A 57,671-nucleotide genomic window follows, 5' to 3' on the forward strand; every position below is an offset into this window, starting at 1 on the left:
GCTTCTTTCTTGAGTCGTTCCGCTTCGTAATACGTTGCCCACCACTGATGATACAGGTAGCGCGCTTCGTATATGACAGCCAGCGGCACAATGAACAGAAACGGAATCATCGTATTGACCCAATACGATCGCTCGGTCATCGGATATCCCCAGAACTGCGTTTTGTCGTAGATATAAACAAGGCCCACCCGTTGAATCACCATTGTAACGGTAAACCAGATGACCTGCACCAGCATACGTAACCGTGTCTGATCCAGACGAGGATAGCGCCGACGTGCCTGAATAATGCCAATCCGCGCCACCTCCCAAACCAGTACGCACTCGACCAGACTAACGCCCAGCGCCCAGCCTCGCCCAATATGCCGAGCGTCGTTATCGGGCTGGAAGAAAATAAAATTCGAGACAATTGAAATCAGCGGCACGCCCACCAGCCGCAACCACCGATCGTTCAGTTTTTCCATTCGTCGTAAATATGCCAAAACCGTTGCTGAAGCAAAAGCGAATGATGACCGAACTGTCGGAAAAGCCCGCTAAAACGGATAGATAGCGGCTCTCAACTCGCCTGGCTATCTTTGGCTGTCTTTTAAGCTTCTACTATGAAACTCTTCGCTGCTTTCTTCCTCACTATTGCCCTACTTGGACACACTAGTTTTTGCCTGGCCCAATCGGTCAACAAAGCCCGGCGCTACGTCATGATCGGCTACGTAAGCGGCAATGGATGGACAAAAAATCAGATTGAGGCTCAGAAACTTACGCACATTAACTACGCGTTTGCCATTCCAGCCAAAAACGGCGAACTGGCGCCCTTAACAACCAAAGATGCCGCGAATCTAGCCGCGCTGACGTCGTTGAGAGCAATCAACAAAGACCTGAAGATTTTGATTTCGGTGGGCGGCTGGGGCGGTTGCACGTATTTTTCGGATGCGGCCCTGACAGAGGCTTCCCGTCGGAAATTTGCCAATAGTGCTGTAGCGCTACTCAAAAAACACAAACTCGATGGCGTCGATATTGACTGGGAATACCCCGGTCAGATTGGAGCTGGCAACATCTTCCGGCCCGAAGACAAGCAGAATTTCACGTTATTTCTGAAAGCCATCCGGGATCGGCTGGACGAAGCAGGCAAGGTCGACAAACGCGCGGGCGCGAATCATTACCTACTGACGGCCGCCACCGGGGGCGACACCGCTTTTGTGAAGCACACGGAGCTTGGCAACGCGCAGAAATACCTCGACTACGTCAATATTATGACCTATGATCTTTATCACGGAAACGATAGGCAAACCGGCCATCACAGTCCTTTATATCAGTCGGATAAGGTGCCCCACGCCCGTAACGGCAGTGTAACCGCTGTTGAGGGACACATTCAGGCGGGTGTTCCCGCCAGCAAAATCGTGCTGGGTCTTCCCTTTTACGGGCGCGGCTGGGCCGATGCGAAGGCCCGGAACAACGGGCTTTATCAACCGGCCAGCGGCAAACACTCGTTTATCAGCTATGACGAGCTGGTTGCGGCATTCATCAATAAAAACGGGTTTACCCGCCACTGGGATGACGTAGCAAAATCCCCCTATCTGTGGAATCCAACCTCCCGTATTTTCATCTCCTACGCGGATCCCGAATCGCTCAAAAACCGGGTCGACTATGTCAAATCGAAGCATCTGGCGGGTGTTATGTTCTGGGAATACGTCTATGATCTGCAGCAGAAAAGTGCCCTGCTCAACGCGCTGGTTCAGGATTTGAGCAAGTGATTTACCTGATGTGTCGCCTATCTGGATGACTAGACTTGATTAAAACCCATTGTCGAAAATTCAGTGGGGGTTTTGTGGTAAAACTCTTTGAACACAATCGTAAAATACGAGGGGGTTTTAAAGCCCACTAGATAAGCTGTTTGGGAGGGCGTGTGGCCCGACCGAAGCAGGTCAGCGGCTTTGCGAAGACGGTACTGACGGATCAATTCGTTAGGAGCCAGTTGAACGAGACTGTGGATTTTTCGGTAGAGCGTTTTTCGGCTCATGGCTACCTGATCGGCTAACCAATCGACGTCGAGCGAGGAATCGCCAAGATTGTCTTCCAGGAGTTTATAGACCCGATGCAGAAAAACATCTTCCACTACGTTAATCGGGCTGGGCATATCGGGTTGGGCAAACTGCTGCCGATAATGATCGCGCAGTTTGTGCTGATGCGACAGTAGGTTACGTAGTCGCAGGTGCAGTTCGTCCAGGTGAAATGGCTTGGACAGGTAATCATCAGCGCCTTCCTGGAGCCCGTCAATACGGCTCTGATGGGCTGCTTTTGCCGTCAGCAATATCACCAGAATATGGTCCGTATCGGGATGGTTTTTGATAAGCCTCGTTAATTCATAGCCATCCATACGGGGCATCATAATATCCGAAATCACGATATCAGGCAGTTCGTCCTGGGCCAGTTGCCAGCCCGTTTCGCCATTCGTAGCCCGCAGTATCCGATAGGTTCCTGCCAGTTCACCAGCCAGAAATTCACGTAGCTCGTCGTTATCTTCGACCACCAGAATCGTTTGCCATTCATCACCCGATCGACTGTCAGCAGGAACGGGAGTTAAAGGCGTTCGATCATCCATGGCGGGGTGTAGGCTGCCGGGTAAAACAACCGCAGGAACATCCGTAGTAGCGGTTACCGCCTGCACTGGCAATGTTACCACGAACGTAGTGCCCATGTTCAGTTGGCTATCGACCCGGATTTCACCACCAATCAGCTCAATCAACTCGTTGACAAGCGCCAACCCAATGCCAGTGCCTTCATACGCACGAGTACGCGAATTGTCTACCTGATAGAAACGATCGAAAATGTGCGGCAGTTTCTCCGGGGAAATGCCAATACCTGTGTCGGCAATACGAATCTGCACGGCAGATACCTTACCCATAGCCGAAACGGGCGTTAGCGCAACCGTTACCTGCCCACCTTCTCCGGTAAATTTCAGCGCATTCGACAGCAGGTTGGTTAAAATCTTTTCCCATTTATCGGCATCGAAAAGCTGTTCCTGGAGTGACCCTTCCTGTGAATACAGGAGAGTTACCCCTTTCTGATCAGCCTTTTGCCAGAACGGCTCAACGACCTGACAGACAAATTCGGGTACGTCTCCCCGCATGAGTGATACTGTCATGTGATTGGCCTCCAGCTTAGACAGATCCAGTAGCTGGTTAATAAGCCGGAGCAGTTGGTTCGCGTTACGTTGCACCAGCGCCAGTGTCTGTCGGGTTGGCAGGTCGAACTGGCTACTCTGTAGCAGTTTCTCAACTGGCGATATAATCAACGATAAAGGGGTGCGAAATTCATGGGTGATGTTGGAGAAAAACCGAGTTTTCAACTCGTCGACCGTCTTGAGTTGCTCGGCCTGTCGGCGGTTGAGTTCTAACTCCTGCTGCTGCCGAATCCGGTTCGTATACACCCGGATATAGCCCCAGATGGCGCCACCCACCAGCAACGCATAAAGGCTATAGGCCCACCAGGTAGCCCACCACGGCGGCCGGATGACCAGTTGAAGAGACGCTGTCTTTGTCGTCCAGATGCCATCGCTGTTGGCAGCTTTTACCCGCAAGGTATAGGTCCCGGGCGATAGATTCGTGTAGTTCGCCAGATGGCGGTTGCCATTCTGCACCCAGTTTTTGTCGACGCCCACGAGTTGATAGGCATACTGGTTGCGCTCGGGTTGCGTGTAGGCTAGCGCAGCAAATCCGATCGACAGGAAGTTTTCATCGTGATTTAGTGTAATAACGCTGTCTGTGATGAGTCGAGGCTGGTCCATCACGTTTAATTCGGTGATGTAGACGGGAAATGGCCGGGTATCGTCGCGAATACTGTCGGGATTGAAATAGACAATGCCATTCAGGCTGCCGAAAAAGAGCCGGTTATCCTGTTTAAAAACCGCATTTCGCAGGAAATCGTTACTAGCCAAACCATTGGTTGTCTGATAATTGCGGACAACTTTGGTTTGCAGATTAACCCGGCAAAGTCCTTTATCGGTACTTAGCCACAGATGGCCGGCATTATCGCTCGTGATCCCTAAAATATTGTTACTGGGAAGACCATCCCGAGTGGTAATGGCGGTAAATTGTCCTGTTTTAGCCTCGAACCGATTCACGCCACCCTGCTGAGTGCCGACCCAGATTGTACCGGCTTTATCTTCATGGATCGTCATGATGTCGTCACAATTCAATCGACTTTTTGGCCCGGCGGTGTAGTGTGTGAATCGACCGCTACGTGGATTCAGACGGGCAATTCCTTTTTTTCGGAACGGGATCCACACGTCGCCGGTCCGGCTTACGAGCAAGCCCCAAACGTACTGGTCAGGCAATCCATTGGGGTTACTGGCGTCATATTTATAGTATTTGTAGGTATGCGTGCGGGGGTTAAACGACGCAATACCGGAGGCTGGCGAAATATATCCACCAATCCATAGTTCACCCGTTGGCGCACGACTCGCGTATTCGGCGGGTACGTCAGAAGGATAGCTGTCGTAACGTCCCGTTGCCCGATCAAAATGGTATAAACCAGACCAGGTTCCCAGCCAGACACCGTCTGCATCATCAGGCACTAATGCCTGCGTATAATTTTTAAAATGATCGCTGGAGCCCAGGGTTTCGACCGGTATTAATTGCGAACGGTGATTGAGCGGACGGTATACGTTATAGCCATTACTGATCCAGAAATGCCCTTTTGTATCAGGCAGAAAAGACACAACTTTATTTTCGGGCAGGTTGGACGTGCCTCGATTGGGTCGCACCTGAAAGGTCATAAATGGCTTGGTATTTACGGCCTGCCGATCAATACCGTTGTCGGTTCCTACCCACAGTGTACCCACCCGGTCATGATAAACGGTCTGGGCGGTATTGCTGCTGATTCCCTTTGGCGCATTCGGATCGGGATGATACGTAAAAACCTGATTTCGAATTGGGTTAACCCGCTGCAAACCAGTGGTTGTGGCCATCCAGATCATACCCTGTGCATCCATATGGATGGAGTTCAGAAACGTAAATGGATTGATTTGCCCATTCGGATTATAAGGCTCCAGTTGCCAGGGCCGACGACGCATATCCAGTCGAAATAAGCCATAACCGGCATTGGCCGTAGCCATCCAAAGGACTTGTTGCGCATCCAGGTAAAACGCTATAAACGTAGGCTGATTAGCCTTATTTACGCCTGGCACGGGAACTGGTGTATACCTGCCCGTTGACCGGTCTAATACGTATAAGCCCCGGTAGGTTCCCACCCATAAGCGGTGCTGAGGGTCTTCAAAGACCGTTTTAATCGACGCTTCGGGATCGGGTGCCGGAAAAAGTGTAAACCGGTGTACGGCGGGTTCATAGCGAGCCACACCGCCTAACGTACTGACCCACAGCACATGCCGGCTGTCTTCAAAAATAGAGTGCTGGTAATTCCATTTATCCGCATTGCTGGCCCGAATGGGGTGAGGGGTAACCCGTCTGGTCAGTTTATCAACCTCATGCAGGCCGCCCTGCGTGACTACCCAAAGTCGATTTTGATGGTCCTCACATAAACCCGAGATCTGGCTGTTCTGAAAACTGTGAACCGGGTCGTTCAGTGTGGGCTTTAACGTAGTGAATGTGTAGCCGTCATATTTGTTCAGGCCATCGTTGGTACCAAACCACATGAACCCTTCCCGGTCCTGAAGGATGCAGTTAACCGAATTATTGGAAAGGCCATCTTTAACGGACAGATGATCAAATTGATTGAGTGCAGGTTGCTCCTGCTCCGTATTGACTTTATCAAAACGATGGAGTTGGGCGAATCCCGGCACACCGGGAATCAGCAGGAGCAAAAACAGATAGGGTCGCACCGTAGAAGGTAGCTTAAGATTTTGCGAATCAGGAATTATGTAACGTATTACCGACCCATTTTCCCCTGCTTATCAATGCCCCATCCACCTTAAGCAGGCTGATTTAAATAGTCGAACAAATGTAGAGATTGTATTCGTTTTTACGTACGGTGAATATATCAGGTTTCTGGCTAGATGTCCGTTTTCTTTGAGCGAACGGCATAGGGCAAGGAGCAAGGAGCATGGGGCATTGGGCATAGGTAAACTTGCTGTCGGACTCCCCCTGCGCTCCTACCCTATGCCCCGAGCCCCATGCCCTATGCTATACGTGCCAAACACGCCTGTCCCAAACCGTACGCTGACTGTCCAGTTTCGGACAGTCAGCGTTTATCCATTTCTTCAAAAACGCCTGTTTCGATAAAAGAGCAAGCATTTTAAGTTCTGGCAAGGCATTTGATCAGCAAACATAGAACTAATACAACCCTATGAAACGGACCTACTTAGGCGAGTTTGAAGAGATTGTTCTCCTCACGGTTGCCGTGCTGGACGGGCAGGCGTATGGCGTAGCCCTCACGCACGAGATCATTGAGCAGACTGGCCGCTCGGTACGCCTGAATCAGATTCATGCGGCTTTGCAACGGCTGGAAGACAAAGGCATGGTGAAATCCGAAATGGGTGAACCTACGGCCGAACGCGGTGGTCGACGCAAACGACTGTTCACGGTTACAGCCTACGGTCGGCGGACGTTGCAGGAAATTCAGGAGGTACGGGTGAGTTTATGGCATCGGATGCCGGACCCGCTCAATCCGGCCATGAGTTTATGAAGACGAACCCACACCGAAATCAATCCGGCGGATCGCCACCCCGATGGGCGGACCGGCTGTTGGCCTGGTTTTGTACCCCCCAAAAACTGGAAGAAATTCTGGGGGATCTGCACGAGGAGTTTGCCTATCAGGCAGGCCGCGTTGGTGTGCAGCGTGCCCGACAACTTTATGTACAGGAGGTGATGGGCTTTATAACCGTTTTTCCGTCGAAGCAGACCCCCGATTCCGTTTTTTTCACCTTTTTACTCCATCCCGATATGCTGGCTAATTACCTAAAAATCGCTCTTCGCACCCTTTGGAAAAACAAAGTGTATTCGGGAATAAACGTAGCGGGACTAGCCATTGGACTGGCCGCCTGCCTGGCCATCGGCCTGTATATTCTTGACGAGTTTACCTATGATCGGTTCAATACTCATTATGACAATATTTACCGAATTGTTGAAAAGCAAAAACAAGCCAACGACCTCTACAACGTAGCGGTGACACCGGGCCCATTGGCCGCGACCCTGACAAAAGACTTTCCGGACGTTCTGCAAACTACCCGCGTTGGTCGCTGGAGTGGTGCACTGACCCACGGACGTAAGGCTGTCGAGGCCGATAATATGTTTTTTATTGACCCTTCCTTTTTTAGCCTGTTCACGTATCCGCTGGTGCTGGGGAATGTCAACAACGTCTTTCTGAGTCCCGATGAAGTCATTATCAGCGAGTCGATGGCTGAACGCTTTTTCGGCACAAACTGGGCCAGGACGTCAATACTTGGCAAACCGTTTAAACTCAACAGTGACCATACCCTAACGCTGGTGGGCGTGGCTAAAAATCCGCCCGAACATTCTCATTTACAGTTCGATGTATTGTTGCCATTCAAGTACCTGGAGCAGTATGATGCCTGGAGTATGAAATGGAATAGCAATAGTTACCATACCTATATCCGGTTACGTCCGGAAACAAATCTGGCTTCCTTTACCAACAAAATTCAGTTACAGCTAAAGCGATACACCAATGAAAGCGGAACGACGCTGGGCCTGCAACCGCTTCGCGACATTTATTTAAAATCAACCTTCGACTTTCAAACCGATTGGGGCAAACGTAGCAACATGCTGTATGTCCGGATTTTCCTGACCGTCGGGCTGATCGTTTTATTGATTGCCGTCGTCAACTTCATCAACCTGGCTACGGCGCGGGCCAGCCAACGTGCCCGTGAGGTAGGTGTCCGAAAAACAATCGGCGCACAGCGGTCAAGTCTGGTCGTGCAGTTTCTGGGCGAATCATTTTTATTGACTAGCCTGGCCGTTGTCGGGGCACTGCTGTTAATGCAAAGTCTGCTACCCCTGTTTAATAGCCTGTCCGATAAAAGCCTGAGCTTGCCCTATCAGGACGTACGTTTCTGGGGTACCCTCCTGGTCCTGACGGTATTCGTCAGCCTGCTGACCGGCTTGTATCCCGCGTTCTTCCTATCGTCGTTCCGACCTGCCCGCGTACTGAAAGGTGTCTTTACGATAAAAACTGGGCAAACCTTTCGGCAGTCGCTGGTTGTCGGACAATTTGCGCTATCTATCGTGCTGGCCATTGCCACAGTGGTCATTTACCAACAGCTAAATTTCATACAAACCAAGAAGTTGGGTTTCGACAAATCGCAATTACTTTATGTCCGGCTCAAAGGCGATTTACGGGCTAAAGCCTTGTCAATCAAACAGGATATTCAACGTCTGCCAGGTGTTGCGAACGTATCGACAACGACCAGCAATTTGGTAGATGTCATGAATTCGGGCACGATTGAGTGGCAGGGACAAACGCCTAAAGATGAGTTTTTGATCACGAACATGAATGTCGACGCCGATTTCATGAACACAACGGGCATGTCGCTGGCGGCTGGGCGCAATTTCTCGGCTCAAATTACGTCTGATACCGCTTCGAAATTAGGTAGTTACCTCATCAACGAATCGGCCGCCAAACGAATGGGCTGGACACCGGCGTCGGCGCTGGGCAAGACCATCAAATTCTGGGGTATGGACGGGAAAGTCGTTGGCGTACTCCGGGATTTTCATTTTCGACCGTTGCGCGTAGCCATCGAGCCCTTCATTTTCCGATTCCGCCCCAAAGACTTTTATTTCAACCTGCTGATCAAAACCCAGCCGAATGCGGTACCACGTACATTGGCTGACATTGGGAGGATATACAAAACGTATGACGCCACATTTCCAATTAGTTACGGGTTCGTGGATCAGGATCTGAACACACAATACCGGACCGAGCAGCGCACCGGCCAAATCGTTCTGTATTTCTCCATACTAGCCATTCTGGTTTCCTGCCTTGGCCTGTTCGGACTAACAACGTTTACGACGGAGCAACGTATCAAGGAAATTGGTGTGCGGAAGGTACTGGGCGCGTCGGTGAGCAGCATCGTTACGCTCCTCTCCAAAGACTTTGTTAAACTCGTCCTGATCGCGCTTTTGATAGCCTCTCCCGTTGCCTGGTGGGCCTCCAAAGTCTGGTTGCAGGATTTCGTCTATAAAATTGACGTCGAATGGTGGGTCTTTGCCCTTGTCGGCATCCTGTCTATCAGCATTGCGCTACTAACCGTCGGTTTTCAAAGTGTGAAAGCCGCCCTGATGAACCCAGTCCAATCACTACGTAGTGAATAGCAGGGGGCGCCGGGGTAAGGGACAAAGGCGGTCCGTCGTCACGCGGTCCGTCGTCACGGTAAAGGCAAAACCTACCCCACGCCCTCTGCCCATACCCCCATGCCCACGCCCTATGCCACACACCCCGCCCCGCTTCGCCGACTGGCTCCTCAAACGGTTCTGTGCCCCCCACCGATACGAGGAAATCCAGGGGGATCTGCACGAAGAGTTTGCGTATCAGGTCCGCCGGGTTGGGGAACGGCGGGCCCGCTGGCGCTACGTAATGGATGTACTCGGATTCTTCAAACCCTTTGCTCTTAAACGAAAACCTACTCTCCACTACAGCGGAGAATCATCATCAGCTTATTTTCTCACTCCTGCTATGTTACGCAACTACTTCAGAACCGCCTGGCGCAATTTGTTAAAAAATAGATTCTATTCGCTGATCAACCTGACGGGGCTGACGGCCGGGCTGACCATTGGTATTTTGATTCTCCTGTGGGTGCAGGATGAACTTAGTTTTGATCGTTTTCATCGGCAGGCATCGGTCATTTACCGGCTCGAAAACCGAGTCGGCACCGGAAGCAGTCAACAGATCTGGACGACCACCGTAGCCCCGATCGCCACTTTCGCCAAGCGAGAAGTTCCGGAGGTAAAAGATGCCGTTCGCATAGCCTACAATGGCGGGTACACGCTGTTTAAGTACAAGAATAAAGTTTTCAATGAAGAGCATTCGTACTACACGGACCCAACCTTGTTTTCAGTATTCGATTTTAACCTGATCCAGGGAAATCCAGCAAAGCCCTTTTCAGACAATAACTCCATTATTCTTACCGAAACGACTGCCAAACGCTATTTCGGGGATGAAAACCCGATTGGAAAAGTGCTGGCAGCGAATGACAAGGCCAGCTTTACGGTCAGTGGCGTTATCCGCGACTTCCCGAAAAACTCAAGCATTCAGGGCGACATGTTTCTGCCCATATCCCTCCTGTTCAAAAACATGTATGCAGGAAACCGTGAAGGGAAAAATATGGATAACGATTTTGCGCAATTCAGTTACGATACGTATCTATTACTGCAACCGGGCGCTTCCATAGGCAAACTAGCCACAAAACTGCGTACCATTCACCTCCGAAATAAACCGGATGATACCGACCTGACCTATCTGTTGCAGGCGCTACCCGACATGCACCTCTACAAAGCCGACGGCACCAATGGCGGCATCGAAACGGTCAGCATGTTTTCCATCATTGCCCTGCTGATTCTGGCCATTGCCTGCATCAATTACGTCAATCTTTCCACGGCCCGTTCGCTGCTACGATCAAAAGAGGTGAGTATGCGTAAAATCGTTGGGGCGGCACGGGCGCAATTGTTTCTGCAATTTCTGGTTGAAACCGCACTGCTCTTTTCACTGGCGGCAATCCTGGCGATTGGCCTGATGTATGTGCTCCTGCCGACCTACAATACGTTGTCGGGGAAGAAGCTCGCCCTCGACTTTTCCGACTACCACATCTGGCTGGTTATCGGGCTGACGATTACGGGCACTTTACTGCTGTCGAGCATTTACCCGGCTGTGCTGCTCTCCTCGTTTGAGCCACTTAAAGCGCTGAAAGGCAAAGTATCGGCCCGCCTTAGCGAGGCTTCGTTCCGTAAGGTTCTGGTGGTAACTCAGTTTGCTGTTTCGGTTATTCTGATGGCTGGTACGTTCATCATTAGCCACCAGCTCCAGTACATTCGCTCCAAGGAATTAGGCTACGATAAAACCCATGTGTTCGCTTTCTTCATGCGCGGCATGGGCAAACATTACGACGCCGTGAAGGCTGAATTGCTGGCCCAGCCGGGCGTAACGGGCGTTACCCGAGCGAATTCCAATATTGTCCAGATTGGCCAGCAAACCGGTGATAACGATTGGGACGGCAAGGAACAAGGCGAAACCATGATGATGCGCCCCCTTGCGATTGACAAGGACTTCATTCCGTTCTTTAAAATGAAGTTACAGCAGGGCGCCAATTTTACGGGATCAGTAGCTGATTCCCTGCATTTTATCCTGAACGAAACCGCCGTAAAGGCCGCCCGCCTTAAAAACCCGATCGGCAAACGGTTCCGGCTCTGGAAGCACAATGGAACCATTGTCGGCGTTGTCAAGGACTTTCATTTTGCGTCGATGCGTCAGAAAATAGAGCCCTCTGTCTTCTATTATGCGCCCAACGACATGAATGGAATTTACATCAAGACAACCGGCAAAGATGTCGACCGGGCCGTCGCGGTTGCGCAGCGTTCCTGGAAACAGTACAACACCGACTATCCGTTCGACTATTTCTTTTTGGACGATTTATTCAATAACCTCTACAAGTCGGAACAGCAGACGGGATTCCTGTTCACCCTTTTCGCGTCCATTGCCATCCTGATCTCCTGCCTGGGTTTATTCGGCCTGGCGTCATACACGGCACAGGTACGTACCCGCGAAATTGGTGTTCGTAAAGTACTGGGGGCCAGTGTATCGGGCATCATTCAGCTGTTAGCGAAGGATTTTGTCAAGTTGGTCATAATCGCGATTATCATTGCCGTTCCCGTTGCCTGGTATACCATGAGCCAATGGTTGCAGGGTTTTGCCTATCGAATCGAGGTTCAATGGTGGATGTTTGCCCTGGCGGGTTTGTTGTCGTTAGCCATCGCCCTCTTGACAGTCAGTTTTCAGAGCATTAAGGCGGCCCTGTTGAACCCAGTCCAATCACTACGTAGTGAATAGCAGGGGGCATGGGGGTACGGGCCAAGGGCGGTCCGTCGTCACGGTAAAGGCAAAACCTACCCCACGCCCTCTGCCCTACCCCACACACCCTATGCCACACACCCCACCCCGCTTCGCGGATCGACTGCTCAAATTTTTCTGCGCTCCTCACCGCTTGGAAGAAGTGCAGGGCGATTTGCACGAGGAGTTTGCGTATCAGGTTCGGCGGATTGGCGGGCGTCGGGCGCGGTGGCGCTACGTATGGGATGTGATCGGATTTATCAAGCCATTTACTATCAAGCGTGAACGAGCTGAGTACCTGAACCCAACAAATACGGATATGCTACGTAACTACCTGACAATCGCCTGGAGAAACACACTCCGATATCAACTAAACAGTACGCTTACAATCGTCGGTCTGGCGTTAGGACTGGCTTGCTGTTTACTCATTATTCTTCACGTAAAAGAAGAAATAAGTTACGATAAAGGCTTTTCCAAAGCAGATCGCATCTACCGGATAACGTCGGAGAATATTGGGGAGAAAAACCGCCAGTGGGCAGCTACCTCGCCTATTTTGGGGGTGGAGATGCAGCAACAAATTCCCGCGATTGAGCGTGTGGCCCGATTTCACCGCCCCTATCCCGACCGGGTGTTCAGCTACAGATCAGCCGGTGGGGAGTCAAGGCATTTTGAAGAGAAAAGCGGTTATTTCGCCGACTCAACGGTGGTGGATGTGTTCGACCTTGCCTTTGTGAAGGGAGATACCCGAAGGGCGCTCAACCAACCCGATGCGATTGTGCTGACGGAGGCCTTAGCGAAAAAATATTTTGGCGATGAAGAGCCGCTGGGAAAACACATACAGGATGACCTTGACAAGCGCCTGCTGACCGTAACGGGCGTGATTAAGCCGTATTCATTCCCAACGCATCTGCAGTTCGATTACCTCATTTCAATGGTTACATTCTACCAGAATACGGACAAAGAAACACTGGAAAACCGAGGATGGGCGGGCTTTTATAACTACATATTGTTGAACAGCAATACGTCGCGTTCGGCCGTGGAAGCGCGCATTCCCGAGTTTATGGTGAACTTCTACGCGGCAAAAGGAGAAACCAGAAAAGAAATCCTGGCTACCCGAAGAACGTCAATTCAGCCTATTACCGATATTCACCTTCGATCGAAACTGGAGAAGGAAATGAGCCCTAATAGCGACATTACCTGCGTATACGTTTTTTCGATTGCCGCCTTATTTATTCTGTTGGTTGCTGCGGTAAACTTCATCAACATGGCTACTGCCCAGGCCTTTAACCGAATGAAAGAAGTTGGTGTACGGAAAGTGCTTGGTGCTCGCCAAGTGCAGTTGATCCGGCAGTTTCTTGGCGAATCATTCATTCTGACACTGGCCGCTGCTTTATTGGCACTCCTATTATTCAGGCTGGCCATTCCGTTTTATAACGAACTGACAACCAAGAACCTCCGATTTGGCCTGTTGTTCACTCCCCAGAACGTAGCAATTATGGTCCTACTTGCTGGCCTGATCAGCTTAGTGGCTGGTTTTTACCCCGCCTGGTTCATTTCTAATTTTGAACCGGTTAATTCACTGAAAGGAAAGCGCAATTCGGCCTCGTCAGTTAACGTGGTGCGAAAAGGGCTAATTGTCTTTCAGTTTACAGTCTCTGTTTTCATGATTTTCGGAACCATTGTGGTGTACCGGCAAATGAAGTTTTTCCGGAGCAAAGACCTGGGTTTCGATCAGGAGCAAGTCGTAGCCGTAAAGCTCTACGGGAAAGCCATGTGGGACAAAGCCAATACGATTCAGGAGGAGTTTCAAAAGAATGCCGCCATTACCAGTGTGGCCCGAATTTCTACGCTGCCCGGCGACCGTTTCAGTACAGATATGCTTACCCCGCTGGGAAGGTCCGAGGATGCGAGTCAGATGCGATTTATGTGGGCCGACGAGAATACGCTTCCTGCGCTCCAGATCGGGATGAAAGCTGGTCGAAATTTTAGTAAGCGAGCCGACAACGCTCATTTTCCTCTTATTCTTAACGAAGCAGCGGCTAAAGCGCTAAAATTAGATTCGCCTGTTGGCCAGAAAGCTGTTGCCCTAGGGGATACAGGTGAGATTGTTGGTATTGCAAAAGACTTTAATTTTGCGTCTCTTCATACTACCGTAGAGCCCCTGGTTATCGTTCAGAAACCTGACCAGACAAACTACTTTTTGCTGAAAATCAAAGGTGATAAACTGGCAGAAACCTTACAATCGGCCCACGCTACGTTAGCCCGACTATCGCCCGAAAGCTTGTTCATTTATACGTTTCTGGATGAAAAAATGGCTCGCCTGTACGATTCGGAACAACGGGTCGGTCATGTGTTGAATGTGTTCGCCCTGTTTGCCATTTTCATTTCCTGCTTAGGGTTATTCGGTTTGTCTGCCTACGCGGCTCAATTGCGAACGAAGGAAGTGGGCATTCGAAAAGTACTTGGCTCGACCGTTTCGGGCATCATCGTGTTACTATCCAAAGACTTCCTTCAGTTGGTCGTAATCGCTACGTTGCTGGCCTTACCCATTGCCTGGTGGACCATGAATCGATGGCTGGAAGGATTCGCCTATCCAATTTCCATTGACTGGTGGATGTTTGCCCTGACCAGCGTAGTAACAATTTCAGTAGCTATATTAACGATCAGTTTTCAAAGCATTAAGGCGGCTCTGATGAATCCGGTGAAATCGCTACGTTCTGAATAGCAGCGGGTCAGGGGCACCAGGTAGACAAATTCGGTGAAACGTTTTAACAGGCGACTACAATCTGTAGGCATGAAGCAACGAAAAGAAAGTTTTGTCGTCTTTGCGGCATACCCTTCTTCAATCACCCAAGATCATGCTTCACAACTACATCAAAATCGCCTGGCGCAACATTGCCAAAAGCAAAATATTTTCGTTCATCAATGTGCTGGGTCTGGCGCTGGGTATGACGAGTAGTCTGCTGATTCTGCTCTGGGTGCAGGATGAACGTAGCATTGACCAGTTCCATGCCAATGGCTCCCGCCTTTATCAGGTCATGGAAAACCAGCAATGGACGGGGAATGAAACAAGCACCACAACCGCCACCCCTGGTCCATTGGCCACCGCCCTTAAAGCTGAAGTACCCGGCGTTGAACGTACGGTCAAGATTACCTGGACCGAGGAACATCTGCTGGCTGTAGGCGAAAAATCATATAAAGAAAAAGGCCGCTTTGCCACCACGGATTTATTCCAGATTTTCTCCTTCCCATTGGTGCAGGGCAACCCGAAAACTGCCCTCGTTGGTCCAACGTCAATCGTTATTTCGGAAAAAGTAGCCCTGAAGCTGTTCGGCCGGACAGATGTTGTTGGTCGCACGATTCGCATCGATAACAAAGACGACCGCCAGATATCAGGCGTTTTGCAGGACATTCCCGAAACCTCGTCGCTGAAGTTTGATTTCGTGATGCCCGAAGAGCCGTATGAAAAACAGAATGAATGGCTGACCAAGTGGGACAATAACGGCATCCGCACGTTTGCGCTCCTTCACCCCACGGCCGATGTGAATGCCGTGAATGCAAAGATTCTGAATATGGTTCGACAGCACGACAAAAAGGTGACAACCATCACTACGTTCCTGTATCCCTATCAGCATACGTATCTGTATTCGAAATTTACGAATGGCCAGCCCGATGGCGGACGTATCGAGTATGTTCGCCTGTTTACCATCGTCGCTATTTTTCTGCTGATCATTGCCTGCATCAATTTCATGAATCTGGCCACCGCCCGTTCGGCCAAACGGGCAAAGGAAGTGGGGATTCGGAAAGTGGTTGGAGCCGAACGATCGTACCTCGTCGGCCAATTCGTTGGTGAAGCGATCCTGATGGCCCTTATGTCCCTGCTGATTGCCGTGATCCTGGTTCAACTGCTGTTACCACTTTTCAATACGTTAACCGAGAAACACATGGCCATTCAGTACGCGAATCCGCTGTATTGGCTGACTGTGCTGGGGCTGGCCCTGGCTACGGGCATTATTTCGGGGAGTTATCCGGCGTTGTTCCTGTCGGCGCTTCAACCCGTGAAGGTCTTGAAAGGGACATTACGTTTCAAAGCCGGAGCCGTGTTGTTTCGACAGGGATTGGTCGTCTTTCAGTTTTCGCTGTCCTTACTGCTGATTATCGGTACGCTGATTGCAGGTCGACAGGTGGATTACATTCGCACAAAAAACCTTGGCCTCGACCGGGAGAACGTAGTGTATATGAATCTGGAAGGCGACTTGCCCAAGCATTTTGATACCTTCCGGGAGCAGCTGCTTCAATCGCCGGGTATTCAGGCCGTATCTTCATCCAGCAACAATCCGCTGGAGATCAGCAATTCAACAATTGGCGTCGAGTGGAAAGGAAAACCCGAGGGCGACAAGACGCTTTTCACGCAAATGGCGGTCAGCTATGATTTTTTAACGACGATGAGAATTAGGCTATTAAATGGCCGGGACTTTTCGAAGGATTTCGCCACGGACAGTACAAACTACGTCGTTAACGAAGAAGCAGCCCGGCGAATGGGCATGAAAAATCCCGTAGGTCAGGACCTGAAATTCTGGAATAAGCCCGGCAAAATCATTGGCCTGATCCGGAATTTCCACCTGAATTCATTACGGGTTGCCATTGAGCCACTTATCCTGCGGCTGGATTCCACCAACAACATGTTGCTGGTCCGCACGAAGCCCGGCCAGACCGAACAGGCGGTGGCCAGTATGGAGCGACTGGCGAAACAGTTTAATCCAGCCTATCCGTTTGCCTACCGATTTGCCGATGAAAGTTTTAAGGAGCAGTACAAGAGCGAAACCCTGGTCGGGAAGCTGGCCAACTACTTCGCCATCATCGCGATATTCATTGCCTGTCTGGGCTTGTTCGGCCTGGCTATGTTCACCGCTGAGCAACGTACTAAAGAAATTGGTGTTCGTAAAGTGCTGGGCGCATCCGTTGCCAGCATCGTTGGCCTGCTGTCAAAAGACTTTCTGAAGTTGGTCATGATAGCGATCCTTATTGCATCGCCTTTAGCGTGGTATACGATGCACCAATGGCTGGAGGATTTCGCCTATCGAATTGATATTGACTGGTGGATCTTCGCGGTGGCGGGGCTGCTGGCGGTTGGTATTGCCCAACTGACGGTGAGTTTCCAGAGCATCAAAGCCGCGCTGATGAATCCCGTCAAATCACTACGTTCCGAATAAGGTAGAGACCGCACTGGCAGACCGGCATAGTTGCGTCTTCCATGCGTCAGCCTCTCTTATAAAAACGCATCCTAATCCAGGTTCAGCACACTGGAGTAAGACGGCGTGTCCATAACCCAGCCAGATCCTTTACGATACTGGTGCCATTCCCGTGCTTTATAGTTGTACACGAACCCTTCCAGAATACCGTAATTTTCTTCATCAATCAGGGCGAGCTACTTTCTTCAAATCGAGCTTCAAGCCTTCCAGATGACAAACCTCTACAATGATCGGGCTTTCGCCGGTTTCGTTATCGTACAGCAATAAATCAGGGACGGGCGGTCCGTCGTTACGGCTGGCTCTGGTCTCGTCAATCATGGTTTCTGGAAAAGGCTCCAATTGAATTGTCCCCTCAACGTAGTAAAGCATGCCCAAGCGAGTGTTGAGCTTACTGATGATGCGCTGATGGTCTTTGGGACCATAAACGCTCATGTCATCTTCGTGGACAAATGAATAGTCGAACGTTGGTTTCGATGGGTACATCGCCTGTTGGTACGTGTGTAATATTCCAAAGATAGGGGAAGCGAAGGTATTAACCAGCGTACGGAATCGACTCATACTGCCATCCATACAATTCAGATAAGGAAAACCGCACTTCAAATAAGTAAGCATTTTCCCTGTCCCCTATAGCTCTCATCTTTGCCCACGTAAACGACAAACACAAACAGACAGCCTCTCTTTAAAAACCCCTCATTAACCAACAAACAAATGCTAGCCGAACAATCCACATTAACCCAGATTAATGGGCTACGCGCCTATCAGGGCGGCTTTTTTCGGGTACTTGTTTCACCCCAGCAAACCGATGGCAGTCTCGCCATCATTGATATTACCTTACCCAAAGGCAGTGAGCCACCCAGGCACCTTCACACCCGCGAAGATGAAACGTTTTACATCATTGACGGCCGCGTACAGTTCGAGATTGGCGATACTTTAATCGATGGTAAAGTTGGGCAGGCCGTATTCGCTCCGCGTAATATTGAGCACCAGTTTACTATCCAGACGGATAAAGCCCGGATGCTTAGTGTCATTACGCCCGGCGATTTCGTCAACTTCTTTTTGGAGTTCAGTCAGCCAATTGCCGACGAACCGATTAATTTACAAGCTCCGCAAGGCCCACCACCCGCCGACGTAGTAGCCCAATTGGTTTCACGCCTGACTAGCCGTTTCGGTGCGCAGTTTGTATAAATCAGCCTATGAAGCAACTGGTTAAACCCGTAGGTCACTGTGATCTACGGGTTTATTTTTTATCCAGTCCCGAATAAACTCTCCGGAAACCAATCGAGCCCTGTCAATTGTTGGCCTACTATTGGGTAATTTTACCGACACATTAAATCGGAGGGCTTTGAACCCTCGCAGATCGCAAAATGAGCAAGCACGGACGCATTCTGGTCGCTATGAGTGGCGGCATTGATTCCTCACTGGCAGCGGTTATGCTGCATGAAGAGGGCTACGAGGTCATTGGCATGACCATGAAAACCTGGGACTATGCGTCTTCGGGAGGCACAAAAAAAGAAACCGGCTGTTGCAGCCTGGATAGCATCAACGATGCCCGCAACATTGCCGTAAGCCTTGGTTTCCCACACTATATTCTAGATATCCGGGAGGAATTTGGGGATGCCGTTATCGATCATTTCACGGGTGAATACCTCGAAGGCCGGACACCAAACCCCTGCGTTATGTGCAATACCCACATCAAATGGGATGCGCTGCTCCGGCGGGCTGATCGGCTTGACTGTGAATCGATTGCAACCGGACACTACGCCCATATTCGGGAGGAAGCAACTGGCAGATTTGTGCTTTCGAAAGGTATTGATACATTAAAAGATCAATCGTACGTATTGTGGGGCGTTTCGCAGGCGAGTTTAAGCCGGACGAAATTACCACTTGGTCACTTGCGAAAATCAGAAATCCGGGAAATGGCCAAAGAGCGCGGTTTCATGGAATTAGTCACCAAATCGGAATCCTACGAAATCTGTTTCGTACCGGACAACGACTATCGTGGTTTTCTGAAACGACGCATGCCGGGTCTGGAAGCCGACGTTGCCGGAGGGAATTTCGTGATGGAAGGCACCGGTAAAATTATGGGCAAGCATCAAGGCTATCCTTTTTATACCATTGGCCAACGAAAAGGCTTGGGTATGGCTTTTGGCCAACCCATGTTCGTGACCGAAATTCGAAAAGACACGAACGAAGTTGTATTGGGCGTAGATAAGGATCTATTCCGGGACGGCATGATTGTCAGCAAGCTGAACCTGCAAAAGTACGATCAGCTTACCGGTCCATTGGAAACCGTCACGAAAGTGCGCTACAAAGACCCAGGCACCCCAGCAACGATTTCGCAACAGGGCAATACAATCGAAGTACTTTTTCAGGAAGGTGTTTCAGCCATTGCACCCGGTCAGGCAGCCGTGTTTTACGAAGGCGACGATGTAATTGGTGGTGGTTGGATTATGAAAAGTTTCCGTCAGGCCGATGGTCCACAAATCGACCATTTTGCCGATCGGAATCGATCAACAACTACCGTTGAACTAGGTAACTAATACCAAGAGCACCAGGTCGTTACGAAGGTTCACTTGTATACCGATAACCCCGAAATGGACAACGTATCGTTGCCTATTCCGGGGTTATTTACCGTTTACTCAGTTCTTTTGGCAGGCGTGTGGTTATTTGCTTACTTACAGACAGTTAGCTCTAATTCACCCATACCATGAACAGCCTCTCTCTTTCCTCTGTCCGCAACCCGGACCCCATCAAACTTAATCAACGGGAATTTCGGTTTATTCAGTTAGCCTGTTCCGAATTAACCTATGTCCAGATTGCTGACCAAATGAATGTCAGTCCCCGTACTGTCGACGGCTACCGCGAATCGCTTTTCGGAAGAGTACACGTCAAAAGTCGGGTTGGGCTGGCGTTGTGGGCGGTCAAAGTGGGGTTAGTTGTGTTGTAAACGGCGTCATGAACAAAGAATCCTGATTACATACCTCGTAGCCGGAGTATATAATCAGGATTCTTTGTTCATGACACTCCGAATGTAATCGTGTAATCGCGCAACAGGTTTAAAAATCAGCTTTCCGGCACAATTCCTTATCTTGCTAGCTGTTTTTTATACGCATATGATCCCGACCCCTATTCGCGAGATTGCCAAACTAATTGACCACGCGCTGTTGCATCCTACACTAACGGATGCAGAACTTCGTGCGGGTTGCGAACTGGCTCTGACCTATAACGTAGCATCGGTTTGCATCAAACCCTATGCCGTTTCGATGGCGTCCGAACACTTAGCTGGCTCTGACGTATTGGTCGGGACAGTCATTGGTTTCCCGCATGGTTCAAACTCGATCAGCCTTAAAGTAGCCGAAACTATTCAGGCTTGCCGCGATGGAGCTGTCGAGATTGATATGGTTGTTACTATTGGCAAGGTACTGAGTGAGGACTGGGCGTATGTGAAGGCTGAAATCCAGGCTGTTCACGAAACGTGCCGGGCCGAGAGCGCCATCCTGAAAGTAATTTTCGAGACTGATTTCCTTCCTACCGATTCGCTCAAAATTCGACTCTGCGACATCTGCACAGACGTCGGTGTCGAGTTTGTAAAGACCTCAACGGGTTTTGGCTTTGTGAAAGGGCCGGGAGGTACCTATGATTACGTTGGGGCTACCAAACACGACCTGGAGCTAATGCGTAAATACATAGGGCCAAGGGTTCAGGTCAAAGCATCGGGTGGCATTCGTACCCTGGATGAGTTGCTGCGTGTAAAAAAAACAGGGGTCACCCGAGTTGGCACGTCGGCAACCGTGGCTATTATGACCGAGGCTTATCACCGATTCGGCCATGTGGTCCCAAGTTTATTAACTCCAATCAGTGGCGGATCGAATGAATATTGAAACGTATCAATGATTCGCCGATCTATACATCATTTATCATTCATAATTCATCATTATTGAGAAATGCTCAATCTCGGCTTTGTGTCGGCCATCCTGGCTGATTATGACCTGAATGGGGTCTTACGTTTTGCGTCTGAACACAAATTCAAATGCGTTGAACTGATGTGCTGGCCCAGCGGAAACGCCGATGCCCGTCGGTATGCCGGCGTAACCCACATAGACGTTGACAACCTGAATGTTGACCAGATTCACACGCTGACGCGGCTCTACCATGTGTCGATTTCGGGGCTGGGTTATTATCCGAATCCTCTCGATCCAAACCCGGAACAAGCCGAATTCTACCGCGAACATATCAAGAAACTCATCCGGGCTGCGGCAAAACTGGGCGTCCCTGTTGTCAATACGTTCATCGGCCGTAATCCCTCCCTGAACATCACCGATAATCTGAAGCAATACGCTGAACACTGGCCCGCCATCGTGAAAGTGGCCGAGGAGTGTAATGTAAAGATTGGCATCGAAAACTGCCCCATGTGGTTCACAAACGATGAATGGCCCGGCGGCAAGAACCTGGCCACTACGCCCGCCATCTGGGATCGGATGTTCGACATTATTCCGTCGCGGGCGTTGGGTCTAAATTACGATCCCAGCCACCTCATCTGGCAGATAATGGACGAAGTGAAGCCCATTTACGATTACCGGGATCGCCTGCATCACATTCACCTGAAAGACGTTAAGCTCTATCGCGATAAGTTGAACCAGGTGGGAATCATGGCGAATCCATTGGAATACCATTCCCCCAAACTTCCGGGCCTGGGCGATGTTCGCTGGCGGGAGTTTTTCACAGCGCTTACCGATGTTCGCTACCGGGGTCCGGTTTGCATTGAAGTTGAAGACAAAGCATTCGAAGGCAGCCCCGACGATGTGCAAACCGCCATTCTGACCGCCCGGAATTACCTGAGCCAGTTTTTGGTGTTGTAACCTAATCAGATTTTTTTCGTATATTCATCAAAAACACAACTATGGTCGTGACTGCCCCTCTAGCAGAACAGATTACCGAACGGCTGAAAAATGAAGCAGTGGTCTTTATTGCCGCTTCGCTAGATGAATACTGGAACGTACTGGATGAATTGGGCGAAGAACCATTTCCGGTTGAGTACGACATCGAGTATATAAACGGGCAGATACGAGCACAGATTGGCATGGCAAGCGACAGACACGAGACAATTGTAGCGAATGTTATAAGTACACTACGAGCAGTATTCTACGACCTGCCGAACACCCGCGTAATGGGCAGCAATAAATTGGTATACGTACCAGCCTGCGAATTAGCCGTCAAGCCCGATGTGCTGGTCATGAGCGAAGAGAGTCAACTCTTACCCCGTAAGGGTCAGGAGTCAGGCATTACAAACCCATATCTGCTGGTTGAAGTCCATTCCGACTCAACGTATCGGGAAAATAGGCACGTTAAGCTACGCTGCTACAAACAACTCGAATCCGTACAGTATATTATTTACATTGAACAAGGCGTACATTTTGTTTCGATGTATACCAAACAACAGGATAGTCGCCACTGGCTCAATGAAGATTATGATACGCTCGACATGGCGGTCAGCATCGGCGAGTTTACCATTTCAATGAAGGATATATACCACAAAGTGGTTATGAATACCCGTGCTACAAACGCTTAACGAACTCGATACCGATCTTTTCCTGTGGCTCAATGGTCGCTACACACCCTGGCTCGATCCAATCATGATCGGGATCACGGAACGTAACACCTGGATACCATTTTACGCACTGCTGGTCGGGTGGTTAATATATACACATCGCCGACAAGCTGCCGGCCTTATACTCACCATCATTGCGGCTGTAGCTGTGGGTGATCAACTTTCTTCATCTGTCTTTAAACCCCTCACCCACCGGCTACGGCCCTGTCATACGGCGGCTATTCAAAAAGTAATGCATCCAGTCATGGAGTGTGGTGGTCAATATGGATTCGTGTCATCACACGCAGCCACTACGTTTGCGCTGGCAACTACTCTTTGGTTATTGCTTGGCAAGCAGTATCGCTGGCTAAGATGGGGTTTTTTATGGGCCGCTGTTGTATCGTACAGTCGCATCTACGTAGCTGCCCATTACCCACTCGACGTATTGGCCGGAACAGGTGTTGGGGTCTTAGCGGCCTTTTTTTGCGTAGCTGTTTATCAAAAAATAAGGCGACGTTCGTCTGTTTCGAGTGATCATTAATCGTACTCATGTGCGAAACATTGACGAACAGGGAGCAAACTGCCCATTTTTTCCGTACCTTTGCGGAAAATTTGTGCGGCACTCATGGCATCGTTTAACCCGGTTAAGATTTTTTCTGGCACTCAATCTACGTATCTGGCCGAAAAAATTGCCCATTACTATGGCAAAGACTTAGGCGGATACACCTGCCGACGGTTTAGTGATGGGGAGATGTCGCCGAGTTTTGAGGAATCGGTTCGGGGTTGTGATGTATTTTTGATTCAATCGACCCCCCCTCCGGGTGATAATCTGCTGGAACTGTTGCTGATGGTGGATGCCGCTCGCCGAGCGTCGGCCCACTACGTCACCGTCGTCATTCCGTACTTTGGCTACGCCCGTCAGGATCGGAAAGACAAGCCGCGCGTGTCGATTGCTGCGAAGCTGGTCGCTAATATGCTGGCTGCATCCGGTGCTGACAGACTGATGACGATTGACCTCCATGCGGGACAAATTCAGGGATTTTTCGATTTCCCGGTAGATCATCTGGAAGGAACATCGGTTTTTGTGCCGTATATCAAGAGCCTGAACCTGGAAAATCTGGTAGTTGCCTCGCCGGATGTGGGCGGTGCCAACCGGGCCCGAACGTTCGCGAAGCATTTCAACGCCGACATTGTGCTCTGCGACAAACACCGCAAACGGGCCAACGAGATTGCGTCGATGCAGGTTATTGGCGACGTTGAAGGGGCTAACGTAGTACTGGTGGACGATTTGATCGACACGGGTGGTACGATGGCCAAAGCCGCCCAGATTATTCTGGACAAAGGTGCTTTATCCGTTCGGGCTGTTTGTACGCATCCGATCATGTCGGGGAAGGCGCATGAAAACATCGCCAATTCGGTGTTGGATGAGCTGGTTGTGGCTGATACCCTGCCATTAAAGCAATCTAACGATAAAATTAGAGTGTTGTCGGTGGCCGAATTATTTGCCAAAGCCATTGGCCGCATTCGTGATCATGAATCTATTAGTTCTCTGTTTATAAAACAATTGTAGTACCGGGCGTCCATGTCCGGGTATCATTCATATTTTTCGGCTGACTATGGACAGTTGGCAAAACATAACATGAAAAAAATCGAGATTGTAGGGTATCAACGAGCGAATCTCGGCCGCACGGAATCACAAGCGATTCGGGCCGAGGGTAATGTTCCGTGCGTATTGTACGGTGGTCAGGAACAAGTGCATTTTTATGCACCAGCGATCCTGTTCCGCGACTTACTGTATACACCCAATATTTTTGAAGTGGCTCTGAACATTGAGGGAGCTGAATACCGGGCTGTTCTCCAGGAAGCGCAATTTCACCCAGTAAGCGACGTTCTGTTGCACGCTGACTTTCTGCTGATTACGGATCAGAAGCCCATCAAAATTGCGGTTCCTGTTCGTTTGCTCGGAACGGCTCCTGGCGTACAAAAAGGCGGTAAGCTGGTAACGCGTGTTCGGAAACTGCGGGTGAAAGGTACCGTTGAAAACATCCCTGATTTTATTGATATTGACGTATCAAATCTTGACCTGGGCAAATCCGTTCGCGTTGGTCAGATTCAGGTTAAAAATATCGAGCTGCTCGAAGCCGCTTCGAACCCAGTAGCCAGCATCGAAATACCACGTGCACTCCGTGGTAAATAATAAAAACGTACTGGACGTTTTTTAAAGCTAATAGACCATAAAAATACCCTACCAAGAAGTTGGCGGGGTATTTTTATGAGCAGCCTACTGACCAGATTCATAACTTCATACCACGCAGTCGCAAGCTGTTACTCACTACCGATACCGAGCTAAGTGCCATGGCGGCCCCAGCGACCATTGGATTTAGTAAAAAACCAAATGCAGGATACAGTACGCCTGCTGCGAGAGGAATACCGATCAAGTTGTAAATGAACGCCCAGAACAAATTCTGGCGGATGACCCGAACAGTTTGCCTTGAGAGTTGAAGCGCCCTGGGTACGCTGTTCAGATCAGACGTAATAAGCGTCATTCGGGCTACGTCCATAGCAATGTCGGAGCCTTTTCCCATAGCGATACTCAGGTCAGCCTGCGCCAGTGCTTGCGAGTCGTTAATACCGTCGCCAATCATAGCTACGATCTTTCCATTTGCCTGCAATCCTTTCACGAAATCAGCTTTATCACCGGGCATCGTTTCGGCCTGATAGGTATTCAAACCAACCTGGCTGGCTACGGCTGCAGCCGTTTGAGCGTTGTCGCCCGTGAGCATATAAACGTCAAGGCCACGCTTTTTTAGCGTCTCAATCGCTTGTTTTGAACCAGCTTTGATCGGGTCAGCGATGGCAATTATCGCCAATATGTCATCCGGTTGATCTACTTTTTGACGGGCAAAAAATACAACTGTTTTCGCTTCGCTTTGCCATTGAGCCGCTAATTTGTCCAGATCGATCGGCAATAAAATCTGATGTTCGGAAAGTAGGTTTCGGTTGCCAGCATAATATGTTTCAGTCTCATAACGAGCCATAATCCCTCTGCCTGTTATACTGTCAAATGCATCCAGACGGAGTGGCTGGCTACCAGCAAGATACGTCGTTACAGCCTCAGCCAGGGGATGTTCCGACTGGGCTTCCATTGTGTAGAGTATCGATTGCCATTGCGCGCTCTCATTACCAGATACGGTCCATCGCAAGTCTGTCACAGCGGGTTTTCCCAGCGTGATGGTGCCCGTTTTATCCAGCACAACCGCATTCACTTTATGAGCGATCTCAAGCCCTTCAGCATCTTTAATGAGGATATTGTTCTCTGCTCCTTTTCCCACCCCGACCATAATGGCGGTTGGCGTGGCCAACCCCAGCGCGCAGGGGCAGGCAATGACCAGCACCGTTACCGACGTCATAAGAGCCGTCGTAAACGGATCGGAACCGGGCACTAAATAGGACCCAAACAGTAGCCAGACAACAAAGGTCAGCAACGCAATCCCCAGCACTACGGGAACAAAGACGCCCGCAATCCGGTCGACCAGTTGCTGCACCGGGGCTTTACTACCCTGCGCTTCCTGCACGGTACGAATGATTTGGGCCAGCAACGTATCGGCACCTACTTTTTCAGCCCGAAATCGGAAGCTCCCTTTCTGATTAATCGTCCCCGCGAAAACGGTGGTGCCAGCCAGTTTTTCAACAGGAACCGGCTCTCCGCTGATCATGCTCTCGTCCACGAACGACTGACCGGACTCAACACGACCGTCAACCGGAATTTTCTCACCAGGACGTACCAGCAACAAATTTCCGATCTGCACCGATGTGATAGGAAGCTCACGCTCCGTAGTTCCTTCAACGAGATGTACCGTTTTGGGTTGCAGGCTCATCAGTTTCTTGATAGCCGACGATGTGTTCGATTTAGCCCGTTCTTCCAGCAGTTTACCAAGTAAAATGAAGGTGACAACCACCGAAGCCGCTTCAAAATAGACGTGCGGATGCAGACCTCGCTGGTGCCAGAACGCTGGATTTACTGTATTAAAGGCGCTGAACAGAAACGCAATGCCGGTGCTTAAGGCCACCAGCGTGTCCATATTGGCTTTTCTATGACGCGCCTGTTTCCAGGCATTGACAAAGAACGACCGACCCAGCCCAAACACAACCGGAGCCGATAGCCCCATCATGATCCAGTTTGCATAGGGAAGATCCATCAGAAACATACCGATAATAACAACTGGTAGTGACAGGATCGAGGCCCAAATGGTCCGTTGTCTGATCGATTCACTACGTTGCTGCTGGGCTTCCGCCTGCACCGCCTGCGGGTCTTCGACGTCAACCACCATGTCGTACCCGGCCGAGCGAACGGCATTTTGAAGGTCAATCGGGTTTACTACTTTTGGGTCAAACTGTACCCAGGCCGACTGGTTGGCATAATTTACACCCGCGTCGCTGACCCCTGGTGTGTGTTTCAAGGTGGACTCAACACTGACGGCACAGGCCGCACAGGACATTTCCAGCACGGGATATGTCTTTCTAACTTCAGCCGCAGATCCACCCTTCGCCGTTTTGTTGGGACGAATCGCGGGTGAAGGATCAATTGTGCTCGTAGCCATGACGTCTCCCTAGTTTAAAGGCTCCGCTTTGTAACCGGCCTTTTCGATGGCCTGCCTGACAACAGCGGCACTGCTGGAATCTACGGTCAGTATTTTACCGGGGTCCTGAATGTCAACCTGCCAATGGCCTTCGCCAACAGCTTCGTTCAGAAATGGCGTTACGGTGGCGATACAGGCACCACATTTTATATTGGTTTTGAATTTCAGCGTTTCCATTGATTTTAACTGTTTATTAGTTCACTACAAATGTCGCCAGCCAGCCCCTGGTTACGCTTACAGAATTACCGTTGAACGTAACAGAATTGTGCGACAAGTTTTAGGACTTTCGCACCGAGCCGTGCCACCGCAACGGCGGACCGTGGTTCCTAAGTACGGTTAATCCAACCGTGGCACGGCTCGGTGCGAAAGTCCTGCTTTTTTATAATGGCGATCCGGATTCCTGAGGATACCCACCCGACGCCAACAGGCCAGCGGGCACCGTTAAGGTCCCTGTTTGTGGATCTATCAGGCCATTGCGTTCCTCTTCGATGTTAGTCGCCTGCGTATAAACGTCCCCCGCAATCGACCGTTTTCGCATTTCCTGCTTAAACAGCCGAATCCGTTCCGCGCGGTCTTCGGACTCCTGGGGACCACCATAGTTGGCAAAGCCAAAACCACCCCACTCACTAACGATCAGCGGAACCTGTCGGCGGTAAAAAAACGGATCGCCCACTACGAGGGGAAAGGCGGCTACAGTATCCAGGTCACCCGCCACCAATCGATCAAGTAGCGATTGCCAATGCGCCAGATCTGGTGTATATAAATGAGCCGTTAACAAATCAGATTTGAGTCGACCTTCATAGGAAACATGTTGCCAGCCATCATTATCCACCACCAGAAACTGTGGGTAAGCCAGTTGCATAAAATGATACATGTTCATGACGTACTCGCGGGTTTCGGGATTCGTCGCGATATCCTGCGCGCCCCAGTCTTCGTTGTAGAGGCTCCAGATAATAACGGATGGATGGGTGCCGATCAGCGCCAGCATTCGCAATAATTCAGCCTGGTGATTCCGGCGACTACGTGCCGTAGAACTGTGCGGACTGGGCACTTCCACCCAAAGCAAAAGCCCTAATTTATCGGCCAGATTGTAGATACGGGGATCAATACCGGCAATATGAACCCGGACTAAATTGCAGCCCAGTTCCTTCATAGCCTGCATATGCCGCTTCATCTCTTCGTAGGTTGCCGTGCCCGGCTGATACAAAATCCCGTCCAGATAAATGGGCTTGTTATTAAGATATACGAATCGGCCTCTCGCTTCAATCTTACGCAATCCGAACTGGGTTTCAATCTGCGCTATGTGTCCTTCGGCATCAATGAGTTGGGCAACGAGCCGATACCGAACCGGGGTTTCGGGCGACCAAAGCTCCGTACCCGGCGCTTCAAGCGAGACACGCTGCTGCTTCTGCCCGGCTTCCAGACGTAGCGGAAAATCGGAGGTGGCCAGCGGTGGCGTTGACTCTGTTGCTTTTCGATCAAACACCTGAAGCCGCAGCACGTAGTTGCCAGGATCGTGAATACGCGTGGTTAAGGTAAACCGCAACAGGTGATCTTCAATCGTGCTGGCAACACCCACCCGTGATCGTAATCGATTCCGTTCTACCGTTTCGAGCCAGACCGAGCGCACGGCACCCGTGTAGGTCTGGTACCAGATGCCACCTCGTTTATAGACGTGAGACTCCTGCTTTCCGCGTGGCGTTTCGGCGTCCATTGTATCGGCGATACGTACCGTCAGCCGATTAACCGGGCGAAGGTACTCATCGGTCAGTTCGTAGGAAAAAGACGTGTATTCACCTAAATGCACGTCTTCACCCTCAATCGTACTGAGTGGGTGGCCATTCAGCCATACACGGGTTTCGTAACCACAGGCACCAAATGTGAGCTGGATGATCGATCGGGCCAGTGGTTCACTACGTTCCGGGAGGTCAAATTCCCGCTCATACCAGGCAATTACCTTGTCTTGCCAGATTACGGGATTAAGTTGCCCTTTAGCCTGCGCCATATGGGCTTCTATTGAACCAGGCCACTGGGCAGTTCCTTCGTATGGGTGCCCCAGATACCATCGCTCGTGTAGACCCGAATCGTTGGCATCAAGCGAAAATTGCCATTCGCCATCGAGCAGCCAATGCTGGTTTGGGCGTAAAACGGCTCTGGGTAAGGGATTAATAAGTTCTTCTGGAGCAGCCGTTTCTTCTTTGCTGCTTGAAAAGCCAAAATTTGATTGTATTTCAGTCATAACGCTTGAGACAGGTAATCGCTAAAAATCAGTGGTATATCTAGTATACCCATTACCCTTAGTAACTGTTAAAAAGGGCACTTTAGTCATTCCCACTACGTGCATATTACGCATAAAAGCAGTTCGAGCGATTTAACTCTCTTTTAACCAGAGATTAAGCCCGATTTAAGTTGTGAGCAACACTTTTGTGTACTTAAAAATACGTGCGCCGTCGTCGGTATGAATAAATTCATTAAGAGTATCTTATCGTTCTCCCTCAAGAACAAATTTTTCATCTTTTTCCTCACAGCTTTATCGGTCGTAGCAGGTGTTATTAGTTATCAAAACACACCCATCGAAGCGTTTCCTGACGTCACCAATACGCAAATTACGCTCATTACGCAATGGCCTGGCCGATCGGCAGAGGAGATTGAAAAGTTCGTGACCATACCCATCGAGATTGGCCTCAACCCCGTTCAGAAGCGTACAGACATTCGGTCAACATCCATTTTTGGCCTGTCGGTCGTGAAGGTGTTGTTTGATGATGGGGTCGACGACATATTTGCCCGCCAGCAGGTCAACAATCTGCTCAACGGCGTCGAATTACCCGAGGGCATCCGACCTGACGTTCAGCCGCCTTATGGCCCTACGGGAGAGATTTTTCGCTATACGCTTCAATCGCCAACCCGTACGGCCCGCGAACTGAAAACGTTGCAGGACTGGGTTATCGACCGCCAGTTGAAGAGCGTATCGGGGGTAGCTGACGTAGTAAGTTTCGGGGGGGAGGTCAAAACCTACGAGATTTCGGTTGATCCCCGTCGACTCATCGACTATAACATTACTCCTTTACAACTGTATCAGGCCGTAGCCAGTTCCAATGTAAACGTGGGGGGCGACGTGATTGAGAAAAATTCCGAATCCTACGTAGTGCGGGGTATTGGTTTGCTACGTAACCAGCAGGATATACAGAACATAATCATCAAAAACATTAAGGGAACGCCCATCACGGTGCACAATGTCGCGCAGGTATCCGAATCGGCACTGCCCCGGCTTGGTCAGGCAGGCCGCAACAAGGAGGACGATGTGGTGGAGTGTATTGTGATCATGCGGAAAGGCGAGAATCCGAGCGAGGTAATCGAACGGGTGAAGGCCAAAATTAATGAGCTGAATACAAGCATTTTGCCGAGCGATGTAGAGATTAATACGTTCTACAACCGCGAAACGCTCATTAATTTTTCCACGCACACGGTTACGCACAACCTTATCGAAGGGATCGTATTCGTAACCGTGATCGTCTTTCTGTTCATGGCTGATTGGCGCACCACCGTTACGGTGTCTATCGTTATTCCGCTGGCCTTATTGTTCGCGTTTATTTGTTTACGGCTCAAAGGTATGTCGGCCAATTTGCTATCGATGGGTGCCATTGACTTTGGCATCATCGTAGACGGCGCTGTTGTGATGGTGGAGGGTATTTTCGTAACCCTCGACGAAATGGCCCATCAGCAGGGTATGGCGAAGTTCAACAAATTAGCCAAACTAGGGATTCTGCGCAAGACCGGCACCGAAATGGGCAAGGCAATTTTCTTCTCCAAACTCATCATCATTACGTGTTTGGTGCCGATTTTCTCGTTCCAGAAAGTGGAAGGAAAGATGTTTTCGCCCTTAGCCTGGACACTCGGTTTTGCGCTGCTCGGTGCCCTGATTTTCACCCTGACACTCGTGCCGGTATTGGCCAGCATCCTGCTCAAAAAGAACGTTCGGGAGAAGCACAACCCCTTTGTGAACGTAGTGACCAAGTATGCCACAAAGACGTTCAATTTCACCTACGCACACAAAAAGATGAGTCTGGTCTTTACGGCTGTGCTGGTGGCCGTTGGCTTGTCGGGCTTTACCTTGCTGGGTACCGAGTTCCTGCCCGAATTAAACGAGGGTTCCATTTACGTAAGGGCCACCATGCCCATGAGTATTTCACTACCCGAATCGGTGAAGCAAACCGTGCAGATGCGCCATATTTTTGAGGAGTTCCCGGAAGTGAAAGGCGTTATCTCACAAACCGGCCGACCAAACGACGGAACTGACCCTACGGGCTTTTATAACATTGAGTTCCTGGTAGACATCTACCCGCAGGATGAATGGAAAAGTCACATGACCAAAGAGGAATTAGTGGAGAAGATGCAGGAAAAACTTCAAATCTTTCCGGGTGTAAATTTCGGTTTCTCGCAGCCCATTATGGACAACGTCGAAGAGGCTGTTTCTGGGGTAAAAGGCTCCATTGCCGTTAAGATTTATGGTCCGGATCAGACTATTCTGGAGGGCAAAGCGGGCGAGATTCAAAAACAACTGGCCACTGTTCAGGGTATTGAGGACTTGGGCGTAATTCGCACGACCGGCCAGCCCGAGATGCGTATTGAGCTGGACGATCGGAAGTTAGCGCTTTATGGCATCAACAAAAACGATGCGGAAGCCGTGATCGAGATGGCCATTGGCGGTAAAGCAGCCACCCAGATTTATGAAGGTGAGCGTAAATTTGACCTGCGCATTCGTTACGATCGGCCGTTTCGCTCCAGCGAGCAGCAGATCAGCCAGTTGATGGTTCCTACCGAAGCGGGCACCATGATTCCGATTAAAGAGATCGCCCGCGTATATACCCAAACGGGACCCGTTCTGATCTTCCGGGAAGCCAGTCAACGGTATGGGGCAGTTAAGTTTTCGGTTCGGGGACGCGACATGGGTAGCGCTGTTGCCGAAGCCCAACAGAAAGTGCAGGCAAATGTTAAACTCCCGTCGGGTTATACGGTGAAATGGGCGGGCGATTTCGAGAATCAGCAACGAGCCACCGCTCGTCTGGTGCAGGTAGTCCCAATTAGTTTACTGGCTATATTTTTCATTCTTTTCGTGTTGTTCGGAAATGTAAAAGATGCCGGACTGGTGCTATTTAACGTACCATTTGCGATTATCGGCGGTATTGCCGCGCTGCTCATCACACATGTCAATTTCAGTATTTCGGCGGGTATCGGCTTCATTGCCCTGTTTGGTATTTGTATTCAGAACGGTGTAATTTTGATCTCCGTCTTTAAGAAAAATCTGCGGGGTGGCATACCGCTCAACGAATCCATACGAGAGGGCGTTATCTCCAGGATCAGGCCGGTAGTGATGACGGCCATGATGGCGGGTATCGGCCTGATTCCGGCCGCTATCTCGCACGGAATTGGTTCCGAAACAGCTAAGCCATTAGCCATCGTAGTAATTGGTGGACTGATCACGGCTACCTTACTTACGCTGTTCGTGTTCCCGCTTATTTTCTATGTTTTCTACAAACAAAAGTTTAGCGAGATCTAGTAAATACGCTTTTTTGATACGCCAGATAATTTTAGCTTTTTAATACCGTTATATTAAAAAAGATTTGCAACATTTGCATTATCAAACAAGAGCCACGTTTTTTCGGTTGTTCTTGACAAGACATTGCTAGTTTAGCATAAAGATCCTTTACAAAGGGAAGGTTGAACATCAAGATCAGGTGACCGCCCGGTTGCCGGTCTTGAAATGGTGTGGATAGAAGCGGAAAGCCGCCCCGATTTTCGGAGCGGCTTTTTTGTTTTCCCCTTTTAAAACGGCAAATTCCTGGTTTAACTCACTTTTAATGCTGTTTTCAAGTCCTTTTAATATGCCGCCCCGACCTTCATCCAACCGAAGGAATATGTGTTCCACTTGCACGGTTTTGTGAGACCCGCCGGAGTACATAGCAGCCTCTGTAAACTAATAATTCATTCTGTAGTTTTTAAATTAGACAAGAGCTATGTATGTTGCCGATATGAAGATTCTGGTGGTAGAAGATGAGCCCAAATTGGCCTCGTTTGTTAGGAAAGGTTTGGAGGAACAATCCTGTGAAGTGGATGTAGCCTTCGACGGACAAGTTGGCCGTACAATGGCCCTTAATAATCTCTATGATGTGATTATAATGGACATAAATCTGCCCAAAATGAACGGCTTTGATGTTGTCCAATCCATTCGGCAGGAGAAAAACCGAACACCGGTACTGATGCTTACAGCTATGGGTTCCGTAGATGATAAACTCACGGGATTTGAAGCCGGCGCGGATGATTATTTGGTCAAGCCATTTGAGTTCAGGGAGTTGATGGCCCGGCTGCGCGCGCTTACGAAACGTAGTAGCGAAGCCGGTATGCAGGCGAACGTACTGAAAGTAGCCGACCTCGAACTAGACCTCAACGAAAAAATAGCGCGCAGGGGTGACAAACGAATTGAATTAACAGCCAAAGAATTTGGCCTGCTGGAATATTTTATGCGCAACAGAGGTCGCGTCGTGTCGCGGGTAGATATTGCCGAGAAAGTCTGGGATATTCATTTCGACACCGGTACCAACGTTATTGATGTATATGTCAATTTTCTGAGAAAGAAAATTGACAAAGATTTTCCTCAGAAACTCATTCATACGGTCATTGGAATGGGGTATATGCTGAAGGAAGAATAGATATCCGTTAAGGTATAAGTCGTAAGGCGCAAGTGGCTGACGCGAGTATATAAATTGTGTATTAGGTACTTTTGCCTTACGACTTATACCTTAATTTTATTATGAATATCCGTACCCGCCTGACGCTGCTGTTTGTGCTCCTGGTTGCGTCAATCATGCTGCTTTTTACAGTTACGGTATACTATCTCTATGAGCAGTTCAGGCAACAGGAGTTTGAGCAACGCCTAGAAGACAAAGCCTTCACTACGGTGCGGCTCCGCGAAGATGTGGGTGTAGTGCCCCAGGCAGACTTACCCGTGATTGTCGATGAGCAGGTCACGATTTACAACAGTCGGGGTGTGGTAATTTATAATCAGAAGCGGGACAAGCAGCAGTCTCGTTTCAGAATTCCGTCAGATTTCCTACGCAAAATCACCCTTCGGCAACCGCAATACATTCGATCCGGCGACATCGAAGCGGTTGGTGTTCTTCACATTAATTCGCGGGGCGAATCGTTGTATATTATTGCATCGGGAAATGACCGATACGGCTTTAGTAAACTGGTTCGTCTACGCGAGATCTTATTTTCCAGTTGGCTGCTGAGCCTGATTATCGTTGGCATTGCAGGTTATCTTTTTGCTACGGATGCCCTCAGGCCCGTGGCTGAACTCATTGCGCAGGTAAATGCTATTTCGGCAACAAATATCCACGAACGACTGCGGGTAGGTCGGCAGCGGGATGAACTGGCCGATCTGGCCCGCACCTTTAACGCGTTGCTTACCCGGCTCGAAGAAGCCTTTGTGCTACAGAAAAGTTTTGTCTCCCATGCATCACACGAATTGCGTACACCTCTCACCGTGATGATGGGGCAAATTGAAGTAACCCGCCTGCTGAATCGTTCAAACGACGAATACGAAGTATCGCTGGATGGGTTACTCGACGAAGTCAAAAGTATGATTCGCCTTGTGAACGGTCTGCTTGAATTAGCCCGTGCCAGCTCCGACGTAGCAACTGTTCATTATCAGCCGGTTCGAATCGACGAATTATTGTGGCAGGCCCAAAGTCAACTTATCCAGAAAAAACCGGAATACCAGATTGACATTGATTTTGACAACCTACCGCATCACGAAGAGGAACTAGTCATTGTGGGAGAAGAATCGCTGCTCCAGACCGCGTTTCAGAACCTTATGGAGAATGGATGTAAGTACTCAGCCGATGGGCGCGTATCGGTGCTTATTTCATTTGAGCGTGGCCAAGTACAGCTTACCTTCAGCGATCACGGTTATGGAATTCCAGCGACCGACCTGCCGCATATTTTCGAGCCTTTCTATCGCTCCGAGACAACCATGACTATAAAGGGTCATGGCATTGGCCTCACACTGACCCAACGTATCATTGAATTGCACAAAGGGCAGATTACCGTTGAGTCTGTTGTTGGACAAGGCACTACGTTCCGAATAACACTGCCTATCCCCTATCGCTCTTCAACTGATCTAAACGCTGAGTATAGTTCTAAAAAATCTGACCTTAAATCGGACGCAGATTTCTAAGTAACCTCAAGCGGTTGGCGGATTTAGCAGCTTCGATTGGATCGCATCAATGAACAGCATTCACGGAGCAAAAGCCATTGTAAAAGCGCCTGACAAACGTGCGAACGACTAAATTACTTTCGTTCGGTTCACGTTACGTCAGGCGCTTTCTAGGTCAGCCAGGCAAGCGTGTCTAGTGTCGCCTGTCAGTTAATGCTCTAGCTATTCTTCATGCTTTTATGCATCTTTTTCATCGCCTTTGCAGAATCGGCTTTCATATCATTACCTTCCTTCTTGGCTTCTTTCTTCATTGCCTTCGCTTCCTTCTTCATGTCTTTGTGTGCCTGTTTGGTATCATCCTGAGCAAAGGCAGCACTGTTCATCAATAGGATGGCAACAGCAGCAATTAGTAAGTTTTTCATTAGTCTATCTGGTTTATGAGCTTATTATTTAGTGTATAGAACCAGGCTTCTACCAAATAGTTATTAAACTTATATTAAATCAATTTGTGCGCTAGCTGTTTGACTTAGGGTATCTCTTCTTGCCTTTTACGGATGATGCACCAGTTTTTACGCTGCTGTTTGCATCGACTTTGGTTGGGCCATTATTTGTCGGATTAGCGGCAGCCTGACTCTGATCGTTTGTTAAACCGGTTCCTCCTCCGCCAGTACCTGTCGAAACTCCATTCGTTCCATCGTGCGTATCGGCTGCCGATGGGCTTGACCGGACAGCATCAGTAGGAGACATTGTCCCGGCTTTACTACCCGAGGATTTCTTTGACGTAGTGGATTTAGCTGGCTTCTGTTGAGCAACGGCCGAACCGGCCAGCAGGCAAACAAGGGCAAGGGTCGCAAGTGAGTTAGTCATGGGTAGTCGTCGTTTAACGTGAGTAATACCCATAACAACCCACCTGCCTCCAAGTAGTTTTGTGAAAGCGTAAGAATTAATTAAAAGTGTATGTCGACCCTTAGGCAGCCACCTTAAACTCTGATGTTAGGTGGAATGTAACGTCGGGGTTATTTTGCTGATTCATACGTAGCATCCAATCGGATTCAGCCAGAAAGACTGGATTCTGATCTTTGTCGTAGGCAATCTGGTTGCCCTTTAATCGAATAAACTCCGCTAGCTTAGCCGGATTTTCGGCCGTTATCCAGCAGGCTTTTGTGTAATTCAACGGCACCCAGCGACATTTAGCGCCGTATTCGTTTTCCAGCCGGTATTGAATAACTTCAAATTGCAGTTCGCCAACCGTACCAACGATCTTGCGATTCCCTAACTCAAGTGTAAATAACTGAGCAACACCTTCATCGGTCAATTGTTGAATGCCCTTATCGAGTTGCTTCGCTTTCATGGGGTCCAGGTTGACAAGTTCCTTGAAGATTTCGGGCGAAAAGCTCGGAATTCCCTGAAATTGCAACTCCTCACCTTCCGTAAGCGTATCGCCAATTTTGAACGTACCGGTGTCGTAAAGACCCACTACGTCGCCAGGAAATCCTTCTTCGAGCACGCTCTTGCTGTCGGCCATAAAACTGAACGGGCTGGCAAACCGCACGTTTTTATCCAGGCGTGTGTGGTGGTAGAACTTGTTACGTTCAAACACCCCCGAACAGATACGCAAAAACGCAATACGGTCGCGGTGGCGCGGATCCAGGTTAGCGTGGATCTTGAAAACAAAACCAGTAAAGTTTTTCTCGCCGGGGAAGACTTCACGCTTATCCGTCGGGCGAGCGATGGGTTCAGGCGAAATCTGGCAAAATCCATCGAGCAATTCTTTCACCCCGAAATTATTGACCGCCGACCCGAAAAATACGGGAGCCAGCTTACCATCTAAATACGTCTGCCGGTCGAACGGATCATATATGCCCTCGATCAATTCAACGTCCTCCCGAAGTTGAGCCGCATCGCGCGCGCCCACTTTCTCATCAAGCAAACCATCGGCCAGCTCAATGGATAGTACGTCGTCCTCAACTTTGGTTTTATTGACTTTAAAGAAATATAACTTTTTCTCGATCAGGTTATATACCCCTTTAAACTCAGAACCCATATTGACGGGCCAGGTCATCGGCCGGACGCGGATGTTTAATTTCTCCTCCAGTTCGTCCAGAAGATCGAACGGATCACGGCCTTCGCGGTCAAGTTTATTGATAAAAATAATAACGGGGGTATCGCGCATCCGGCAAACTTCCATCAACCGTTCGGTTTGCTCTTCAACCCCTTTTACGCAGTCAATTACCAGAATAACACTGTCTACAGCCGTCAGGGTGCGGTACGTATCCTCTGCAAAGTCCTTGTGACCAGGCGTATCGAGGATATTGACTTTCAAGTGATCGTATTCAAACGTCATGACCGACGTAGCGACAGAGATACCCCGTTGCTTTTCAATTTCCATAAAATCTGACGTAGCAGACTTCTTGATTTTATTGGATTTAACCGCACCAGCCGTCTGGATAGCGCCCCCAAACAGCAGCAATTTTTCAGTTAATGTAGTTTTCCCGGCATCCGGGTGACTAATGATGGCGAACGTCCGCCGACGGGCGGTTTCTGCCTGGATATTCGTTTGCATTATTCTCAGAATCAGATCACAAAGATACGAATTGAATGATGAATTATGAATGATAAATGAGGACAGGGAGTTGCTAGCCCCTCATTTATCATTCATAATTCATCATTTTAAACGAACGCCCAAAAGAGCAAGGCCCAGCCTGCAATCATGGCCAGGCCACCTAAGGGTGTAATGGCCCCCAGCCATGTAATACCGGTGAAACACAGTATATAGAGCGAGCCCGAAAAAATCAATGTGCCGCCCAGAAGTGAGTATCCTGACCAACCCAGCAACTTAACAATCGTTGAATTACTGGCAAATACGTGCATCAACAAGCCAACCAGTATAAGGGCTAACGCATGATAAAATTGATATTTAACAGCGGTTTCGAACGTAGCAGCCCGTCCCGATGCATCGAGCATCGTCCGTAAGGCATGAGCCCCAAACGCGCCGAGCCCAACGCCCAACAAGCCTAAAACAGCACCTGATTGAATAAAGAATTTCATATCTCTGTTGTCATACTGACGAAGGAAGCATCTTCGGATCAGATTAATTGATAGCTATTGAAGATGCTTCCTTCAACAGCGGGCCGACGTTCCAGCAAGACAGAAGACAGCTAAGCTCTGGCGCCAAAAATAGCACTCCCAACCCGAACCAATGTACTGCCCTCTTCAACAGCGATATGATAATCCCCACTCATGCCCATGGACAACTCGTGAAACTGAACAATAGGGTGCTGAATTTGAGCCAGACGATCATATAGCTGCTTCAGTCCGCGAAACTCCTGCCGAATTTGCGCTTCATCGTCCGTATTTGTTGCTAAGCCCATCAGACCTACCAGACGAACATGTTGCAGATCATCTACTTCCGGAGCGTTAAGTAGGGCTTCAGCTTCTTCGGGCGCTAAACCGAATTTTGTTTCCTCATCGGCAATATAGATTTGCAACAGGCAGTCAATAATACGATTCTGTTTGGCAGCCTGTTTGTTGATTTCCTGTAGGAGCTTCAGGCTGTCTACCGAATGGATCAAAGCCACAAATGGGGCAATGTACTTAACTTTGTTACTCTGTAAATGACCAATCAAATGCCATTGAACATCGGCAGGAAGCTGTGGTTGTTTGTCAACCATTTCCTGCACTTTATTTTCACCAAACCGCCGGGCACCCGCATCGTAGGCTTCACGTAGTAATTCGACAGGTTTCGTTTTGGTAACGGCAATCAGTTTGGCCTTACCTTGTAATTCACGCTCAATCCGGCGAATTGTATCAGCAATCATAGTAAAGTAAATTGTGAACGTATTCCGCCCATTTATTAAGATTCTGCAAAGATAGGTTTGAGAACTTCGCAGAAACACGTAGTTTTTGGCCAAAATTCATTAGAAAGCCTCAGAACAGCACAATAATTAGTTGGCTGCTTTGGTTTTGGTAACGATTAAACTGAAACTCATCCACGTAGGATATGACCCCAATGGAACCTAGACCCCAACCCCGCAACAACAGCCGCAGTTACCTACTGGCAGCCCTATTGATCCTGGCCGCCCTGAACGTACTGCTTCTCTATTTCTATTACCAGGAACGGCAGGATAATAAAACTAAAGATGCTACTATTGCGGCCAAAACAGAGGAGGTATTGATTGCCAAAACCCAGCTTGACTCTATTTCGACCCAGTTAGATGCTAAAATTGCCGAAATTCAGAAACTAGGCGGCAGTGTCGATTCATTGATGAAAATAAAGGCACAACTGGAGATTGATAAGAAAGAGCTTAGAAATGTCAGTGCGTTTGACAGTAAAAAGTATAACCGAAAAATTAAAGAATATCAGAACCTGCTGGCTCAGAAAGACGAAGAAATTGCCCGTCTGAAAGAAGAGAATGGCATCCTGACCGTGCGCAATGACTCGTTAACGAATGAAAATAGTACGTTAAAGACCGAACGCCAGAGTTTGAGCGATTCAGTCATGTCGGTTTCAGTAAAAAATCAGGAATTAGCTGAAAAAGTTACTATAGCGGCCGCACTCAGGGCCGAAGCGGTCACCGTTAACGCTGTTAACGCCAAGGGAAAAGAAAGTGACGGTGGCACCTACAAAAGTAAGAAGCTCGACAAGATTCATGTTTCGGTTCTGCTGGCTCCCAATGGGTTAGCCAAAAAGGACGAAAAAGAATTATACATACGCGTTCTCGATCCGACCGGTGCGGTGATATCAGACATGGCAACAGGCTCCGGAGAGTTTACGTACAACAATCAGGGGATGATTTACACGGCCAAACAGCGTTTCACCTTTGACAATACTCGTCAGCGGCTTGATTTTTTTTATGGCCGGGGTGGGCAGCGTTTCAACGAAGGGAAGTATAGTATTGAGGTTTACTGTGAAGGCTTCCGCATTGGAGAAGGTGAGTTTACGGTAAAGTAGTAAAAGGTGCCGTGCACGTAGCCAGGAGCATAGGTAGGCAGTTTTTGCCCTATACTCTTGGCTACGTGCATTTTTATTCCTACCTTTGCGCCCTAATTTCAAACCAATTACAATAAAATGTTTCCAAATAACTACGAAACGGTGTTCATTTTAACTCCCGTTTTATCTGATATTCAGATGAAGGACGCCGTTGACAAGTTCCGTAAAGTGCTTACCGACAACGGTGCGGAGCTTGTTCACGAAGATCACATGGGCCTGCGCAAGCTAGCCTATCCGATTCAGCACAAGAACACGGGTTACTACCAACTCTTCGAGTTTAAGGCCCCTGGCACCATCATCGAGAAACTCAACACCGAGTATCTCCGTGACGAGCGCATCATCCGTCACCTGACGGTTTCGCTTGATAAGCACGCTGTTGCTTACAACGATCGCAAGCGGAATGGCTTAGTGGGTAAGAAAAAACAAACCGAAAACGAAGGCAAGTAATCATGAGTCTGCAAAACGAATCTGTCTCGAAGACCGAGAACCGCAAAAAATACGACCGTTTCAAGAAAGCCGGTATTAAGTATATCGACTACAAAGACGGCAACTTCCTGCTGAAATTGTTGAACGAACAGGGTAAAATTCTGCCCCGTCGCTTAACCGGCACCACCTTGAAAAACCAGCGCAAAGTGGCTCAGGCCGTTAAGCGTGCCCGTCATCTGGCCATTCTGCCCTACGTAGGCGATTCACTGAAATAAATTTTAGTCACTAGTCGAAAGTCGTCAGTCAACAGGGCTAACGACGTTCGACTGTTTACTGACGACTTTCCAAAAATGAATATCATTTTAAAAACCGATATCGCCGGCCTGGGCTATAAGAACGACACTGTTGTTGTGAAGCCAGGTTACGGCCGCAATTACCTGATTCCACAGGGATTTGCGATGATGGCAACCGATTCAAATAAAAAGATCGTTGCCGAAAACATTCGCCAGGCAGCTCACAAAGCCGAAAAACTAAAAAGCGACGCGCAAGCAATTGCGGAAGCAATTGGTGATACTGTACTGACCATCCCGGCAAAAGCTGGTGACAGTGGCAAAATCTTCGGTCGTGTTACAAACACGCAGGTAGCCGATGCCCTACGCACGAAAGGCTTTGATATTGACCGGAAGAAAATTACGGTTGAAGACGTAAAAGTTCTTGGTACGTATGAAGCTTCACTTGACCTGCACAAGGACGTGAAGCACAAAGTGAAATTCGAAGTCGTTTCGGCCGAATAAGCCCTACTGATTTCAAGTCAAACCGACTGGCACGTTTTAAAACGAAGCCAGTCGGTTTTTTATGTTTATATCAGAAAGATCAATCTACTTTTAAGCAAGTTTGCCAAGAAACAAAAACAGCCTAATTTAACTAATAATCAGCCAGTTATCTTATAAAATCTTTTACACTAAACGGACTTTTTAGGTCCGTTTTTTTGTTGATAAAGTATGCAGTTTCATACCGAATTTTCGCCTGAACCACTCCCCCATCGCATTGGGCTGAACAGCCAGATTGTGACGGTTGGCTCGTGCTTTGCCGACGTAATGGGGCGTCGATTGACTGATAATAAACTAAGCGTACTGAACAATCCATTCGGGACGATCTTCAATCCAATTTCCATCGCAACCTTGCTGACGATGGCGTTGTATGGAACCACTCCAGATGAGAAACGGTACATTGAGCGGGAGGGAGTCTGGTTTCATTACGACTTTCATTCATCACTCTGGGCGAATAGCCGCGATGAACTCCGTAACAAATTAGAGAACTGCCTGTCGCAAACCGCCGAAGCCATTCGAAAGGCGGATTTTCTACTCCTTACACTCGGTTCGGCGATAGTCTACCGACATATTGAAACGGGCAAGGTAGTGGCTAATTGCCATAAAATGCCTAACGCGCTGTTTGAAAAATATCTGTATAACATTGATCATCTCCGTGATGAACTGACACGCTTAGTAAAGACGCTACGCAAAGCCAATCCCAAATTGAACGTAGTACTCACCGTTAGCCCTGTCCGTCACACGCGCGATACACTTCCGCTTAATAGTGTCAGCAAATCCATCCTGCGGGTCATTGCTCATGAGTTGACTATCTGGAATAACTGGGTTACGTATTTTCCAGCATACGAACTGATGATGGACGATCTGCGTGATTATCGCTTTTATGAAGTCGATATGATACACCCCAATGCGCAGGCACAGGCGTATATTTTTGGAAAATTCACGGAGAGCGCTTTTGACCCCGAACTTCGTAAGTTCATTACCGATTGGTCTCAAATCAGTAAATCGCTGGCCCATCGTCCACTTTATGGTGATAACAGCCCGGCTCATCAGCAGTTTCTAGTCAACTTGTTGACACAACTGGATGCCCTGTCGACTCGTATTGACGTATCAACGGAACTGGCTGACGTTAGAAGCCGTTTAGAAAAATGTGCACAGCGCCCTTCGGAGTTGCAGAACGTATAACTCCCGGAGCCTTGTCCATTTAAGGTGCATTTTCATTCCAGATTAGCCAATACAAATTACCCGATGTCTGATTACCGATTGAATAAAGAAGCTGTTTTACGGGCATTAAGCACTGTTGAAGAACCTGATCTAAAACGTGATATCGTTTCACTCAATATGGTGAAGGATGTGACGCTGGGCATCGGTTCGGTTCGGTTTACAGTTGTCTTGACAACGCCCGCCTGTCCACTCAAAGAAGTTATTCGCAAGCGATGCGAAGACGCTATTCATACGGCTATTGGCGCTGATATTCAGGTTACGATTGACATGACATCAGACGTAACGTCGACACGTGCAAATGCGCCGACCTTACCGGGCGTAAAAAATATTATTGCTGTCTCGTCCGGTAAAGGGGGCGTTGGTAAATCTACCGTAACAGCCAATCTGGCCATTGCCCTCCACAAATCGGGGGCGAAGGTTGGTATTATTGACGCTGATATCTATGGTCCATCCATGCCGACCATGTTCGGAGCCGAAAACATCCAGCCGCGAATCTTTCAGGTAGATGGACAAACCCGAATGGAGCCGGTTCAGCAGTTTGGTATCAAAATGCTGTCAATGGGTTTATTGGTGGCGCCAGGCCAGGCTATCATCTGGCGTGGTACTATGGCTGGACGGGCGTTGCAGCAATTCTTTTCCGATGCTGACTGGGGCGAATTAGACTACCTGCTGATTGATTTGCCGCCGGGTACGGGCGATATACACCTGACACTGGTGCAAACTGTGCCGGTTACGGGCGCGATCATCGTTACAACCCCTCAGAAGGTAGCGCTGGCCGATGCTACAAAAGGGCTGGCGATGTTCCGTCAACCACAGATTAACGTACCCGTATTGGGTGTCATTGAAAATATGTCCTACTTCACACCCGCCGAACTCCCTGATCACAAATATTATATTTTTGGCAAGGGCGGTGGCCAACGGTTAGCCGATCAGTTTGACGTACCGCTGTTGGCCCAGATTCCGCTTGTGCAGAGTATTCGCGAAGCCGGTGACGAGGGCCGCCCAGCCATCAGTGTCGGCGAACCGGTGGCCAGTGAGGCTTTTGAAGGAGCCGCGCAGGCACTTGCCCAGCAAGTGGCCATTCGCAACGCCACAGTTGACCGCACGGAACGCGTTGTGGTTGCCTAAACAACTTAGAGGTACAAAACAGATGTTGGTTAACGTAGCAAAAAGTAACTTTTCGCTACGTTAACCAACATCTGTTTTAGGGTTAATTTACGTTCTTTCCCAACTTCTTGTTTGCTGGTGGTGAAGAACCAGTTGAAAACATTTCTTCTGTCCTTTTCAATTGATGACTAACCGCTTGGTAGCCATCACAACGCCACCAACCACTAAGCTGTAGACATAGACGCCAGCAGCCATGCCCTTTCGATTTACCTGGATGCGCCCTTCCGTGTTCATTGATACATCGATCAGACGTATTAACTGACCCTGTACGCTATGAATCTGAATAATCGCCTGCTGGCTGTTGACGGGTCGATTAAAGGTGATCGTCGTTTCGGTCGTGAATGGATTGGGCGTTGTTTCGAGTGACACATCCGACTCCACGCCTGGATCGACTCCCTGGCGGCTAGTCGAGATGGCTATCAATTTCCAGCGCTGACTTGTACTCCCCGTAGCAATTTTGCTCACAGCCCTACTGACGCCGTCCACCAGGCCGATATCCAGCCGGTTGCCAGGCGCACACTGAGGTTCTAATCCATAAATATTCCCGCCCAGATCAATCAATTTCCAAACCTGATTGCTCCCTCCATTACTGGTATAAGTTTGTACTTTTATGTTATCGCCAGCACTTCGGCCCGCTACATCCAGGCGCTTACCTAGGGCATGCTGCGGTTCGAGTTCATAGAGCCCGTTGCCCTTAGCGATAAACTTCCACCGCTGATTGGGTCCACCATTGCTTTGATATAACTCAACAATCGCCTGGTCGGCTGTACTCAGCGCCCGCACATCGAGCCGCTTACCCGGGGCATTTTGAGGCTCAAGTTCATAAACGCCACCCACCACGATGCCGGTGCCACCACCCGTCGACGGAACAAAATTTGCCGTCAGCGTGGTGTTTACACCCGGCGTAGACAAGTTTTGAAGGCGAGTTCCACCATTTGACCAGGAAGAAAATGTATAGGTAATGCCCCCTACCGTTTGGGGCGACACAGCTTCCAGTCTCCTGATAATACGGCTGACGCCACTGAATGAATAAGGCCCTGTCACGACGCTGCCATCCAGTTTAAGAGCTAATCCGGCAGGATTGGTCGCTAACGTAATAGTCGAGGTGATAGGAACTATATCTCTGGATACCGTCGTGGTAGCCCCCCTAGAATCCTTGACCGTTAGAAATAGTCGAAACAGTACGTTGGCCGACGTTTCCATCTCGGTGGGAATGGTGAAACTACCCGACTTAATGCCACTGATGGGTTCCATTGCCGGGTGTGCGTGAGCCGGAGAATCAAAATGATACAGATCAATTTTCCAGGTAAAGGCGCTGGCGGGCAAATTGCCGTCTTCTCCATCGGTGCCCGTACCGGAAAACGAAATGACATCTCCACCCGCATACTTCGTACCTGTTGCAGGCGTGCTAATCGTAGCGACAGGTAACTGGTTCGTGATGACCGTTAGGGTTACTTCGCTACTGGTGGCGCTGCCGGCAGCATTACTAACAACTACCCTGAACTTAGCCCCACTATCCGCTAGAACTGGACTGGCCAGCGTATAACTCGCTAAAGTTGCCCCCGAAATAGGAACACCATTTCGCTGCCATTGATACGTTGGCGTCGGATTGCCGGAGGCAACCGTAGTAAACGTAACGGATTGCCCAACCGATACTGTTTTGCTGGTTGGCTGCACAGCGATGACCGGCACGCCATTTCCGGTATAATCTACACGCCATAAAACGCCATTGGTACTCGATGTATTAGCCTCATCAGAACCGCCAGCGATACCACCTCTGGCGATGAAATAAAGCGTTCCATCGTTGGCGACGGCCACATCCAGCGGCCGGTTGATGCCTGTGGCAAAATTGGTGACTGCTTTCGTGGCTGGATCAATCGTTTTAATCCAGCCGTTACAATAATCGCCAAAGAAATACTTGCCAACGTAAGCCGCCGGGAATTTAGCCGTAGTCGGATTATAAAATGCACCGGCCGTGATGGAGCATCCCTGCCCGTGGTCATAGGCATAAAAAGGGTCCTGGTAATTAGCCGGTGGGCTTTGACTAGTTCGAACGCCTTCAACACCCGGCCACCCGTAATTTTTTCCGGCCCCGCCTTCGTTGATCTCTTCCCAACTACTGTTGCCTACGTCGTTAATAAACAGTTTACCAGTACCGGGTTGCGCAGCTAACCGGAATGGGTTACGCAATCCCAGCGCCCATATGGCTCGGTTGATACCCGTAGCGGTTGTGTAGAAGGGGTTATCGGCTGGAATACTACCATCCAAATTGATGCGCAGGATTTTCCCTTTCAACGTCGTCAGGGATTGCGCGTTGGCAGCCACGGTGTTCTCGCCCATCGAAATAAACAGCTTACCTTCTTTGATGGCCAAACCTCCGCCGTTGTGGTAGCCTACCGAACCTAACGGATCGATATCGATTAACACCCGCTCGCTCCCGACGACGGCAACATCGCCATTGGCCGTGAAACGGCTTACCCGATTGTTACTCACCGAACTCCCCGCTGCTTTATAGGTGTAATAGACGTACAGAAAGCCGTTTGTGCTGAAATCAGGATCTAACACCACCTTCAGTAACCCTCGCTCGTTAAAGTTATCGACGTTGGGAATGGTGACAAAAGGTGTGGCTAGCAACGTATTATTCTTAACAATTCGTACTTTCCCATTTTTCTCGGCTAGGAAAACGCGGCCATCCGGTGCCACATCCATTCCGACCGGATCAAGGCCAGTCGCGATCTGAACGCCAGCAAAATTGCTCGGGAACGTTTGTGCAACAGCCAGTTGGTAATGGAGTAGACAGAGCCATATGAGCAGAAGGGTTACTTTACCGGGCGAATAAGTTAGAGAGAAGTGGTTCATAATCGAGGTTGGCTGGTTTAGGGAGTTATTAGGACAGAAAGAAGCTAATGCTATAAGTGGAACAGATCGTTCGGAGTTTGTGTCGGCACGGTACTGACTTCCCTACTACGTCGCTTGTGAGCCGTATCAGGTTACCATTTCAAAGGGCCAATCTCCTATAAATTAACACAGTATCAACAAAGTTAACCCTGATCAACCTGGTTTGTTCTTTTAGGGAGCGTTACGTTAGTGTGTGAATTTTCGAATAAACAAACCAGGAAATTAATGTTGGGTGATTTAGCCAGTACGACGGTGGTAGCGTAAGGAGGCAGAAATTAAGTTTGCCCGATTTGTGGATTAATCAACGTACTGTAAGGATCAATTTTCCCGGTTGTAAATCAGGAGAACTGGCTGTTAACGTAATGCTTCCTGCCGCTCCTTTGGGACGAACAATAGCTAAACACCGTCCCCGGAACGTCGTTTTTTGGGGTTGTTGAAAGCTGCTCATGTCGGTAGGATTCGCATTGCCAACGCCCGCCAACTCGCCCACACCCGCCAGTTGAAACGTAACAGGGAGATCGGCCGTAGGAATCACATGATCCTGGTTATCTAAAACTTCAACGATTACGTAGGAAAGGTCGTTACGATCAGCACGGATAATCGACCGGTCGGCGGTTAACCTAAGATGGTGTGGCTTTCCAGCAGTACGTAGCTCAACTGCGCCCGTTAGTTTGCCATTTTCAAAACTTGTTGCTTTCAGAATGCCAGGCTGATACGGAACTGTAAATGTCGCGGTGATGGTCGTATCAGACAGACGTTGTTCACCAACAAGTTGGCCATTCAACTCCAGACGGACCAACGGACTACGCGAGAAAATACGTATCTGAAGCGGTTTCCCTTCGGCTCCCGGCCAGGACCAGCTCTGCTGTTCGTCGGGCCAGCCCCAGTTGGTAACAGTTTCTTTCATGCCGTCGGGAATGGGACTATGAACGGCCAGGGCAATGGGACGGTTTCGCCAGACAACATCGCGGTAATAAGATTGCGGCTTTTTAAACCCAATCAGGTCCAGATCACCACACCAGGCATTGAACCAGGGCCACGGCAACACCGCTCTTGTACTGTCTTTATCAGCTTTCGGCTGAATAATCGTGTGGCCAATGGCCGTTTCACCCATGTAATCCATCGCGGTCCAGACAAAATCACCGATGACGTAGGGGTGCTTTTCGACTTGCTGCCAGTTTTCAAACGCTTCGTTGGCAAACGTTTCTGTACCTAGTATAATCCGTTCAGGATGACGCCGATGATCTGATTCGTTGTGCTTCCACTCGTAATTGTAGCCACCCACATCCAGCAATGCGAAAGCCCTGTCCGAATCCTCCCAGACGTTGCCAGGATGCTCCCAAAATGTGCATAACGCTTCGGTAACCGGGCGCGTTGGATCGAGCCTATGGGCTTCGGCAACCAGTTTCTTCGTGATTTCCAGTCCTGATGGATCGGCCCGCTCGTTGATTTCATTGCCAATGCTCCACAAAATAACGGCCGGATGATTCCGGTCGCGCTGGATCATAGCAGTCAAATCGCGTTGCCACCATTCATCGAAAAAACGGTGGTAATCCTGCGGTTTTTTGGGCCGCTGCCACATGTCGAATGCTTCGTCGATAACCAGCATGCCTAACCGATCGCAGGCATCCAGCAAAGCCGTAGAAAGCGGGTTATGACTGGTACGAACAGCATTAAATCCGTTGGCTTTCAGCAGCGCTACTTTTCGCTCCTCGGCACGGTCGATGGCTGCGGCACCTAAAGGGCCGTTGTCGTGATGAATGCACCCGCCTTTCAGCAGTACGCGTTTTCCGTTAAGCACAAAACCCCGCGTAGCACTGAACTCAATCGACCGGATGCCAAACGTAGTGGTTACGCTATCCAGCCGTTTTTTGCCCGATATAATCACTACGTTCGCTGTATACAAGCGGGGTGTTTCGGGCGACCACAGTTGCGGATTCACCACGATCATAACCTGTTTGCGTTCCGTCTTGCCGTTGGCCGATACGGTTATGGTTTGCCGGGACGTAGTACTTATCAATTTACCATCTGGCGAAATCAACGTAGTTTGCACGGAAACAGGCATTTCCTTCCCACTCGCATTGTCAATTGTCGTCGTAAGGTGCACGTAAGCCGATTTTTCGGTAATCTGGGACGTAGTGATTGATACGCCCAATGGAGCGATATGCACAGGTTCGGCGGTGGTTAACCAGACGTGCCGATAGATGCCCGACCCGGTATACCATCGACTATTCTGACCTGAATTTTTTACGCGAACGGCCAGTACATTCGTTTGGCCCGGTGGCAACAAATAGGGTGTTAACTCGTAACTAAAAGGCGTATAGCCATACGGATGATAGCCCAAATGATGCCCATTCAACCACACATCGGTTTCTGTATAAGCGCCATCGAAATGAACAAGAACCGCCTTTCCTGCCTCCAATGTACTGATTGTAAACGATTTGCGATACCAGCCTGTTCCCCCTACGGTGAATCCCGTAGATGTACCGCCTATACTGGCTCGCGAAAACGGACCCGCAACCTGATTGGGAACCTGGTTCGGCAAATCTTCGATACTCCAATCGTGGGGTAGATCCAGCTTTCGCCAGTTGGTATCGTTGTAAGCAGGTGGCTCAGCCTGAACGGTGCTGTCTTTTAAAAATCGCCAGTCCGAATCGAAAAGCCGGGTCCGGGTTGGTTTCTGTTGTCCAACTGCATACGTAGTAACGAGCAGGTAGCAGGCTAAAAATAATTCCTTCATAGTCACTTATTGATGCACGTAGCCTCCCAGCCATTCACGCTGCAAGTTGCGAAGACCAAGTTAAGCTTAATAGGTGTAGTTTGGGCTGTTTTGCCCATTTCCAACTTATCCGGTAGGTACGCATGCTGCATAAAACGGGTCCAGTAAACACTACTGAAGTTACACTGTTATGTAGGCATGAGCCAACCCATTTACACGACCATCCCTGATACCACAGACAGAGCTTATTGGCAGATGAAGACCGATGATGCTACGCACTCGCTACAGGGCTTTGTACCTATTTACCCCGAGTTGCATCGGCAACTTAAGGCTCAGGCCTGGAAAGACATACAAACCAAACTGGCTAAAAAAGTCAAGCCCCTCCCCCCATTGGATACCAACCAAAGTGATCAATTCTAGTGGTCAGGCATCGCCATAGACACGTACTTATTGTTTTTGCTTTTTTTGACAATTTCAGAACGAAAACCGTCATGATAATGGGGCCGTGCGTGCCCTACTGATTTGATGATACGCTTCACGCAGAGGAAAATTGGTTCAGCCAATATGACTACGGCGAGGGGCTGATAGAGGTGGGGAACAATCCGCTGCTTGATAAACAGCAACTCGTTGTATCAAATGGGTAAACCTGGCGCCACGAATCCTTTCTGGATAGCTAGCTTCTTTACCTATGAATTCCGACAAAGCATCCCGTCGCACTTTCCTGATGGCTTCCCTCGGTCTGTCGGCTGTCAGCTTCATCCGACCCGCCAGCCGACAGGCGCTTACGGTCGGGCAAGTCATTGATCGGATAAAAACCAACGTAGCTATTCCCTGGCGGGAGCAGACCGTCGACAACCTAATTGCCGGTACGCAGGATATGCCCGTTAAAGGAATTGCATCGACGATGATGGCTACACTGGATGTGCTTCAGCGGGCAGCCGCAAAAGGCCTCAATATGGTCATCACTCATGAGCCAACTTTTTATTCCCATCAGGATCGCATCGAACCCATTGGCCAGGATTCACTTTATCAGCTCAAGCGTGATTTTATTCAAGAACATGGCCTGGCGGTCTTCCATTTCCATGATCACTGGCACGGGCGCCGACCCGATGGCATTGCAACAGGGATGATCCGGGAACTGGGATGGGCGAAGAACAACGACTCCCAGAACCCCAGGCTGTTTATTTTCCCGGAAACATCACTGGCGCGTTTCGCCCAGGGGATGGCCACTAAATTAGGGATTCGAACCATGCGCGTGATTGGCGACCCTAATTTGCCCATAAAGCGTGTGATGGCCAGTTGGGGAAATGTTAGCCTAATGCCTGGTATTCCGTATCTGGCTCAGGCGGATGTGCTGGTGGTTGGCGAGACGCACGAGTGGGAACTTGTGGAGTATGTACAGGATGCAATTACGTCCGGCCAGAAGAAGGCCTTAATCATTATGGGTCATCTGGTCTCTGAGCAGGCTGGCATGAAATATTGTACTGAATGGCTGAAAGGATTCATTTCCGAAGTCCCTATTGACTTCCTCGCAGCGCCTGAGCCCTACTGGCGGCCCGATCAACCCGTCAAATGAACTCTTGATGCTTAGCGGTAGAGCCAGTTGGCAACAAGCCGAACATACCGTGGCATAATAACAAACGTCATTAGTCCAACGATTAGCAGACTAGTCAGAAATGGCTTTACTAGTGGGAGAGATAAGAAAGATAAGGCAGAGAAAATGGGAGAAAGTAACCAGGAGACCAGAACGGATAGCGGAAATATAGCAGACAACGTTATCAGGAATTGTTTGTAAGCAGGAGCATTCTTTCTGGTTTCCGGTGGCGTAAACCAGAACTCAAGACCCGTCTTAATGTCTATCTTTTCGTCCGTATTGAGCAACGGACGTACTTTGTCGATCATCTGTTTGCGGGTATCAGAATCCAGCCAATGGCGTAACGAAGCTTCAGATGCGAAATGAAGCACAATGGTGTATTCCTCGCTCTGCCCATGTGGTCTGATTACATTTACGCCCCGATGTCCGTCAGCTTCCTGAGCCAGCGGCACCATCTCCTTTAACCAATTCTCATAGGCAAGAATCTGATGTTTATAAGGCCGCTGGATAATGATTGTTGTCACAGCACTTTCGAGATCGATGGGAATTCTGGCTGACATGGCAGGAATTCAGTTTTGAACAAGGATTGATTTAACGCTTAAAAATATTGCAATGGCCCAAGAATCCCATAAGTTTAGGCTTATTTAGCGACGCCATAACTAAACTGAATCGTCACTACGTCCGCTGCTACGTCCAGATCGTACATAGGTGGATCGGTGATTTCTTCAATCTCAATGTCGAGTGGAGTAGCGGCCAATTTAGCCAGGTTTTCGGCCACATAGGCTTTAGCCACTTGGTGAATCAAGGCTAAACGCGACAGCAGGGAAGTAGCTTGACCAGTACGCTCAGCCCGAAGAACTCGGTCAAGGCTATCCTGAAAATCACTCATAGGCACTTTTAGACTGCCCCATTGCCGATTTGACGTTGAATTGTGCATAGGAATTTTAAAAAGGCTTAGCTTAAACAACGTACAGCCAGGCGAATAAGAACGATAGCCATAATTACCACGCCTTACAGCCTATACTTTTATGCGTTGTGGCGGTTGAGACATATTCCATTAGAGGATAACCGTAAATACGAACTCCACCTATTTGATTGAGAGACGAAAGTAGCAGACCCGCAAGCTCAATAGCATTTAGGGGATTGTTTTTTGCATAAATTGCGTTAAGAATGCAGATAGTCAGATGTTTGTTTCAGTAATGTTTGAACATCATTTCCGCAAGTCATTAATCTTCAATAAATTACGGGTAGATCAACGCATTTACCGTAAATGAATCATCTAATGGAAACGGTAGTTAATAACGACCAGTTAATTTCTAAAATAGAGCGGGCCCTTGACAGTATGCGCCCATACCTGGCAGCCGATGGCGGAAACGTTAAAGTGCTGGAAGTGACGGATGACAAAACTGTGCGGCTTGAACTAATCGGTTCCTGCGGCTCATGCCCCATGTCAGCCATGACGTTCAAGGGCGGGCTGGAAGAAGCCATCCTTAAAGCTGTTCCCGAAATACTGAAAGTGGAAGCGGTGAATCTTACTCCCGCGTTTTAAACAATTCTGGCTATGACAGCTAAGGAATTAATCAATGTTGATCCGGAGTTGATGGGGGGCACGCCCGTTTTTCGTGGAACACGGGTGCCCATTCAATCACTACTTGATCATTTGCAAAGTAACATTCCACTCGAAGAATTTTTGGACGACTTTCCTACTGTTTCGAAAGAGCAGGCAGTTGAACTTCTTACTCTCGCTATGAATTCTGCACTTGAAAAAGCAACAGCGTGAAAATTATTCTTGATGAGAATATTCCAAAACGCTTGCAGTTTCGAATTCAGGGTAGACCAGGAATTACCGAAGTCAACACCATTAAAGAGATGGGCTGGAATGGTAAAACAAACGGTGAACTCCTTCGTCTTCTCATGGAAAATGAATTTGAGGTTCTCATTACATTAGATAAAGGGCTTTATCATCAGCAAAATCTTACAAAGTTTTCGATTACAGTTATTTTGCTTCGTGTAAAAACGAACAGGTATGAAGATATACAGCCACTCTTACCTAAGCTATATGCTTTGCTTGGTAAACGACCAGAAGGAACACTGATTACCCTTGAACCTTAAAATGACAAGTTTACAGTTTTCGCCATTAGAACGCCGAATCAGGCGTTTTTTTGTTTCTTTGCACTCGTAATTATTTCCCAATTCAGTGAAAATAGGCATTTTCTTCGGTGGTCCAGCGCGAGAGCGCGAAGTGTCGTTTGCGGGTGGACGCACGGCTTTAGCTAATTTGGATAAAGGCTTATTCGAGCCCGTTCTGGTGTTTGTCGATGGACGCGGACGATTCCGGCTCGCTACGTCAGACTTTCTTCAATCAGCTTCGTTGCGTGAAGCCTTGCCCCAGGGCGACTCTGGATTTTCTGTATATGACGAATCACTCAGTGCTGATGTACTCGATGCAACCTTACCCGAACTAAGACCAGAGCAGTTTCGCGATCATTTCGATTTAGCCTTCCTGGCCATGCATGGTCCCGATTGTGAAGATGGGGCTATTCAGGGTTTACTGGAATGGCATAAGATGCCCTATACGGGCCCTGGATTGGTTGGGTCGGCCGTAGGAATTAATAAAATCCTGCAAAACGAACTCATTGCGTTAGCCAACGGGCAGCAAAAGAAAACAGCGACGATCAATCGAGATGCCTACGAACAGGCGGATAAAGCACAATTTTTTCAATCGTTGATTGAGCATTTGGGTTTGCCAATTGTTGTGAAAGCTCCGCATCAGGGATCGTCAATTGGCGTAGCGATTGTGCGCGAAGCCGATCTTACCCAATTCTGCCGGTCGGTGGAGCAGTGCTTCTTTACGATGAGTATACAACCCGACGGCTGGAGTAAATTGAGTGAATGGGCGGATTTATCAGCTGACGATAAACGTGAATTAGCGCAAAACATGGTCAGTCTGGACGCTGGAATAAGTTTTCCAGTGGTTATTGAGCAAACCGGCGACGTAATAAAACACCCTAAAGATTTTATTGACAAGCTCGATGCCTTGACCAGAGATCAATCGGTTGGTGCCATTACGCTTGCCTCGCTGAATGCTGAAGATGAAGTACTTTTTGAAGAATTTATCCGTGGACAGGAATTTTCATGCGGAGTGATTCAGGACGACGATCAGATTGCTATTGCGTTGCCACCAACCGAAATTTACAACGTAGCGAGTTTCGATTTTGAGTCAAAGTATAAGCTTAATACGACAAAAAAACGCATTCCGGTTGAGACAAGCTTGGAGAACAACCGTAAGATTCAATTAGCCGTTGCGCAGGTATTTACACGCTTGGGAATCAATGTTTATTCGCGGATTGATGGGTTCCTGACGCCCGCTGGCGACGTGTTGCTTCATGATCCAAACACGATTCCGGGCATGTCACCTTCATCGTTGATCTTTAAGCAAATGGCCGAGATCGGGCTAAATCTGGCGAATTCACTAACATATCTGATCCGTCAATCGCTACGTGAACGCATCCGTACTGGCAAAGATACATTTCACCTTAAACAGTTGCTTGCTGATCTCGACGCTCAGCTTGCCGATCGAAAAGCGAATCCTTTACCAGAGCGCGTTGTCTCGTTTGGCGACAGTGACGAAGGATTTGCGGCTGCCAAACAACAGTATAATGAACTGGCTGCTTCAGGAACGGTTCGGCCATCGTTGATGTACATTAAAAGCAAACAGGAAGCCTACGAAATTCCGGTTAACCTGCTCTTTAAAGACACAATCGTCGAATTGGAAACAGCCCTGAGTCAACCACGCCACCCGCTATTGGTCGAAACGGCTGAACACGCCCGACACATTACAGAACGATACGTTTAATCACTAAAAAAGGGCCTCACTTTACTAGGAGGCCCTTTTTTAGTGATTAAGTTCAACTTATAACAGCACGGGCTGCCCTGTTCGGACAGACTCATCGCAGGCGAAGGCAATTTGCAGGCTATTCACGGCATCCTGCATGTGATCGGTCAAGTCAACATTATTTTTTATGGCACGTAAGAAATAGCGTTGTTCACGGTTACAGAGTTCCTGATGATCCGGTTCGTCCTGCATATCAATCCAGGTGTCGGAAGTTACAAATTGATCATTCTCGTCCAAAGCGGCCTTATGTACACGTAGTGATTCGGTTTTCGTATGCGAATCTACATTATCTGACTTTCCAGAAGCTCCTGCATTTTTAGCGACAATTGACACACAACCCTCAGGCCCAATGACGTCTTTTACGAAGAAAGCCGTTTCACTCATCATTGGTCCCCAGCCAGCTTCATACCAACCTACCGAACCATCTTCAAATCGAATCTGCAACTGTCCGTAGTTGTAATTACCAACCGGTATATCATTCGTTAAGCGAGCCCCGATCGCATTGACCTGCAAAGGTTTAGAACGCGTCATCTGGCACATCACGTCAATGTAATGCACGCCACAATCTACAATTGGGCTAAGGCTTTTCATTAGATTTCGGTGGACTGTCCACATCGTACCGTGACTTTGCTGATTGAGATTCATTCTCATTACCAAAGGCTTACCCAGTTCACGTGCTATCTCAACGAACTTTTCCCAGGAAGGATGATGCCGCAAGATGTAGCCCACTACTAATTTTTTCCCTGCTTTTTCAGCGGCCGCCATGACTCGCTTTGCACCTTCGACCGTATCAGCAATTGGTTTTTCGATGAATACGTGACAACCTTGTTCAAGCGCCATGATGGCAAAGGTTTCGTGCGTATCGGGATACGTAGAAATGCAAACAGCATCGGGCTGCGTTTCTTTCAGAGCAGTTTGGTAATCTGAAAACAAGGCGTATCCACCGCCAAGCCGTTCATTTAAAACGACCTTGCTGTTTCCGGTTGATACAATTCCGCAGATTTCGAACCCATCAAGCGTTTTGTACGCAATGGCGTGCGAGGCACCCATATTACCGCACCCAACAACAAGAACCCGCAGGGGCTTAATAACTAACGACATTACTTTTAAAGCTTTTTAGTTGGATACGGATTAATTAGTGCGATTGTACCATCGGCATTATGGATCAACTCAGTTACCTTAATATTACGTAGATGAGTTTTGCCAGATAGCTCTGTATCATGATAAAAAATGTACCATTTACCTTTGAATTCAACGATTGAATGGTGAGTCGTCCAGCCTTTTACGGGGGTCATCATATTGCCCTGGTACGTGAAGGGGCCATACGGCGAATCACCTATAGCATAAGCTAGAAAGTGCGTATCACCCGTCGAATAGGAGAAATAATATTTACCATTATACTTGTGCATCCAGCTACCTTCAAAAAAACGTCGATCATGATCGCTGGTCAATAGTGGCTTGCCCTCTTTATCAATGATTTTCACGTCTTTAGCTACCTCATCGAAGTGCAGCATATCCTTGCTCAAACGAGCCACCTTGGCCGATAAGGCTGGCTCTTTGTCATTACCTGAATCTGTTTTAGACCCATTGGCTTCGTATTTACCCGAACTCCAGCGTTGTAGCTGTCCTCCCCAGATTCCACCAAAATACATATAGGCTTTTCCATCTGTATCCACAAATACAGCCGGGTCAATACTATAACTACCTTCAATTGGAGTAGGTTCTGCCTTGAATGGACCACTCGGCGATTTGCTCGTGGCTACGCCCATTCGGAATACATCTTTTTTATCTTTAACGGGGAAGTAGAGGTAATACGTACCATTTTTGTAAGCTGCATCGGGTGCCCATAGTTGTCTACCAGCCCAGGGGATATCTTTAATATCCAATCCAACACCGTGATCGGTGACCTTGCCATTGATGCTATCCATTGACAGGATATGATAATCGCGCATGGCAAAGTGAGCACCCTCGTCATCTTCTTTTATACCGGCATCAATATCGTGGGATGGGTAAATGTAGATTTTACCATCAAAAACGTGCGCCGACGGGTCTGCAGTGTAAATGTGACTAACCAACGGCTTTGAGAGTGACTCTTCGCTACTTGTCGAATCGCTAGCACCCCTTTCAGATTGTTCCTGTTTTGCCTTATCACTTTGACAGGCCTGCAAGAATACGCCAGAAACGGCTAAGAAAAATACTGCGTTTCTGAGTTTGCTGTGCTTAATCATATT

At 48.9% G+C, this 57,671-nt stretch carries 48 protein-coding genes (1 of these 48 cut by a window edge); 30 read left to right on the forward strand and 18 right to left on the reverse strand.

Annotated elements, in window-relative coordinates:
- Positions 1-461, reverse strand: partial view of a sensor histidine kinase gene (locus tag ACYVEA_RS30865; protein WP_461117228.1) — the start only. The gene continues 586 nt to the left of window position 1, outside the view; only the first 461 of its 1,047 coding nucleotides appear in the window; the start codon lies at positions 459-461; its stop codon lies off the left edge, out of view.
- A gap of 135 nt (positions 462-596) precedes the next feature.
- Here ACYVEA_RS30865 and ACYVEA_RS30870 point away from each other — a divergent pair, with 135 nt between their 5' ends.
- Positions 597-1,745 carry a glycoside hydrolase family 18 protein gene (locus tag ACYVEA_RS30870; RefSeq protein WP_461117229.1) on the forward strand — a complete coding sequence of 383 codons (1,149 nt, stop codon included), beginning with the start codon at positions 597-599 and terminating at the stop codon, positions 1,743-1,745.
- Positions 1,746-1,774: 29 nt separating this feature from the next.
- Here the strand turns inward: ACYVEA_RS30870 and ACYVEA_RS30875 are convergent, their stop codons facing one another.
- Positions 1,775-5,830: a hybrid sensor histidine kinase/response regulator transcription factor gene (locus tag ACYVEA_RS30875; protein ID WP_461117230.1), complete on the reverse strand. Its 4,056-nt coding sequence runs from the start codon at positions 5,828-5,830 to the stop codon at positions 1,775-1,777.
- A gap of 464 nt (positions 5,831-6,294) precedes the next feature.
- Here ACYVEA_RS30875 and ACYVEA_RS30880 point away from each other — a divergent pair, with 464 nt between their 5' ends.
- The 5 genes from ACYVEA_RS30880 (at position 6,295) to ACYVEA_RS30900 (ending at position 17,216) form a co-directional block, all read left to right on the forward strand.
- Positions 6,295-6,633, forward strand: coding sequence for a PadR family transcriptional regulator (locus ACYVEA_RS30880; protein ID WP_461117231.1), 339 nt, complete (start codon positions 6,295-6,297; stop codon positions 6,631-6,633).
- Positions 6,630-9,275, forward strand: a complete 2,646-nt coding sequence (locus ACYVEA_RS30885; protein ID WP_461117232.1) for an ABC transporter permease — start codon at positions 6,630-6,632, stop codon at positions 9,273-9,275. Before ACYVEA_RS30880 ends, ACYVEA_RS30885 begins: the two co-directional genes overlap by 4 nt.
- 112 nt (positions 9,276-9,387) lie before the next feature.
- Complete coding sequence (locus ACYVEA_RS30890) at positions 9,388-12,003, forward strand: ABC transporter permease (RefSeq protein WP_461117233.1); 2,616 nt, start codon at positions 9,388-9,390, stop codon at positions 12,001-12,003.
- 91 nt (positions 12,004-12,094) lie between these two features.
- On the forward strand, positions 12,095-14,728 hold the full coding sequence (locus ACYVEA_RS30895; protein ID WP_461117234.1) for a permease prefix domain 2-containing transporter: 2,634 nt from the start codon (positions 12,095-12,097) through the stop codon (positions 14,726-14,728).
- A gap of 133 nt (positions 14,729-14,861) precedes the next feature.
- On the forward strand, positions 14,862-17,216 hold the full coding sequence (locus ACYVEA_RS30900; protein WP_461117235.1) for an ABC transporter permease: 2,355 nt from the start codon (positions 14,862-14,864) through the stop codon (positions 17,214-17,216).
- Positions 17,217-17,417: 201 nt separating this feature from the next.
- Here the strand turns inward: ACYVEA_RS30900 and ACYVEA_RS30905 are convergent, their stop codons facing one another.
- Positions 17,418-17,813 (reverse strand): hypothetical protein, encoded by a 396-nt coding sequence (locus ACYVEA_RS30905; RefSeq protein WP_461117236.1) that lies wholly within the window; start codon positions 17,811-17,813, stop codon positions 17,418-17,420.
- 150 nt (positions 17,814-17,963) lie between these two features.
- On the opposite strand from ACYVEA_RS30905, the gene ACYVEA_RS30910 reads away from it, so the two are divergent.
- From ACYVEA_RS30910 to ACYVEA_RS30950, 9 genes are all read left to right on the forward strand, one after another.
- Positions 17,964-18,440, forward strand: coding sequence for a cupin domain-containing protein (locus ACYVEA_RS30910; RefSeq protein WP_461117237.1), 477 nt, complete (start codon positions 17,964-17,966; stop codon positions 18,438-18,440).
- Between the two features lie 179 nt (positions 18,441-18,619).
- Positions 18,620-19,795, forward strand: coding sequence for a tRNA 2-thiouridine(34) synthase MnmA (gene mnmA / locus ACYVEA_RS30915; protein ID WP_461117238.1), 1,176 nt, complete (start codon positions 18,620-18,622; stop codon positions 19,793-19,795).
- Between the two features lie 167 nt (positions 19,796-19,962).
- Complete coding sequence (locus ACYVEA_RS30920) at positions 19,963-20,202, forward strand: response regulator transcription factor (protein ID WP_093833591.1); 240 nt, start codon at positions 19,963-19,965, stop codon at positions 20,200-20,202.
- Between the two features lie 166 nt (positions 20,203-20,368).
- Positions 20,369-21,136 (forward strand): deoxyribose-phosphate aldolase, encoded by a 768-nt coding sequence (gene deoC, locus ACYVEA_RS30925; RefSeq protein WP_461117239.1) that lies wholly within the window; start codon positions 20,369-20,371, stop codon positions 21,134-21,136.
- A gap of 63 nt (positions 21,137-21,199) precedes the next feature.
- On the forward strand, positions 21,200-22,114 hold the full coding sequence (locus ACYVEA_RS30930; protein WP_461117240.1) for a sugar phosphate isomerase/epimerase family protein: 915 nt from the start codon (positions 21,200-21,202) through the stop codon (positions 22,112-22,114).
- Positions 22,115-22,155: 41 nt separating this feature from the next.
- A complete protein-coding gene (locus tag ACYVEA_RS30935; RefSeq protein WP_461117241.1) occupies positions 22,156-22,824 on the forward strand; it encodes a Uma2 family endonuclease in 669 nt (222 codons plus the stop codon).
- A complete protein-coding gene (locus tag ACYVEA_RS30940; RefSeq protein WP_461117242.1) occupies positions 22,808-23,383 on the forward strand; it encodes a phosphatase PAP2 family protein in 576 nt (191 codons plus the stop codon). Before ACYVEA_RS30935 ends, ACYVEA_RS30940 begins: the two co-directional genes overlap by 17 nt.
- 84 nt (positions 23,384-23,467) lie before the next feature.
- A complete protein-coding gene (locus tag ACYVEA_RS30945; RefSeq protein WP_461117273.1) occupies positions 23,468-24,412 on the forward strand; it encodes a ribose-phosphate pyrophosphokinase in 945 nt (314 codons plus the stop codon).
- A gap of 69 nt (positions 24,413-24,481) precedes the next feature.
- Entirely contained in the window at positions 24,482-25,039 is a 558-nt protein-coding gene (locus ACYVEA_RS30950; protein ID WP_461117243.1) for a 50S ribosomal protein L25/general stress protein Ctc, read from the forward strand.
- 97 nt (positions 25,040-25,136) lie between these two features.
- Here the strand turns inward: ACYVEA_RS30950 and ACYVEA_RS30955 are convergent, their stop codons facing one another.
- The 3 genes from ACYVEA_RS30955 to ACYVEA_RS30965 form a co-directional block, all read right to left on the reverse strand.
- On the reverse strand, positions 25,137-27,443 hold the full coding sequence (locus ACYVEA_RS30955; RefSeq protein WP_461117244.1) for a heavy metal translocating P-type ATPase: 2,307 nt from the start codon (positions 27,441-27,443) through the stop codon (positions 25,137-25,139).
- A 9-nt stretch (positions 27,444-27,452) separates the two neighbouring features.
- On the reverse strand, positions 27,453-27,659 hold the full coding sequence (locus tag ACYVEA_RS30960; protein ID WP_461117245.1) for a heavy-metal-associated domain-containing protein: 207 nt from the start codon (positions 27,657-27,659) through the stop codon (positions 27,453-27,455).
- 202 nt (positions 27,660-27,861) lie between these two features.
- On the reverse strand, positions 27,862-29,721 hold the full coding sequence (locus tag ACYVEA_RS30965; protein WP_461117246.1) for a glycoside hydrolase family 2 protein: 1,860 nt from the start codon (positions 29,719-29,721) through the stop codon (positions 27,862-27,864).
- Positions 29,722-29,940: 219 nt separating this feature from the next.
- Between ACYVEA_RS30965 and ACYVEA_RS30970 the strand changes: the two genes are divergently transcribed.
- Positions 29,941-33,039, forward strand: a complete 3,099-nt coding sequence (locus tag ACYVEA_RS30970) for an efflux RND transporter permease subunit (protein ID WP_461117247.1) — start codon at positions 29,941-29,943, stop codon at positions 33,037-33,039.
- Between the two features lie 174 nt (positions 33,040-33,213).
- On the opposite strand, the gene ACYVEA_RS30975 is transcribed toward ACYVEA_RS30970, so the two are convergent.
- Positions 33,214-33,408 carry a hypothetical protein gene (locus ACYVEA_RS30975; RefSeq protein ID WP_461117248.1) on the reverse strand — a complete coding sequence of 65 codons (195 nt, stop codon included), beginning with the start codon at positions 33,406-33,408 and terminating at the stop codon, positions 33,214-33,216.
- 103 nt (positions 33,409-33,511) lie between these two features.
- On the opposite strand from ACYVEA_RS30975, the gene ACYVEA_RS30980 reads away from it, so the two are divergent.
- Both ACYVEA_RS30980 and ACYVEA_RS30985 read left to right on the forward strand, forming a co-directional pair.
- Positions 33,512-34,189 (forward strand): response regulator, encoded by a 678-nt coding sequence (locus tag ACYVEA_RS30980; RefSeq protein ID WP_177236753.1) that lies wholly within the window; start codon positions 33,512-33,514, stop codon positions 34,187-34,189.
- A gap of 101 nt (positions 34,190-34,290) precedes the next feature.
- Positions 34,291-35,718, forward strand: a complete 1,428-nt coding sequence (locus tag ACYVEA_RS30985; protein WP_461117249.1) for a sensor histidine kinase — start codon at positions 34,291-34,293, stop codon at positions 35,716-35,718.
- Positions 35,719-35,915: 197 nt separating this feature from the next.
- Here ACYVEA_RS30985 and ACYVEA_RS30990 read toward each other — a convergent pair whose 3' ends face one another.
- From ACYVEA_RS30990 to ACYVEA_RS31010, 5 genes are all read right to left on the reverse strand, one after another.
- The gene (locus ACYVEA_RS30990; protein ID WP_461117250.1) at positions 35,916-36,119 is read right to left on the reverse strand and encodes a hypothetical protein; all 204 of its coding nucleotides are present in this window, start codon (positions 36,117-36,119) and stop codon (positions 35,916-35,918) included.
- Positions 36,120-36,210: 91 nt separating this feature from the next.
- The gene (locus ACYVEA_RS30995) at positions 36,211-36,564 is read right to left on the reverse strand and encodes a hypothetical protein (RefSeq protein WP_461117251.1); all 354 of its coding nucleotides are present in this window, start codon (positions 36,562-36,564) and stop codon (positions 36,211-36,213) included.
- Positions 36,565-36,664: 100 nt separating this feature from the next.
- Complete coding sequence (locus tag ACYVEA_RS31000; protein ID WP_461117252.1) at positions 36,665-38,260, reverse strand: peptide chain release factor 3; 1,596 nt, start codon at positions 38,258-38,260, stop codon at positions 36,665-36,667.
- Between the two features lie 107 nt (positions 38,261-38,367).
- On the reverse strand, positions 38,368-38,745 hold the full coding sequence (locus ACYVEA_RS31005) for a DUF423 domain-containing protein (protein ID WP_461117253.1): 378 nt from the start codon (positions 38,743-38,745) through the stop codon (positions 38,368-38,370).
- Positions 38,746-38,855: 110 nt separating this feature from the next.
- The gene (locus tag ACYVEA_RS31010; protein ID WP_461117254.1) at positions 38,856-39,515 is read right to left on the reverse strand and encodes a YggS family pyridoxal phosphate-dependent enzyme; all 660 of its coding nucleotides are present in this window, start codon (positions 39,513-39,515) and stop codon (positions 38,856-38,858) included.
- A gap of 191 nt (positions 39,516-39,706) precedes the next feature.
- On the opposite strand from ACYVEA_RS31010, the gene ACYVEA_RS31015 reads away from it, so the two are divergent.
- The 6 genes from ACYVEA_RS31015 to ACYVEA_RS31040 all read left to right on the forward strand — a co-directional run bounded on the left by ACYVEA_RS31015 (position 39,707) and on the right by ACYVEA_RS31040 (position 44,295).
- Positions 39,707-40,648, forward strand: coding sequence for a hypothetical protein (locus ACYVEA_RS31015; RefSeq protein WP_461117255.1), 942 nt, complete (start codon positions 39,707-39,709; stop codon positions 40,646-40,648).
- A 117-nt stretch (positions 40,649-40,765) separates the two neighbouring features.
- Positions 40,766-41,134: a 30S ribosomal protein S6 gene (rpsF, locus tag ACYVEA_RS31020; protein WP_093833559.1), complete on the forward strand. Its 369-nt coding sequence runs from the start codon at positions 40,766-40,768 to the stop codon at positions 41,132-41,134.
- 2 nt (positions 41,135-41,136) lie between these two features.
- On the forward strand, positions 41,137-41,388 hold the full coding sequence (gene rpsR, locus ACYVEA_RS31025; protein ID WP_018620831.1) for a 30S ribosomal protein S18: 252 nt from the start codon (positions 41,137-41,139) through the stop codon (positions 41,386-41,388).
- A gap of 75 nt (positions 41,389-41,463) precedes the next feature.
- On the forward strand, positions 41,464-41,907 hold the full coding sequence (gene rplI / locus ACYVEA_RS31030) for a 50S ribosomal protein L9 (RefSeq protein WP_093833557.1): 444 nt from the start codon (positions 41,464-41,466) through the stop codon (positions 41,905-41,907).
- Positions 41,908-42,114: 207 nt separating this feature from the next.
- Positions 42,115-43,128 (forward strand): GSCFA domain-containing protein, encoded by a 1,014-nt coding sequence (locus ACYVEA_RS31035; protein WP_461117256.1) that lies wholly within the window; start codon positions 42,115-42,117, stop codon positions 43,126-43,128.
- Positions 43,129-43,191: 63 nt separating this feature from the next.
- Entirely contained in the window at positions 43,192-44,295 is a 1,104-nt protein-coding gene (locus ACYVEA_RS31040) for an Mrp/NBP35 family ATP-binding protein (protein ID WP_461117257.1), read from the forward strand.
- 156 nt (positions 44,296-44,451) lie between these two features.
- Here the strand turns inward: ACYVEA_RS31040 and ACYVEA_RS31045 are convergent, their stop codons facing one another.
- Both ACYVEA_RS31045 and ACYVEA_RS31050 read right to left on the reverse strand, forming a co-directional pair.
- Positions 44,452-47,193 carry a PQQ-dependent sugar dehydrogenase gene (locus ACYVEA_RS31045; protein WP_461117258.1) on the reverse strand — a complete coding sequence of 914 codons (2,742 nt, stop codon included), beginning with the start codon at positions 47,191-47,193 and terminating at the stop codon, positions 44,452-44,454.
- A 340-nt stretch (positions 47,194-47,533) separates the two neighbouring features.
- Positions 47,534-49,972 carry a glycoside hydrolase family 2 TIM barrel-domain containing protein gene (locus ACYVEA_RS31050; RefSeq protein ID WP_461117259.1) on the reverse strand — a complete coding sequence of 813 codons (2,439 nt, stop codon included), beginning with the start codon at positions 49,970-49,972 and terminating at the stop codon, positions 47,534-47,536.
- 177 nt (positions 49,973-50,149) lie between these two features.
- On the opposite strand from ACYVEA_RS31050, the gene ACYVEA_RS31055 reads away from it, so the two are divergent.
- Complete coding sequence (locus tag ACYVEA_RS31055; protein ID WP_461117260.1) at positions 50,150-50,371, forward strand: hypothetical protein; 222 nt, start codon at positions 50,150-50,152, stop codon at positions 50,369-50,371.
- 268 nt (positions 50,372-50,639) lie between these two features.
- Complete coding sequence (locus ACYVEA_RS31060) at positions 50,640-51,527, forward strand: Nif3-like dinuclear metal center hexameric protein (protein ID WP_461117261.1); 888 nt, start codon at positions 50,640-50,642, stop codon at positions 51,525-51,527.
- 11 nt (positions 51,528-51,538) lie between these two features.
- Here ACYVEA_RS31060 and ACYVEA_RS31065 read toward each other — a convergent pair whose 3' ends face one another.
- Both ACYVEA_RS31065 and ACYVEA_RS31070 read right to left on the reverse strand, forming a co-directional pair.
- Complete coding sequence (locus ACYVEA_RS31065) at positions 51,539-52,105, reverse strand: antibiotic biosynthesis monooxygenase (RefSeq protein WP_461117262.1); 567 nt, start codon at positions 52,103-52,105, stop codon at positions 51,539-51,541.
- An 80-nt stretch (positions 52,106-52,185) separates the two neighbouring features.
- Entirely contained in the window at positions 52,186-52,482 is a 297-nt protein-coding gene (locus ACYVEA_RS31070) for a hypothetical protein (protein ID WP_461117263.1), read from the reverse strand.
- Positions 52,483-52,827: 345 nt separating this feature from the next.
- Between ACYVEA_RS31070 and ACYVEA_RS31075 the strand changes: the two genes are divergently transcribed.
- From ACYVEA_RS31075 to ACYVEA_RS31090, 4 genes are all read left to right on the forward strand, one after another.
- Positions 52,828-53,094 (forward strand): NifU family protein, encoded by a 267-nt coding sequence (locus ACYVEA_RS31075; RefSeq protein ID WP_093833538.1) that lies wholly within the window; start codon positions 52,828-52,830, stop codon positions 53,092-53,094.
- Positions 53,095-53,106: 12 nt separating this feature from the next.
- Positions 53,107-53,325 carry a DUF433 domain-containing protein gene (locus ACYVEA_RS31080; RefSeq protein WP_461117264.1) on the forward strand — a complete coding sequence of 73 codons (219 nt, stop codon included), beginning with the start codon at positions 53,107-53,109 and terminating at the stop codon, positions 53,323-53,325.
- Positions 53,322-53,657, forward strand: coding sequence for a DUF5615 family PIN-like protein (locus tag ACYVEA_RS31085; protein ID WP_461117265.1), 336 nt, complete (start codon positions 53,322-53,324; stop codon positions 53,655-53,657). Before ACYVEA_RS31080 ends, ACYVEA_RS31085 begins: the two co-directional genes overlap by 4 nt.
- An 85-nt stretch (positions 53,658-53,742) precedes the next feature.
- Positions 53,743-55,401 carry a D-alanine--D-alanine ligase family protein gene (locus tag ACYVEA_RS31090; protein WP_461117266.1) on the forward strand — a complete coding sequence of 553 codons (1,659 nt, stop codon included), beginning with the start codon at positions 53,743-53,745 and terminating at the stop codon, positions 55,399-55,401.
- 57 nt (positions 55,402-55,458) lie between these two features.
- On the opposite strand, the gene ACYVEA_RS31095 is transcribed toward ACYVEA_RS31090, so the two are convergent.
- Both ACYVEA_RS31095 and ACYVEA_RS31100 read right to left on the reverse strand, forming a co-directional pair.
- Positions 55,459-56,541: a Gfo/Idh/MocA family protein gene (locus ACYVEA_RS31095; RefSeq protein WP_461117267.1), complete on the reverse strand. Its 1,083-nt coding sequence runs from the start codon at positions 56,539-56,541 to the stop codon at positions 55,459-55,461.
- Between the two features lie 5 nt (positions 56,542-56,546).
- Positions 56,547-57,668: a glycoside hydrolase family 43 protein gene (locus ACYVEA_RS31100; RefSeq protein ID WP_461117268.1), complete on the reverse strand. Its 1,122-nt coding sequence runs from the start codon at positions 57,666-57,668 to the stop codon at positions 56,547-56,549.
- Positions 57,669-57,671: the final 3 nt, after the last annotated feature.

It is taken from the genome of Spirosoma jeollabukense (assembly GCF_054777855.1).

Coding starts and splice junctions, on each gene's coding strand:
- ACYVEA_RS30965 (WP_461117246.1), bottom strand. CDS start 29,721: ATGACTGAAATACAATCAAATTTTGGCTTTTCAAGCAGCAAAGAAGAA.
- ACYVEA_RS31060 (WP_461117261.1), top strand. CDS start 50,640: ATGAATTCCGACAAAGCATCCCGTCGCACTTTCCTGATGGCTTCCCTC.
- ACYVEA_RS30910 (WP_461117237.1), top strand. CDS start 17,964: ATGCTAGCCGAACAATCCACATTAACCCAGATTAATGGGCTACGCGCC.
- ACYVEA_RS31005 (WP_461117253.1), bottom strand. CDS start 38,745: ATGAAATTCTTTATTCAATCAGGTGCTGTTTTAGGCTTGTTGGGCGTT.
- ACYVEA_RS30890 (WP_461117233.1), top strand. CDS start 9,388: ATGCCACACACCCCGCCCCGCTTCGCCGACTGGCTCCTCAAACGGTTC.
- rplI (WP_093833557.1), top strand. CDS start 41,464: ATGAATATCATTTTAAAAACCGATATCGCCGGCCTGGGCTATAAGAAC.
- mnmA (WP_461117238.1), top strand. CDS start 18,620: ATGAGCAAGCACGGACGCATTCTGGTCGCTATGAGTGGCGGCATTGAT.
- ACYVEA_RS30970 (WP_461117247.1), top strand. CDS start 29,941: ATGAATAAATTCATTAAGAGTATCTTATCGTTCTCCCTCAAGAACAAA.
- ACYVEA_RS30950 (WP_461117243.1), top strand. CDS start 24,482: ATGAAAAAAATCGAGATTGTAGGGTATCAACGAGCGAATCTCGGCCGC.
- ACYVEA_RS30900 (WP_461117235.1), top strand. CDS start 14,862: ATGCTTCACAACTACATCAAAATCGCCTGGCGCAACATTGCCAAAAGC.
- ACYVEA_RS30930 (WP_461117240.1), top strand. CDS start 21,200: ATGCTCAATCTCGGCTTTGTGTCGGCCATCCTGGCTGATTATGACCTG.
- ACYVEA_RS30895 (WP_461117234.1), top strand. CDS start 12,095: ATGCCACACACCCCACCCCGCTTCGCGGATCGACTGCTCAAATTTTTC.
- ACYVEA_RS30920 (WP_093833591.1), top strand. CDS start 19,963: ATGAACAGCCTCTCTCTTTCCTCTGTCCGCAACCCGGACCCCATCAAA.
- ACYVEA_RS30880 (WP_461117231.1), top strand. CDS start 6,295: ATGAAACGGACCTACTTAGGCGAGTTTGAAGAGATTGTTCTCCTCACG.
- ACYVEA_RS31070 (WP_461117263.1), bottom strand. CDS start 52,482: ATGCACAATTCAACGTCAAATCGGCAATGGGGCAGTCTAAAAGTGCCT.
- ACYVEA_RS30870 (WP_461117229.1), top strand. CDS start 597: ATGAAACTCTTCGCTGCTTTCTTCCTCACTATTGCCCTACTTGGACAC.
- ACYVEA_RS31075 (WP_093833538.1), top strand. CDS start 52,828: ATGGAAACGGTAGTTAATAACGACCAGTTAATTTCTAAAATAGAGCGG.
- deoC (WP_461117239.1), top strand. CDS start 20,369: ATGATCCCGACCCCTATTCGCGAGATTGCCAAACTAATTGACCACGCG.
- ACYVEA_RS31065 (WP_461117262.1), bottom strand. CDS start 52,105: ATGTCAGCCAGAATTCCCATCGATCTCGAAAGTGCTGTGACAACAATC.
- rpsR (WP_018620831.1), top strand. CDS start 41,137: ATGAGTCTGCAAAACGAATCTGTCTCGAAGACCGAGAACCGCAAAAAA.
- ACYVEA_RS31035 (WP_461117256.1), top strand. CDS start 42,115: ATGCAGTTTCATACCGAATTTTCGCCTGAACCACTCCCCCATCGCATT.
- ACYVEA_RS31100 (WP_461117268.1), bottom strand. CDS start 57,668: ATGATTAAGCACAGCAAACTCAGAAACGCAGTATTTTTCTTAGCCGTT.
- ACYVEA_RS30980 (WP_177236753.1), top strand. CDS start 33,512: ATGAAGATTCTGGTGGTAGAAGATGAGCCCAAATTGGCCTCGTTTGTT.
- ACYVEA_RS30995 (WP_461117251.1), bottom strand. CDS start 36,564: ATGACTAACTCACTTGCGACCCTTGCCCTTGTTTGCCTGCTGGCCGGT.
- ACYVEA_RS31080 (WP_461117264.1), top strand. CDS start 53,107: ATGACAGCTAAGGAATTAATCAATGTTGATCCGGAGTTGATGGGGGGC.
- ACYVEA_RS30985 (WP_461117249.1), top strand. CDS start 34,291: ATGAATATCCGTACCCGCCTGACGCTGCTGTTTGTGCTCCTGGTTGCG.
- ACYVEA_RS31045 (WP_461117258.1), bottom strand. CDS start 47,193: ATGAACCACTTCTCTCTAACTTATTCGCCCGGTAAAGTAACCCTTCTG.
- ACYVEA_RS31050 (WP_461117259.1), bottom strand. CDS start 49,972: ATGAAGGAATTATTTTTAGCCTGCTACCTGCTCGTTACTACGTATGCA.
- ACYVEA_RS30905 (WP_461117236.1), bottom strand. CDS start 17,813: ATGAGTCGATTCCGTACGCTGGTTAATACCTTCGCTTCCCCTATCTTT.
- ACYVEA_RS31040 (WP_461117257.1), top strand. CDS start 43,192: ATGTCTGATTACCGATTGAATAAAGAAGCTGTTTTACGGGCATTAAGC.
- ACYVEA_RS30945 (WP_461117273.1), top strand. CDS start 23,468: ATGGCATCGTTTAACCCGGTTAAGATTTTTTCTGGCACTCAATCTACG.
- ACYVEA_RS31000 (WP_461117252.1), bottom strand. CDS start 38,260: ATGCAAACGAATATCCAGGCAGAAACCGCCCGTCGGCGGACGTTCGCC.
- ACYVEA_RS31010 (WP_461117254.1), bottom strand. CDS start 39,515: ATGATTGCTGATACAATTCGCCGGATTGAGCGTGAATTACAAGGTAAG.
- ACYVEA_RS30990 (WP_461117250.1), bottom strand. CDS start 36,119: ATGAAAAACTTACTAATTGCTGCTGTTGCCATCCTATTGATGAACAGT.
- ACYVEA_RS31015 (WP_461117255.1), top strand. CDS start 39,707: ATGGAACCTAGACCCCAACCCCGCAACAACAGCCGCAGTTACCTACTG.
- ACYVEA_RS31095 (WP_461117267.1), bottom strand. CDS start 56,541: ATGTCGTTAGTTATTAAGCCCCTGCGGGTTCTTGTTGTTGGGTGCGGT.
- ACYVEA_RS30935 (WP_461117241.1), top strand. CDS start 22,156: ATGGTCGTGACTGCCCCTCTAGCAGAACAGATTACCGAACGGCTGAAA.
- ACYVEA_RS30885 (WP_461117232.1), top strand. CDS start 6,630: ATGAAGACGAACCCACACCGAAATCAATCCGGCGGATCGCCACCCCGA.
- ACYVEA_RS31055 (WP_461117260.1), top strand. CDS start 50,150: ATGAGCCAACCCATTTACACGACCATCCCTGATACCACAGACAGAGCT.
- rpsF (WP_093833559.1), top strand. CDS start 40,766: ATGTTTCCAAATAACTACGAAACGGTGTTCATTTTAACTCCCGTTTTA.
- ACYVEA_RS30955 (WP_461117244.1), bottom strand. CDS start 27,443: ATGGCTACGAGCACAATTGATCCTTCACCCGCGATTCGTCCCAACAAA.
- ACYVEA_RS30960 (WP_461117245.1), bottom strand. CDS start 27,659: ATGGAAACGCTGAAATTCAAAACCAATATAAAATGTGGTGCCTGTATC.